Below are 44771 nucleotides of genomic sequence, written 5' to 3'. Positions count from 1 at the left end.
CGTTCCTCCATGACACATGTCCTTCTCCACGGCATCAACACCTCCGGCAAAAACCAAAAGTGTTACCCATGTCTCCGGTACAAAACGTCACCCATGTCTCAGGTCGCTCATATTGAATATATTGAATTAATAGGCCCGCCATTTTGGCGGGCCTAATATTTTTGAGCTGTTTGTCGCCCCTTGCCGCTACTGCAAAACCAATATTCAGCTAAACCTATCCACAGCAAGCAGTTGTCGCCTTACTGAAATTGGGCGCTCATTTGTTCGGTGATCTGAGTTCGGGCCTGATGGCCTGTGTCGAGGCTGAATATGAAGATTTTTAAGTGGCATTGGTATGGCCCCTACAGCGGTCATAGCTCCAGCTGTAAGGCTGCCAATCAATCCAAACAGGATTAATTGTGAGCTTTCCAAAGTTGAATACTCCGTTTCCGATCGATTGGTCACCCACCAATGATCATGGGGCAACACGAAATCAGCCTCTTGGAATTCCTATGCAATGCTTTCCGGAGATATTTCATTGTTTCGTTATCTGGCATTTTCGAAACCTTTCACCTATCGACTTGCAATTATGATGATGGATACCAAGGCCCAAAATACATCAAATAGATGTGTATCAATGCAGTCTAACTGCAAATTGTCGCTTGGCGGTAGAACCAGAAACAAACGTGACACTGGTGTTTGGGGACCTGCTTTCACCGGGGAAAAACACCATGCGCCGGCCAATCATGCATCAGAAAATATCGGAATAATCGGTGAGTAGGCTCGCAAGGTGTACTGGGTTAATGTTGTTCGTCTCCGGGCAGTTGATCAGTGCAGCACAACTCTGAGAATCCGAGGCCCGGGATTGCATATTTCAAGATAGAACCGGACGTTGTCTCGTTGCTGTATTATTCCAAGGGCTTCGGTCACACCAAAACGCGCAAGGTGGAGGTGTAGATGGCTGCCATTTAGCTACTCGCCCAACTTGCCTGGCTGCCGGTATTCACCCGCGCTCGAATCCCTGGGTGGCCAAAGCAATGACTGTATGGTGTAGACCAGAATGGCCATGCCGATCGCGCCGACCAGAGCAATGGCGAAAAGAGCCAGCAGATCGATGGGACCGCCGATATCGCCAAATCCGGAATCGGTCATCATTTGTACAAATACGATAGCAAGCACAGCGCCGACTGGCATAGACAACTGGGCAAGCAGAAACTTTCGCCAGCTCACCGCCCGGTCTCGGATCAGCACATAGAGGTAAGCCAGGGTCACGATGGCGGCTATCGACACCATTGTCAAAAAAAGGCCTCGCCCGAACACTTCCTCAAGCACGGCGATGATGGTCGTAAAGCTCAGCTCCTTCATTCTTCAGCCTTCCTATGCTCGCCCGCGCAGCATCGCATTGTAGGTCGCCTTGAGGGCAATTTCCTTCATCAGCCAGCTGATCCAAAGTTCCTCCAGCGGCGCTATTATGCCCGGGAAGGACGGCACCAGATTGTTGTCGTAGTCGAACTCGATCAGCATCGCCCGGCCGACCCGGGTGATGAGCGGACAGGATGTGTAACCGTTGTATGTCTCGGTGCCCTCGCGCCCCTGAAGCGCGGCGACCAGGTGATCCTCGACCACGGGCACCTGCCATTTCACGCTGGCAGCGGTTTTTCCCTTGGGCACGCCTGCAACGTCGCCGAGCGCGAAGATCTCTGGAAATCGCCTGTGGCGCATGGTTGCATTGTCGGTTTCGACCCAGCCCTGGTCGGTCCACTTGTCCGCCCAGCTCAATCCGGACTGGCGTATGACGTCGGGCGCACGCTGCGGCGGGATCACGTGAATATAGTCGTAGTCGAGTTCACGCTCACCATCCGGGGTCGTAAAAACGGCACGCTTTTTACCCGCATCGATCGCCTTCAGGACATGCGAATACTCGGCGGCAATTCCCCTGTTCTGAAACAGCATCCGGATTTTCTCAGACACGATTGGAACACCGAACAGGCTGTCGTTGTTTGACATGTAGCGGATGTCGGTCTTGCCGGCATTGCCCGACCGGCGCGCGATATCGTCAATCAGAAAGGTATGCTTCAGCGGCGCGCCGGCACATTTCATTTCGGTTGACGGCCGCGTGAAGAGACCGACGCCGCCTGTTTCGCTGTATTGTCGCGCTGCCTGCCAGGTCTTTTGTGCATATTCTGAACCTGCATAGAGTGCGCCGATGCCTTGCGTTCCCACCAGATCAAGCGAAAATCCCTCGATCGCGTCGTGGTCCAGCACCAAACCGGTGGCAATGACGAGATAGTCGTATTCAAGCCTGGTCCCGCCATCAGTCGTGACGGTTCTGGCCTCCGGATCGATTTCGGTTGCCGATTCCTCGATCCAGTTTGCCGTTGCAGGCAGCCATTGCCGGGTTGACGAGACGACATATGCGGCGGGTTTCAGTCCCGCGGCAACCAACGAAAGTCCGGGTTGATAAAGATGTTGCCGTCTTGCATCAACGAGCGTGATGCGGGCGCCTTCGAGCCGCTCCGACAACCGGTTGGCCAACGCTGTTCCCGCAGCCCCCGCTCCGAGGATCACGATATTGGCCGAAGTCCTGACAGGTTGTGCCTGCACGGGTCGGCCGGCCGATTGCGCGGCTGCCAATCCGGCGCCAGCGATTGCCATGAAGTGCCTGCGGTTAAAAATCATCGGCTTCCTCCCATGCTATGATATGAAAGTGCCTGAGCCGGAATGACTGGTGCTTTCGTGATTAAATATCTTTGGCTGCGCCAGCATCCTGCTGTCTCCAATATATGTTTTTGTCGATCGATTGGATTGATGCGCGTCAATTGTGCAACGAATTGGTGTGCAGTCCGGTAGAATGCTTGCGTTTAGCGAAAAAGGCGCCCCAACGCTTTCAATGCATCATCGGCACGGCAACGTCGGTATTGTTGACAACAAATTTGGTCACGCCCCAGAACACCCTTTCGCGTCACAGCGGCAAGGACGTGCATATTCACGGGGTTCCTGATCACGCAGACGAACTGCAGCTGCATTATGAAAAGTCGGCCGGTCCCAATGGCGGTTCCTTTGAAATGATGATTTATCGCGGTGTCGAAATCACCAAGACCCAAGATGGCCATTGCTTTGCAGCCGGCCGCGTCTTCGCAACGGAGGCAGATGCCAAGCGCTATATTGTCGAAATCGAACGCGAAGTCTGACGCTTCGCCAGACCGCGGGGACAGTACGGACCTAAATCATTGTGCGATGCCGATAGGCAGGCTGCAGAACTGTTGACCCAGGATGCTGCGTGACGACCAGCCATTCAAAACAAGACCGGGTTCACTATAGGGGTGGTTTGCAGGTTATTGCCCTTGAACAGCGATACACTCTCCTGTTGCCGCAGAAAGGGTTTTTATGAACCTTGTTATACCCGGCACTTTGGGCAGTCTAGCAACGGGCATGATGACCGCTGTTGGCGCAATTCCTGTTTTGGCAGGCAGGAAGGTGTCACAACGGCTCAACGATGCCCTGTTGGGATTTGCGGCAGGCGTCATGCTGTCAGCATCATTTTAAGTATCGAGGCTTCAACCAGTCTTTATGGTGAAGGTCCCCTACCTGCACTTATCGCCGTTGCGGGGGTGCTCCTAGGGGTCGCCGCGATCTTCCTGCTCGATGAATATATACCCCACGAACACTTCATTTCAGGTCGTGAGGGTCCAATATCCGTTTCTCTCAAAAGGATTTGGTTGTTTGTTATTGCCATCACGATACACAACATTCCCGAGGGCCTGGCAGTTGGAATTGGCTTTGGCGGTGGCGATATCATAGCCGGCACGACACTGGCTGTAGGGATTGGCCTTCAAAATGCGCCGGAGGGCCTTGCAGTAGCCCTTGCACTTCAATCAGAAAGTTATTCGAGATCATACGCCTTTGTTGCAGCGTGTCTGACGGGTCTGGTTGAGCCAGTTGCCGGAATGATTGGAGCGGCTGCCGTTAGACTCTCACAGGTTCTCCCGCCATGGGGACTCACATTCGCCGCAGGCGCGATGATCTATGTGATCAGCCATGAGATTATTCCTGAAACGCACCGGCATGGTCACCAGAAGGCAGCAACTTTCGGTCTGACCATCGGACTGGTGCTCATGATGTTTCTCGACGTTACTTTTGGTTAAAGACAGCATGTTCGAGAAAACAGACTGGTAGCCGAACTACTCAAGTCGAAGTGAAACGAGCCGAAGAAGTCTGTCATCAGGATCCGCCCTCACGGTGAAGCCGAGTTCGTGACACATATCTAGCATTGTTGCATTTTCGCTTAGGACCTGTCCCCACAGTTCATGTATATCTTCAGCTTCGGCAAATTGAATGAGTCTTTGCATCAGCGCCCAGCCGATGCCGCGTCCCTTCATGTCGCTGCGTGTGATGACGGCAAACTCAGCGCGAACATGGTCGGGGTCGCAGGCCAGGCGTGACACACCCAACATTTCGTCCTTTGCTTCATCAATGGCGACGAACGCCATGGCACGGGCATAGTCTATCTGGGTCAAGCGCGCGATGAATTCAGGTGACAAGCTGCGCCGGCTGTTGAAAAGGCGCAGCCGAATATCACTCAACTGCATCTTTTCCATGAACAAGTCATAGTATCTTGCGTCATTTGGCTTGATCGGGCGCATAAGGATACGACCACCATCGCGCATCTCTTCGACTTTTTGCCACTGAGCCGGATAGGGCCGTATGGCAAAACGCGGGTTGTGTGTGCCCGGTTCCACCGCGCATTTCTTGACGGCAATGCGAGCATCCAGAGCGATAACGCCGTTCTCGTCAGCCAGGAGCGGGTTGATGTCAAGTTCCGTGATTTGCGGTAGATCGGCTATCAACTGGGAAACACGCATCAATGTAAGCGCGATCTCATTTAGGTCTGCCGGTGGTCGATCACGATAGCCCTGCAACAGTTTGTAAACTCTTGTTTCATCCATCAGATCATGCGCCAGCTTCAAGTCCAGCGGCGGCAATGCAATGGCCGTGTCTTTGATGACCTCAACGGCCGTACCGCCCGCTCCAAACAATATCACCGGACCAAAGGTCGGATCATCGTTGACGCCGATGATCAATTCATGAGCACCGGGGCGGCGGACCATTGGCTGGACCGTGAATCCCTCAATATGAACTTGCGGCATCGTCTTATGGATACGGCTTTGCATTTCTTCAGCAGCCGCATACGCAGCTTGCGCACTTGGAAGCCCCAAGACAACGCCGCCGACATCTGATTTGTGGGTAATTTGCTTCGACAGGATTTTGATCGCAAGTTCGCTTTGGCCACTGTCAATAAGCCTGCCGGCTTCCGTTTCCACTTCAGTCGGAGTCCTGGCAATGGCAGTCTCAACCGTCACAATGCCATAGGATGCCAAAATGCTCTTTGCTTCCGGTTCGGTAAGCAATTCACGATCTTGTTTCAATACTCGATTGATGATTGCGGCAGCGGAGGTGCGATCAGTCTTGAGTGCTTTAGGCACACTCTCAGGAACCTGCATCAATGCCCGTTGGTCTCTTGCATGACGGGTCAGATAGGTAAATCCCCGTACCGCATCCGCCGGTGTTTCATAAGTCGGAAGCCCGCTTGTCGACAGAAGTGTTCGGGCTTCAGTTGATGCGCTGTCGCCCAGCCAAGCAGCCAAAACGGACTTTGGACGACCCTTGGCCTTTTTGTACTTTGCTATCGCTCCCAGCGTGGCCCTTGCCGCTTCGACGCTGGACGCAAGCGCCGTGGGGCAGTTCATTACCAGAACACCGTCCACACCGGGGTCACTCAGCACAATCTCTGTTGCCGTTTCATAGCGATCTGGACTGGCGTCGCCAATGATGTCAACGGGATTGCCGCCCGACCACGTTGCGGGAAGCACCCGGTTGAGTTTACCAATTGTCTCGTCCGCAAGTGTTGCAAGTGTGCCGCCGAAATCGACAAGGCGGTCAACCGCCAGAACGCCCGCGCCACCACCGTTTGTCACGATGGCCAGGCGGTCTCCTGGGGGAGGTTTCATGCGGCTTAGCGCCTCCGCCGCATCAAACATGTCTTCGAGGTCAACAACCCGAAGGATTCCGGCCCGATGGAAAGCCGCGTTGTAAACGGCATCCGATCCGGCCAGGGCGCCCGTATGCGAGTGTGCGGCTTTGGCCGCTTCTTCATGTCTGCCGGATTTTATGACCACAACCGGCTTGATGCGGGCCGCGGCGCGAGCGGCCGACATGAATTTGCGCGCATCCGTTATCTGCTCGAGATACATCAATACCGCGCGTGTTCCGGTATCGTCGGCCAGGTAGTCCAGCATATCGCCCAAATCGACATCGGCCATATTTCCCATCGAAACCAGGTGAGAGAACCCGATTCCCTGACCGTTGGCCCAATCAAGAACCGCGCTGACGACCGCACCGGACTGTGAGATAAAGGCGAGATCGCCCTTAAGCGGCATCGCGTGGGCGAAGCTGGCGTTCAAGCCGACACCGGGCACCATGATCCCAAAACAGTTTGGGCCGATTACGCGCAGGCAATGGGGCTGCGCGGCGTCGAGCATTTGTTGCGTCAAATCATTCCCGCGCAATCCTGCTGTAATCACAACGACCGCTCTGGTGCCCCGATCTCCCAAATCCGCAACAATGCCTGGCACGAATTTCGGCGGTGTTGCTATCACCGCCAGGTCTGGCGCCTCGGGAAGTTCTCCAGCATCCTTGAAGCACTCGTGTCCGGCGAGTTGTCTGTGACGCGGGTTGACCGGCCAGACAGGCCCCGGGAAAGCACCGTTGATCAAATTATCCGTGATGGTCTTGCCGACGGATCCAATCTTGTCACTGGCTCCAAACACAGCCACGGATTTTGGAGAGAACATCAAGTCGAGATTGCGTACGGTCATGGTAGCTTTGGCTCCTGGTCCAAACCGTTCTCACGCCTTAATTGCAGCCCTGCTGCTTTTTGTCTGGTTGCTGCGGTTGATGAAGCAGGCGTGCACGGCTAACGCTGGTTTCAATAAAACTTCGACGCCCGGGTTGGCATTGCCATGTCGGCGTTGCGCCATGTTTGACTAGCCATTGCGATTGCCGCTTTGTTTACGTATCGCCGCATGCGGAACACCGTGTTGTTTCGATGGCCCGGTACAATCAAGGTTGAGCGGACCGGCCAATTCGCCGAGCGCAATCAGAATGCGCCTTAACAGGCCGGTTTCCTCACCGGGCATGCCTTCCTCAAGAGCAACCGCATCCTCAGACGCCTGATACTCCCAGCGGCGCAGCACCTCGATTTTCTGATCGACTGTGAGTTTTGTCGAATGAACCAATTCTTCCGGCGTCGAAAACACTCTCTCGGGCGCTGCCAGAGCGCGGTCATACAGTTTTTTCATGTCAGCGTTTGATCCTATCCTTGACTTGCAAATGTAAGACACACCGAGACGAAGAATGCGACTGGTATCACCTGAAGACTGCCGCAGCCAAGAATGGCACCAAACTATAGAAGCCGGGCGTAAGGCGATTTATCTTATGACCAACCTGAGCCGTTTTGTTGTGTTTTCAAAATTCCCTTGGTTCTTCCAGACCTGCGCTTTTCCTATCAAATATTTTCGTTGAATGATTTGATTGTCGTCAATGTAATACGTTTTAGTGTCCACTTGAGACAGTCCCCACAGCGCGGTTAGCGCAATCAGGCTAAATCGCCTGTGTTCCTTTTCTGCGAAGGGCAACGGATGTGTTGCGCCCACATAGATCAGTGCGCCGGCCGAAAGTGCTAGCACGGCAGCCAACGAATTCGCATCAATCCGATTGACAACCGGATAGGAAGCCAGTGTCCCCAGCGGCGGCGTTATCGCAGCTGCCGCCAGGGAAAGAATCCATGCATTTCTTTTTGAAAATCCGCCACGTATCAGCAGCATAAATGTGACGATGCCTTCGGGGAATTCGTGCAGGACCATGCCGATCGCTGCCTATATTCCGGTAACAACACTCACCTAGAAGGTTACGGAGTAAATCACGCCATCGATAAATGAATGAAACCCAATGCCAAGAAGAGGCACAAGACCGATTGCGTAACCGGCTGTCTCCGGTTTGTCACAAACGCATGCGGACAGGAAACGGTTGATCAGATGCATCAGCAGATATCCGATCAACAAATAGACGGGGGCGTTGGGTTTTCTGCAAATGCTGTCGGAGCAATATGCAAAAAGACACCGAAAAAAGGATACCGGCGGCAAAGCTAGCGAAGTAGGCGGTGCGATTTTGGCCCCACTGCTGGAACCTGCTGATGACGGCAATACCGGTTGTGGTTACAGATGCAGCCACAAGAGCTGCAAAGAGGGGCATCCAGAACTGATTATCCATGCAATCCTCCTGCAGCCGATATCTTCAGGCAGAACGCATCGCAAAAACCGCTGAGTGGGAAATGCAAACAAACAACAGGGAAGAGGTCGCAGGTTCATTTGAATGGCAAAGCGGACATCCCACTAGGCGATGCGAATTTGATCAACAACCTGCCGGACACCTGGAGCAGCCCATGCTGCTTTTTCAGCAAGCTCCCGCTCGTAGTGGGCTTTGACCTCACCTTCCAGCGTGACGCAATCACCCACGACGGTGACCTGAATATTCTTGGTTTCCAGATCCGCACTGCGGCGAAACGCGTCTTCGATTTCCTTTTTCACATTGTGGAGTATGGCCACCGTCTTAAGCTTGATGTGATTGGACATGCTCCTGACTGCACGGATGTTGCGGATGTGCTCCTCGATCTGATCGCGTTCATATTGCCAATCAACCTCGCCGGATAGCGTCACATGTCCACTGCTCACCGAGGCTTTAACGTCTTTGCCGGCTACGGGCAAATTCCATCTCAGAACGTGAGCGATATGTTCAGCAATGTCGCTGTCATCATGTCGCCTCTCTGTTGGCAGGTTGACTTCAATTTCGTCACCGACAGCCTTTACGCCTTTCACTCGTTTTGCTGCATCAGTGGCAGCCCATTTGGACGCATAGCTCTGGACATGTCCGGACAGCGTAATCGATCCATCGTAGGCAGTGACTCCGATATGGGCATGGTCCACCTTGGGATCCCATTGCAGTTCCTCGATTACAATCTTCTTTAATTGTGCATCGCTGAGCATCTGTCGTTCCTTTTGAACAAAACTTGCAGAAGCGCATACATATCTGATGTTTGCGTGAGCAAATTGAGTGGGATCAAAAATGACAAGTCAAAATCTCACGCACAAACCTGAAACCGTCAGACCTCAAGTGATTGACGCAGATCAAACAGTGGCCGCTTTTGATTGTTAGTGTTCACACCGGCCAAATAGGCCCGACTTATGCAAACAGACAGGGCGAATAAGATCATGGTGCAACAAACACAGTCCACGAACTTTTTTGGTTCAAACCTCGACGGGATCATGAAAGCGAACGCGCATAATGTGGAGGACCTTGCGCAGTCCTACAGCGCATTCCTCCAAAAACTTGGAAAGCTGAATGCCGAAACGATGAGCTTTTGTGCTGAACGATGGAAGGAGGAAATGGAAGTGCCCGCGAAGATCGCGCAATCCAAGGCACCCGAGGATTTGGCCGAGGTTTATTCTGGTTTCTTCCTCAAGATGTTCAACGACTACAGCGAGCAGGCCAAGCGCGTTATCGACACAATGGGCGAAATAGGCCTGGAGCAAGGCGTTTTGACACATGAGGAGGAAGCGGATTCTGCTCCCAAGGGATCCTCCAAGAAGTCGAATTAGCGCGATCACAATGACGATGGGACCGATCTGCTGCCGACCGGCGGTCCGGATGGACCAAACGCTCTGACGGCAGCGAGCAATCCTGCAGGCATGAGGCTAGTGTTGCAACTCCGATAATATTGCGGCGCAAAACCCTCGCATCACTGTTTGCAGGAATACTGAGGTCGTGGTTTTGCAGCAGTTATTCGTTCCGAATGTGGCCCAATGCGAAACCACCCCGCACCCAACAGGATCGAACGGGAACAGAATTGATGGCCTCTACCCACCCAGCGCCTTCCGGCAGCAAGCGAAAGCCTGCCAAGGGCGTCACTGGCGCTGGGGAAGCGCTTTTGGCTGGAAATGTTCAATGCGCGCAGCGCATACAAGATCAGACAAGTGGCTTTCCACCGCAATCCCATCAACTGGCAATCACACCGCATGTATTAGAGCGCGACTCGTTTGCGTCGACTGCCCTGCAGGAGGTGCTTGACCGGTCGTTGCGTGCAACGACAGCCCGGTTTACTGGGTCGGTTTCGCCGGCGGCGCTCGCCGGCGCGTTTCTTGACTGGTCTGTGCATCTTTCAACGCTGCCGGGAAAGCAGATGCGGCTTGGCGAAAAAGCTTTCCGCAAATGGCTGAGACTTGCCGGCTATGCTGGCCGGTGCATGTTTCGTCCAGACGATGTTGAACCATGCATAGAGCCGCTGTCCGAGGATCGTCGTTTTCGCCATCCGGCCTGGCAGAAATGGCCCTTTAACCTTATGCACCAATCCTTTCTGCTTAATCAGCAATGGTGGCACAACGCAACGACCAGCGTGCGCGGTGTCACGCAACAGCACGAAAATGTCGTCTCCTTCACAATGCGACAGATACTCGACATATATTCGCCTTCCAACTTCATCATGACCAACCCGGAGGTCTTGCGCCGAACATGGGAGGAAGGCGGCATGAACCTCATGCGTGGCTGGCAGTATTTTGCTGACGATTGGGAGCGCGCCGCAAGTGGCAAGAAGCCCGCGGGTGTCGACGCGTTTGAACTGGGCAAAGACCTCGCCGCCACGCCGGGCAAGGTCGTCTACCGCAATCGGCTGATTGAACTCATCCAATACGAACCGACAACCGACGAGGTCCGTCCGGAACCCATACTGATCGTGCCAGCATGGATCATGAAATACTACATTCTTGATCTGTCGCCCGAAAACTCGCTTGTTCGCTATCTGACCGCGCAGGGTTTTACCGTCTTTATCATTTCGTGGAAGAATCCAGAACCGGACGACCGTGATCTCGGAATGGATGATTACCGCACGCTCGGCGTGATGGACGCCATTGACGTCGTGTGCAAGGTGACTGAATGCCAGAAAGTCCACGCGCTCGGTTATTGCCTCGGTGGAACGCTTTTGTCGATCGCTGCGGCGGCTATGGCGCGTGACGGTGACGAGCGGCTTGCAACACTGTCACTGTTTGCCGCTCAAACCGATTTCACCGAGGCCGGAGAACTCATGCTGTTCGTCAATGAAAGCCAGGTCAGTTTTCTGGAGGATTTGATGTGGGAGCAAGGCTTCCTTGACACCAGCCAGATGGCCGGTGCCTTCCAGCTCCTGCGTTCCAATGACCTCATATGGTCGCGCGGCGTGCGCAACTATCTCATGGGAGAACGCCGCGAGATGAGCGATCTTATGGCTTGGAACGCTGACACCACACGCATGCCTTACCGGATGCACTCTGAATACCTGCGTCAGCTTTTTCTCGACAACGATCTCGCCGAAGGGCGTTACCAGGTTGGCGGAAAACCCGTGACGATCTCCGACATAAGAGCGCCGATATTAGCGGTTGGCACGGAAAAAGACCATGTCGCGCCCTGGCGCTCGGTCTACAAGCTTCACCTGCTGACCGATACGCAGGTCACATTCGTGCTGACCACCGGAGGTCACAATGCCGGCATCGTTTCGGAACCTGGCCATCCGCACCGCCGCTACCGTATCTCCAGCAAAGATCATGACGCATATTATGTCGATCCGGAGACATGGCTCGATTGCACTGAAACGAAGCAGGGCTCCTGGTGGCCTGAACTTGCAAACTGGTTGAAGGGCCGTTCAAGCGCTCCCATTTCCCCGCCGCCGATGGGCGCGCCGCAAGAAGGGCTTTCAGATGCGCCGGGTAGTTATGTTTTTATGCGTTGAAGGCAGTACACTTTCACACTGCCTCCATGATCGCTGCTGTTCTTCATCTTACAAGGATGCAGAAATCGTGAGCGTGCTAAATGTGCCGGGAAGAAGCATTACGCCAAACGGCAGTCGTCCGTTCTGTGAACCTTGTTGAAACGAGTCCTATAAATTGTGCAATTGTCGAAACGAAAACTGGCGTTCCTCTGTCTGGTAACGCCGTTTATCCTCAACGATTTGCTGTTCATTGCCGTTAGCGAGACATACGCTGTTTACCTGATTGATTACCTGGTCCGCGTGCTGGTCCTTGTTGTCTGTTTCACCTAGCCAGTCAGTCGAAAAATAGCCTTGGAAGCACCGGAAACGTCACTTCATTTTGGATGGCTGATTCCTGCGACGGTCCTGCTGGCTGTGCTCGGAGCAACGATCAATGATCTTGTAGAAGCACTGATTTCCGGATTCACTCATCTTGGAAAATTATACGCATTTAGTCACATTGATAATGACAAGCTCTACTTGCTGGATTTAACCGCAGGACCTTTTATGGTTGCATTCAGTGAGGAACTTGTTTTCAGAAAAATGGCATCGAGCTGGTTACGAGAAGCTGGTTATTCCACCCTGCAAATCGTGTTGATTTCTGCTTGGTTCTTTTCAATTGCGCATTGGGGAAGAGGTTTCGGGACTATGCTGTCCGCATTACTGATGGGATGCCTCTTTATGGTGGTATACCTAAAGATTGGTCGATTGTGGCCACCTGTTGCGGCGCATTGGATAATCGATTTCCAGGCATTTGGCCCTGGATATTGATTCCCTGCTGTAGGTTACCGTTTACAGAACAAAATAGTGCCCGGTGTATGGAGTGCACTTGGATGATTGCGCATAGACGGGTTTGGTTGCACTTGCGGCCGCATTGTTGCGCATGGAAGCCGCGGTGGATGCGACGGTTATCATGCGGCGCCACTGCCGCCGCCGTACCAGGAAAGCACGGCCGGTTTCGCAGCGCAGATCATCCGGTTTTATTTGTTAATTGAATACGCGTTTCACACGCTTGCCTATGCGAATCATTCGCTGCAACAATAAACTACCGTGTTGAAATGCGAACCTGGAGTATGAACAATACCTATTGTGACAATCTGATATGGATCACTTCCAACTATGAGAGAAAATGCTTTTCTGCCGATTGTATCGCGGGTTGACGTCCATGAGGATGTTGAATGATTGCACAACAAACATCTGGTTATTTCAGCCGGTCTATTCCCGGTTAGAAACGTCACGGTGAAGCAATGCCGGAATTGAATCCTGCCACATCGCTGAAAATCGATACGTCTGTCATACCGAAAAAGGATCAGTTCGCTTTTTGCCGGGACGGCCTGTTTGACCTGACCGGCATCGTCATGGAACGCGCCGGACCATCCGATGCACCGTTCCACCTGAAGATATCACATCACCAATCATCCGGAATCATGTTGAACAAATATGAGTTCGAGATGCCCTTCATCCTGAAACGCACGTACCAAAGTATGGCCCGCGTAGATCAGGAGTTCATCTGCATTCATTATCGCATAAAGGGTCGTGACACAGGCTGCTTTTTCCAGGGAGGTGAATGCCCCACCCGCCCCGGGAACATTCGTTATCATGATTTAACGCGGCAATATGTCGTCGATAGTCGGGGTCTTACCGGATTTACCCTATATATAGACAGGGCGCTCCTATTGGATCATATGCCGTCAATCGATCATCTGCACGGCGATCTTATGGCCGACAGCCCCGTGACCAGGGTCTTCAAAACCACTTTGCGCAGCGCCTTCGAGCAGTTCAAACATGCCAATGCGAGTGAAGCGGCCAGTCTGTCCGGTATCCTAACGGCCATTGCAATCGATGCAATAAAGCTGCAACGGATCAAGGATCTGGAAAGCAGCGAGATCGGACAAATGTCCGTTCTTCAGGCTGTCGTCAATCACATCAAGCAGAACTGTCACAAGCGTGATTGCACGCCGGAATCTATCGCAAAGGCGATCGGTGTGTCCCGCACTAAACTCTATCGGGTCAGCCAACCATTCGACACACCCATGGAGCTAGTGCGGCAGATCCGTTTAAGAAAGGCCGCTGAAGTGTTGAGAAAAGCGGCGGATACCAATATCGCCAACCTGGCCGACAGTGTCGGGTTTTCCGGGCGTCAGGCCTTCACAAGAGCATTTACGGCAGAATACGAGGTGTCACCGAAGGATTACCGTAAAGCCATGCGTTCGGCGGCTACTGCTACCCCGGTCAGGGACGGGCCTGTCGACATCATCTGGAAGAAGCTGGAGGAGTCTTTCAAGAACGCTCAGATTGCGTGAGCGCCGGATGCTTGCGTTTTACGGGTTCTCCACGGCTGAAGTCCCTATTTATCAGCAATCTGAATAAAATTCATATTCGCTGATTGGGCCACAAAAAGAGACGCAATGAGACAAAATTGGTACGAACGGCGACGCATCGGCCTCGCGGGGTGAAGGCCGAATAGGCTAAATTCGCCCGACGCAGACTTGGAAATTTTTGAGACTATTTTGAGGATTAACCCTGTTCCGCCGGAAATACACTCATGCATCAAACATTCAGAGGCATAACAGTTGTAACAGGACACGACTTCCGGGATGGCCTCGTTGATGCCAAAGGTTTTCAATCCCGCGGCGATCAGGCAGGGGTAACATCGAGTTTCAGATCGTTTGAATTACGTTTGCTCGGGGGGCAAAGAACATCAATGGAGAAGGGAGAGCGCTAACAGGCTCCCTTCTCCCTGCAGGGGGAAACGCGGCTGGCAAACCACAACGTTCGCCCAGGATTGTTGGTTGAGGCGCGTATCGACAATTTACTGCGTTGCTGGTGAACCGGATTTCCTCCTGCATCGACTTGTATAGCAATATTATCTTCCCGGCGGGGCGGGACGGACCACAGCCTGTCTCGAAATGTCCGTTTCCCTGGCCGCCCGAAGCCGCGTAGATACCCAATTAATCGCTCGGGGCAGCCTGATCCTCCCAGTCGAGCGAACCAATGGCAATATCGCCCACAGCCCAGCAGATATTTGCTAGGCCGAATGCAAGACCCTGCGGCGTGCCTGCGGCAAATGCCAGCGCGCCGGCTGCAAATCGCCACGGAAGCCGGGCCCACATGCTGGTTGCGAAGGGTTTGCTTTGCTTGACGGTCGATGGAATCCAGAACAGTGCCGGTGTGATAACCCTGACGCAAGCCAAGCTTACGACGGGATCGAGCCAGGCGGAAAAGGCCCTTGCAAGGACGCCGGTGGCAGGGTCGATGAAAACGTCCAGCCAGCTTTTCGGTCCGGTTCCCTGCGGGCTGCGCTGCAGATAGGCCGCGGTTTCGAAAATACCGCCCTGCCAGGTCAACAGGCCGGCGGCGGCAACGCAGGCACCGGTGCCAAGGCCGATACCGCTGTAAAGCAGCCCGGCCGCATCCCCAAGGGCGACATCCTGCGCCAGCTCGATTGCTCCGAATGCGCCGAGCGCCATGCCGCCCCAGGTGAGGGCAAGCCCGCCCGGTTTCATCAAAAACGGGTTGTTGCGGCTGATGCGCAACAGGGAGGAGCCGACGACAAAAGCGGCCGCAGCGTCGGTCAGCCAGCTTGTGTCGGCTGACAGCGTAAAAGCCAGGATCGCGAATGACAGGGCGATGGCACAGATATCGATGACGTTCAGGATAAAAGGACTGTTTCGGCGCTGCGCAATTGCCCTGATCACGGGAACGACGATGACGACGAGGCCAAGTGCGATTGTTATAAAGGCGTCGGGGTGCAGATCCGACAGCTCCAATACTTTGCCGATCGTGCCCAGGTCACGATTGGCCAGAACCGCATTGCTTTCCCCGACAAAACCGGCGAAGCCGCCCGAACCGGCTATCGCCGCAACGATATTGCCGATCTCGTAGCCCCAGAATTGCAGCTCGAGGCTATTGGATTTGACAAAGCGGCGCATGGATCCGCTCCATCATGCGGCGGTTTCATCGCCGGTCTTTTCTGAAGATGCGCCTCTGCGTCGTTCCCTCAGCCGCTGGATGGCGACGTAGAGAACCGGGATCATCAAGAGTCCGATGGTGCTGTCGATGATCATTCCGGCAAAAACGGGCAGACCGATTGATACCCGGCTGGACGATCCCGCCCCACTGGCGAAGACCAGCGGCAGAACGCCGATGATGAAGCACAGACCGGTCATGGTGACGGGCCTGAACCGTGTGTGCGCGGCGCTTATCGCGGCATCGACGATGCTGTCGCCCGCGTCTCGCCTGTTCCTGGAAAACTCGACCAGCATGATGGCCTTTTTGGCGGCAAGGCCGATGAGCAGCACGATGCCGATCTGCGCATAGATGTTGTTGTCCAAAAGACCGATGAAATAAAGCGGCAGCAAAGCACCGAAGACCGCGAATACGGTTGAGCACATGACTGAGATCGGCAGCGACCAGCTTTCATACTGGGCAACGAGGCACAGATAGGCAAAAGCGAAGGCGAGAAGAAAGATGTAAATGACAAACGAGCCGGCCTCGATTTCCTGCTGGGACATGCCTGTCCATTCTATACTGTAGCCCTTCGGCAGGGTTTTCGCGGCAATGTCCTCAAAAGCCTGGATACCCTGGCCGGTGCTGTAGCCGGTATTGGTCAGTCCCTGCACAGCGGCTGATCTGACAAGATTGTAGCGCGTGACGGCCTCGGGCCCGACGACCGGATCCGTATCGACCAGCGTACTGAGGGGTATCATGTCACCGGATGAGCCCCGCACATAGATATTGCCTATATCGTCCAGTGATTGGCGATAAGAGGCCTCGGCTGCCAGGATCACCCAGTAAATCTTGCCCTCGAGAAGGAAATTGTTGACGAACATGGAGCCGAGATTGGCCTGCAGGGCTGTGAAGATGTCGCTGACATTTACGCCCAGCGCCTCCGCTTTGTCTCGGTCGAGCGTAACCATATATTGCGGCGTTCCAGTCGAGAGCGCGCTGAAGACCCGGAGAAAGGTCGGATCCGCAGTTGCGGCGGAAAGTACGGCATTGGTAACCGAGCCGAGTTCTTCGACGGGGGCATTCAGATTGTCCTGAATCTGAGCTGAGATCCCGCCGGAGATCCCCAAGCCGTCAATCGGCGGCAAAGGAAAGACGAACGCCGTTGCATCCTGGACGGTCGCCAGCTTTTTGCCGAGCGCTCCAAGGATATTATACCACTGCGTCTGGCTGGTTTCGCGTTCGTCCCATGGGGCAAGGATGGCGATCAGCGTGACGTAGTTGGAGGCCTGGCCCGAGATGAGGCTAAAGCCCGCGACCGAGATCACGTCGGATACACCGTCGACTTCGTGCATCAGGCTCGTCATGGTTTTTGCGACCTCACCCGATCTTTGCAGCGACGCACCGTCGGGCAGTTGCGCGTTCACGAACAGCACGCCCTTGTCTTCAAGCGGGATGAAGCCCGTTGGCGTTTCGCGCAACAGGAATACCGTTCCGGCCAGTGCCGCAGCAAAAATGAGCAGGGAAATCGCCACATGGCGCACCATGATGCGCACCAGCCACACATAGCCGTCGCGTATCTTGTCCACCGCGAGGGGGATGAAGTGCAGGATGCCTGAGGACCTTCCGGTTTTCGGACGCAGCATGGTGGCACAGAGCACCGGCGCGAGGGTCAGGGCGTTGACAGCCGACAGGCTGAAGGCAAGGGTGATAGTCAGGGCGAATTGCAGATAGATGCGGCCGGTGATTCCGGGGAAAAAACAGACCGGCACGAACACTGCGAGCAACACGAAGGTCGTGGCGATGATCGGGCTGGTGACCTGATCCATCGCCTTAAGAGTTGCCTCACGCGGCGGAAGGCCTTCTTCCTCCATGATCCGTTCGGTGTTCTCGATGATGACGATCGAATCGTCCACCACAAGCGTAATAGCCAGAATGATACCGAAAAGAGTGATCAGGTTGGCGCTGAAGCCGATCAGAAAGAGGATTGCCATCGTGCCTAGAAGCGAAACCGGAATGGCGATGGCGGGAATGAGCACAGCCCGCCAGCTCAAAAGAAACAGAAAGACCACGGCAACAACGAGCGACGCCGTTATCGCCAGAGTGACAATGATCTCCTCGATGGCGGCCCGTACAGCCTTGGTGACATCATACAGCAGCTGATATTCGACGCCTTCAGGAAAATCCGCTTTCATCTGTTCCAGTCGGGCGTAGACGCTGGTGGCGACTTCCAATGCGTTTGCGCCGGGCGACTGATAGATGGCGATAGCAGTTGAGGGCTTGTTGTTGAGGGCTGCGTAAGCCGAATAGGACCGTGAACCCAGTTCAACCCGCGCGACATCGCTCAAGCGCACGAGCTGGCCTGCCGAATCGCCGGAAACGATGATGTTGCCGAATTCCTTCACAGTGCTGAGGAGGCCCTCGGCCTTGAGCGAGAACTGAAAATTGGTCTCGCCGGCAAAGGGCGGTCCGCCGACTTGGCCTGCCGTGGCCTGGACGTTCTGCGCCTGGATGGCATTTGAAATATCGGAGGCAGTGAGGCCAAGCGCCGTCATCTGGTCGGGGCGCATCCAGACGCGCATACTGTAGTCGAGCGGTCCGAATTGAGAAACACTGCCGACGCCGGGCAGTCGTGAAAGCGCGTCCTGCATATGGATGGATGCGTAGTTGCTCAGATAGATGGCGTCCCGGGATTCATCCGGCGAAACCAGATTGACGACCAGCAGCATGTTTGCGGATTGCTTCTTGGTGGAGACACCCTGCTTGGTGACCGCGCTCGGTAGCTGTGGCTGGGCGAGCGACACCCGGTTTTGCACGTTGACTGCGGCAATATCGGGATCGGTTCCTATCTCGAACGTGATCGTCAGTTGGTAGTTGCCGCTGTTGGAACTCGTCGAAGACATGTAAAGCATGTTGTCGACGCCGTTGACCTGATCCTCGATCGGTATGGCGACGGTCTTTTCTATCAGCCCTGCATCGGCGCCCGGATAGTTGGCGGTCACGACGATCTGCGGCGGCGTGACGTCCGGATATTCGGCAATCGGGATGAGGTAAATCGCAATGACGCCAACGAGGGATGTGATCAGCGAGATGACCAGTGCGAATTTCGGCCGGTCGATAAAGAACTTGGATAACATGACTGATGAGCCCGCCTATCCCTTGGTTTCGACCGGATTGACGACAACGCCGGGGTGAATTTTCTGAAGCCCCTGAACGACGACCTTTTCACCCTCTTCAAGCCCAGAGGAGACCTCCCAGACAGTACCCGCCTGCTTGCCGAGCTTGACGTCGCGGCGCTCGATCTTGTCGGCTGAATCGACCAGATAGACAAAATGGCCCTTGCTATCGAGCTGGACTGCCGACTGCGGCACGACGAGTGTCGACTTCGGTTGCGCGTCCTCTACGAACACGTTGACGAACTGTCCGGGGATGAGGATGTTTTTCGGATTGTCGAAAGTGGCGCGCACTTCGATCGTATCGCTGGCCTGCTCGACGGTCGTTCCCACGTAGCTGATCGATCCGGTTGAGGTATAAGGACTGCCGTCGGCCATTGTCAGCTTGATGTTCAGAGCGGCGCTGTCGTTGCCGATCAACCCTTTTTCCCGGTCCTCGATGAGGTCCTTTTCACCCATGTAGAAGCTGACATAGATCGGATCGACACTGGTTATGGTGGCCAGCGTTCCGGTGTTGGTGTTCACCAGATTGCCGACATCGACGCTGGTTTTGCTGATCCTGCCGTCAATCGGCGCGTAGATGTCGGTGTAGCCGAGATTGATATTTGCCGTATCGAGGCTAGCCTGGGCTTCGCCGACGCTTGCCTCGTTCGAGCCGACCGTGGCCTCGGCGCTGTCATAGTCCGATTGCGCGACGTCCCCCTTTTCAAGGAGGATTTTCTGTCTTCCGAGTTCGACCTTGGAGTTCTTCAAGGTCGCCTGAGCGCCCTCGAGCTGCGCCTTGGAACTGGCGACACTGGCTTGGTACAGGCCTTTTTCGATCACGAAGAGCAGATCGCCTTTCTTGACGAGGCCGCCTTCCTGAAAATTACGTTTTTCAAGGACGCCCTCAACGCGGGCTTCAAGGTTGACGGTGCTGACCGCCTGTATCCGGCCGACATAGCGGCCCCGGTTTCCGGTTTCCTGGCTCTTTACCGTTGCCACCGTCACATTCGGCTTGCTGGCCTGCGTTTCTTGCGCAGCCGCCGCACCAGCCATCAACGTTACTGTAAACACAACGCATAGACTTGCAATTAACCTCATTTGACCCACCCGATTGAATCCTCTCGAACAATCTGGCCCATAAGGTGCCAAAAGGGAAGTGAGTTGCTGTCTCTATCCTTCTTTCGAGCCAAGGTTTTACTGGGTTATATTCTAGATACCCAGCCGGTCTGCAAGTGAATGCCAGCGTAAAACAACAGGTATGAACCAAGGCGTTCCCGTGTAAAGCGGGTGCGATCTGAAATCCAGTCCGTCCAGTGCAGTCTTACCGTCCTTTGATCCGAGCATTTTCAATGCGACCTTGTTGCCGAAATAGTTGGCGCGGCCAACGCCCGAGCCGCAATATCCCATGGCGTAGTGGATGCCATCGTGCTCGCCGACATGGGGCGCGTGATCGAATGTGTAGGCCACTGTTCCGGACCAGGCATGGGTGATGTTTACGCCCGAAAGCTGCGGGAATATCCGCGTCATCAGGCGTGTCAGATCCGCGACATAATTGTCGGGCCTGTCCGCGAGATCAAAGGCGCGACCGCCGAAGATCAGGCGCTTTCCATCGGGCGAGGGGCGGTAGTAAATCACCAGCCGGGATGAATCACCAAAGCCGCGCCCCCTTGGTGACAGGTCCGTGATTACATCGGGGTCAAGCTCGTTCGTTGCGATGATAGCGGAGCGAAGAGGCACCAACCGCCGGCGGAAAAACCCGAGTTCCGGTCCGGTGTAACCGTTTGTTGCGATCAGCACCTGTCTTGCGCGTAGCTGCCGGTCGCCGATGCGGGCTGCAAATCCGTCGCCGTCCCGTTGAAGACCGGTCAGGCGCGCGGGAGCGAAGACCCCGGCGCCGGCTTCCCGTGCCCGGTTGCACAGGCCAATGGCAAGTTTGGCCGGTTGCAGATGCCCGTCATCTGGGAAAACAACGCCGCCATGATAGTAATCGCTGCCGATTTCCCGATGCTGTTCGGATTTCGGCACCGGCGTGAACCGCAATCCGACGGATTTATGCAGGCTTTCCGCTTCACGCAGCAGGGCATCATAGGCCTTGGGCCGCATGGCGCCGCGAAACCGGCCCTCGGGCCTGAGACCGCAGTCGATGCCTTCCCTTTCGATGAGGTCCTTGAGGAAAACCAAACTGTCCATGGATTCGCGAAGGATCGCGTTGGCCTTTTGCTCGCCATAGGCTGCCGTCAATCCGGCAAGGCCGAGTTTGTGAAACGAAGGGCCGATCAGGCCTCCGTTTCTTGCCGAGCAACCGTAACCCGGCATTTCCGCATCGATGACCACGACCTGCCGGCCGCCACGCGCAAGCGTCATGGCGGCTGACAGGCCGCTGTACCCGGCTCCGACGACCAGAACTTCGGTTTTTTCCGGCAGGCCGTCCGGGTTTTGCGCAAGCCGCTGCTCTTCAAGGTCTGCATCATCCCACCAGAAAGGCCGGTGTTTGAATTTTCCCATGAAGCCACATCCAGTTTCCGGCCCTGCCAAAAGCGCGGCCGCTCATTTAAATTGGTATAATCGGTTTTTGTTTCTTGCAACCGCACGCAACGCCGCAGATTATCTGGTTCGTCGGTCAACGGCGGCTCAATTCTCCCGCCCTATGCGTAATTTTGGCGACTTTTCCGGAAAGAGGCCGGAGCGGAAGCGTTGCAACACGAATTGCAGCAAAAGGCCGATCAAAAGCATGCGGATATAGGAGGAGCGCGTCGCCCAGTCCGGAGGCAGCTGCTGCGTGACGACCTCGGTCAGCGACCAGATCGCCCAGATCGCGAGCGCGCCGGCGATGGCGCCGATATTGTTGCCGGAGCCGCCGGCAATCAGCATCACCCAGGCAAGAAACGTGATCAGCAGCGGCTCGGTGGCGTCGGGGCTGAAGAACTTGAAGTAGTGCGCGCTGAGTGCGCCGGCGACACCCATGAAGATGGAGCCGACGACAAAGGTTTCGGTGCGGAAGCGCTGGACATCCTTGCCGATGGATGCGGCCGCTTCCTCATTGTCGCGGATTGCCCGCATGACGCGCCCCCAAGGGCTCTGCTGGAGACGGCGCGCCACAAGAAAGGTCACCAGGACGACAAGCCAGACGAAGACGACAAAGACAACCTCGGCGGCACGACCCGAATAAAAGGCTTCCAGCGGGCGGGGAATTCTTGAGATGCCGAGACTGCCGTTTGTCAGCCATTCCTCGTTGATGATGGCGAGACGAATGATCTCGGCAATGCCGATGGAGGCCATTGCCAGATAATCCGCCTTCAGCCGCACGCAGATGCGGGCGATCGCCCATCCAACGATGCCGGACGCAAGCCCCGCGCAGATGAGGCCAACGACAATCGGCAGGTCGAAGCCGCCGAGATGAGCAGTGGATCGCGCCGATGTCAAAATGGCTCCGGTATAGGCGCCGACGGCGTAGAAGCCTGCAATGCCGGCGTTGAAAAGGCCGCCGAAACCCCATTGCATGTTGAGCGCCAGGCACAGGATTGCATAGATCCCGCCCATTGTGAGGAAGGCGACGAGATAAAAGGCGATGCCGGGAAGCTCCATTACATCAGCCTCCCTCTGAAAAGGCCCTGTGGCCGGAAAATCAGGATCAGGACCATAATCACGAAGGCGACCGCGCTCTTGTAACTCGGGGCAATCAGGCTGTCGCCGAAGAAGGGATAGGTGCAGGCTTCTTCGGCAATGCCGATGATCAGCCCGCCGACGATGGCGCCAAGCGGCTTGCCGATCCCGCCGAGAAGCGCTGCCGCGAACATAGGCAAAAGCAGGTTCCAGCCGAGATTGGTATGAACGTCCGTGTCGAGGCCGACGAATACGCCGGCAATGGCGGCCAGTGCCGCCCCGATGATCCAGGTCCAGCGGATTACCCGTTCAGTATCGAGACCGGCAACGGCGGCTAGATCAGGATCATCCGCCACCGCCCGCATGGATTTGCCGAGCCGGGTGTGATTGAGGAAATAATGCAGCGCCACGGTCAGGACGGCGGTAGCGACGATGATCTGGATATGGCGTGTTGCCACCCGAAACGTATCGAGGAAAATCATCGGCTTCTGAAAACCGGTCATGTAAACCTGGCTGTCGGTTCCCCAGACGGTTTGAACGATGGAGCGCAGGATCAGCGCGACGCCGAAGGAGGCAATCACTGTGTAGATCGTCGGCAGGTCGCGCAGCGGTTTGTAAAACAGCTTGTCGGCCACAAGCGCCACAAGGCAGGTCACAACAATGGCGACGGGAATGGCAGCAAGGGCAGGAATACCGAGCACCCAGACAGCGGTCAGTGCGGCGTAGGCGCCGACCGTCATCAGATCGCCGTGGGCGAAATGCGCAAACCGCAGAATCCCGAAGATCATCGAAACGCCGACCGCGCCGAGCGCATAGATGCTGCCGAGGGTTATGCCGGGAATGAGGTAGAAATTGATGAAATCGATCACGGCGCCATGCCTCCGCCAAGGAAGGACCGCCTGACCTCGTCATCGGCGAGAAGTTCCGCGCCGGTCCCCTCATAGGCATTTTCGCCGTTGACGAGGACATAGGCATAATCGGCGATGCGAAGCGCCTGTTTGGCGTTCTGCTCGACCATCAGGATCGACACGCCGCTGTCGCGCACCTGCTGGAGGAGGTCGAAGATCACTTCGAGATAGGCCGGGGAAAGACCGGCGGTGGGCTCGTCCAGAAGGATGAGTTTCGGATCGCTCATCAGCGCGCGTCCGACGGCAACCATCTGGCGCTGGCCGCCGGAAAGCTGGCCTGCCTGCTGCCGCAGTTTGTCTTTCAGGTCGGGAAAGAGGTCGAGGATCTTTGCCTTTGTGGCTGCGGCGTCCGGAGGTGGAGCTGCGAAGGTGCCGACGTCGAGATTTTCGTCGACGCTGAGCGAGGGAAACACATTGTGGGTCTGAGGCACCGCCGAGATGCCGAGTGGTACAAGGTCGGCTGTCCTGGCGTTGAAGATCGATGTGCCGTCGAAGGCGATTTCGCCCGAGAAGTGCTGGTTGAGCCCGAAAACCGCCTTCAGCAGCGTCGACTTGCCGGCGCCGTTCGGGCCGATGATCGTAACAATCCGCTGGCGGATGACGTGCATGTTGATGTCTTTGATGATCGGCATCTTCCCATAGCCGGCACTGACATCGCGCACATCGAGAACCCGGTCCGTCATGATGCGTCCTGATATCTGCCGCCGCCGAAATAGGCTTCGATCACGCGTTCGTCCCGGCGCACCTCGTCAACTGTTCCGGTCATCAGCAACTCGCCCTGCGCCATGACGATCACGCCGTCGCAAAGGCGGGAGACAAAATCGAGATCGTGCTCAATCAGGCAGAACGTGTAGCCGGACTGTTCGTTGAGTTGCTTGATCTTGTCGGCAATCTTGCCGAGGAGGGTCCGGTTAACGCCGGCGCCGATCTCGTCGAGCAGGATGATCTTGGGTTCCTGCATCAGGGCGCGGCCGAGTTCCAGAAGCTTCTTCTGCCCGCCGGAAAGGTTGCCTGCGAGTTCGCCCGCGAGCTGCGCGATTTCCAGAAATTCCAGAGTGCCGATCGCCTTGTCATAGGCTTCGCGCTCTTGGCCAAGGCAGCGCGACGGGCGGAAGACCGCGTTGAATATGCCTTCGCCGACATCGTTGTTTGCCGCAACCATGAGGTTCTCGATGACGGTCATGCGGCCAAATTCATGGGCAAGCTGAAAGGTGCGGCTCAGACCTTTGGCCTGGCGCCTGTAGGCCGGCAAAGCGGTCACGTCCTCGCCGTCAAGAAAGACGCGGCCGAGGGTCGGGGTGAGCAGGCCGGCGATGACATTGAACGCCGTCGTCTTGCCGGCGCCATTGGGACCGATCAGGCCGGTGATGCGGCCCGCCGGAAGGTCGAAACTGCATGCGCGAACAGCATCCAGTCCGCCAAAGCGCATGGTAATGTCGTCAAACTGAATGCGGGGAACCTGTGTCATGGAAAAAACCAGCCGCCCCGGAGCAACTGTCCGGGGCGGCTGTATTTTCGATTATTCAAAGACGGCGATTTGCTTGTAGCTGTCGCCATCGACAACAAACTTGCCGATGAAGCCGGCGACGTCGCCATTGCCGTCGAATTCATGGCTGCCGGCTGCGCCTTCGTAGTTAATGTCCTTGCCTTCGCCGATCAGCTTGACAGCCTTGGCCCACTCGCCGGGACCAACCACCTCGCCCGGAGCGTTTGCCACTTCGCGCAGCGCCGCCTTGACGGCTTCGCGGTCGGTGGAGCCGGCCTTTTCGATGGCCAGCGCGATCAGCATGGTGGCATCGTAGGTCTGGTCGACAAACGGTTTGTCGGAGCCTTCGCCATAGGTCTCGTCGAAACGCTTGTGCAGGGCGTCCGCCACAGCATTTTCGGCCGGCGACGTTGGAGACGAGAAGAAGGACGTGGAGAGCGCCTCGGGGCCGACTTGCTCGATCAGCAGATCGTCACGCAGGCCGTCCGTGCCGATGAAGCGGTCGAAGAACCCGTTTTCAAGCGATTGCTTGACGATCTTTGCGCCGCTGCCGCCGGCATAGGCGATCACCACAAGCGCATCCGCGCCGCTCGAGGCTAGCGTTGCGAGTTCGCCGCGATAGGAGTTCTTCTTGTCCTCGTGTTTTTCGAAAGCGGTGACGGTCCCGCCCTTGTCTTCAAATGCTTTTTTGAATGTGTTGGCGATGCCAACGCCGTAATCGTTGTTCACATAGGCAACGGCAACCTTATTGATGCCCTCGTCCAGCACGATATTGGCAAGCACCTGACCCTGATAATTGTCGCTTGGCACGATGCGGTAGAGATAATCATTGTCCTCGATATCCGTCACTGCCGGCGATGTGGCGGTGGGGGAAACCTGAAGAACATTGTTGGGAATCGACACGGCGTTGGCCGAAGCGATGGTCGCGCCGGAGGACAATGCACCCATGATGGCGGCGACGTTCTCGAGATTGACCAGTTTTGAAGCAGCGTCCACCGAGGGCTGTGCGGCTGCCTGGCCGTCGGCGACCACAAGCACGAAATTCTGTCCGCCGAGGATGCCGCCACCGGCATTGACATCGGCTTCGGCAAGTTTGGCGGCATTCAGTATCGGCGGTATGAAATTCGCCAACGGGCCGGTTATGCCCATCAGGGCGCCGACCTTGACGTCATCGGCAAGAGCCGCGCCGGTCGGTGCGGCGATCAAGGCCGCAATTGCTGCTGCAAGGACTGATTTCTTCATTTTCTTCTCCCTCTGTTGCCGGTTTCGCGCCGGCTTTTTGGTGGCCTGTTATTGATCTTATTTCCTGTGACGGCTCACCGTTCTAAACCGATACATTCTCGTATTTCGGATCTCTCCAGATTTCGGTTTCCAATATGTCATGCAGCCGCCGCACCGCTTCATGGATGTCCTGGTGGGTCAGCGCCGTCGGGCTGATACCGAAACGGATGGAATCGGGTTTGCGAAACGATGCAACGACCTTCTTGTCGATCAAGGCTTCGACGACACGTCCCGCTCCGGGCGCGCGGAAGCTGACATGGCCTCCGCGCCGGTCATAGTTAGCTGGCGAGGTTACTTCCACGCCAAGTTTTCCACACATCGTCTCAAGTGCCCGCACGAAGAATTCGCTCAAGGATCTGTGGCGTGCCCAGATGTCGCCCGGTTCGTATTTTTCATAGATATCCGCAGCGCAGCGGGCAATTGCGTTGGCGCCCACCATGGGCGTTCCCGATATGAAGCGCTTGATTCCGGTGTGCGGCTCGTAATTGCCGGAAAAAGCGTAGATATCGGCATGGCCCATCCAGCCGCACATGGGCGGCCAGGCCCTTTCTGCCAGATCCGGACGCACATAGATGTAGGCCGGACCGCCAGGACCGGTGCTCAGATATTTGTAGCCGCAGCCGACGATGTAGTCCGCATTGCTGCCACGGGCATCGATCGGCACCGCGCCGGCGGAATGCGAGACATCCCAAAGGACGAGCGCGCCTTTTTCGTGCGCAGCCGCATTGATCTTCTCCATGTCCCAGCGGATGCCGGATTTGTAGCCGACATGGCTGAAGGAGCCCAGGACGACGGTGTCGTCCATCGCTGCGATTGCTTCTTCTTCCGTGTCGACATGACGGATTTCGACAGGCCGGTCGCAGAAGCGCTCAAAGCCCTGCAGCACATGAAGGTCAGTCGGGAAGTTTTCAGCCTGGGTAACGATCGTCGCGCGATCCTTGTTGACGGCAAGGGCATGGCCGGTCGCCTTGTAGAGGTTGACTGTCGTGTTATCGCAAACGACCACTTCGCCCGGGCCGGCGCCGATCATGGGTGCGATCCGGTCGCCCAAAATGGCCGGCATGTCGACCCAGTCGCGTTCCGCCCAGCCCCGCCGCCGCAGATTGACCCAATCGTCCATCAGGTCGCTGGCAGCCTTGCGAGCAGTCTTCGGCGCGGGGCCGACAGAATTGGCGTCAAAGAAAATCCAGCCCTTGGGCTGTTCATAATGGGCGCAGATGGAGGAAATCCGGTCGCCGGCATCGAGCGTGCGTGCTTCCTGCGCCAGATCTGCCTTGTCCAACATCATGCCGGTCTCCATCCCTCGCAGGAAAAGTTTCATATTTGAAATATCCTGTCAACACGCTCGCGCAAGGTTTGGCGGGCAATTGTGTCTTTCTACGCAAGGCGCGTTTGGAAAACTGCTTATTTTCAGGGCATTTTTGAGGAATATTTTCAAATTCGAAACAAGCCATCTCCAGGAAAGCCGGTTTGAGCAGCGTCTCCGCATTGCAAAAATATTTCATATATGCAATATCGATGGTTGGGATACGGAACGAAAATCAACATGGCAAAGCAAAGAATGCAGCCAGGGCATGCGCCAAAATGATTGACGGCAGCAAGGTCCGTCTGGCGGTTGACATCGGTGGAACCTTTACCGATGTCGTGCTTGAAATCGGCGCGGATCGGTACAGCACGAAAATTCTGACTGATGCAGGCAAACCCGAGCAGGGGCTGATGCGCGGCGTCGATGGCCTGCTTACCGAAACCGGTGTGGAGCCGGGTGCGATTGACCTCTTTGTTCACGGTACAACACTTGCCACCAACGCGCTGATCGAACGCAAAGGCGCAAAAACCGCCTTCATCACCACTGCCGGTTTCGAGGACATTCTCGAGCTCGGATATGAAAAGCGCTTCGACCACTACGACCTCATGATCGACATGCCGCCCGCCATCGTGCCTCAGGAATTGCGGTTCGGCGTTAAGGAGCGGCTGGCATCCGACGGTTCCGTGCTGCAGGACCTGGACGAGGCATCGATTGTCGGGATCGCAGACAAGATCAAAACGTTGAACGTCGAGGCCGTCGCCATCGGGTTTCTGCACGGTTATGCCCATTCCGAGCATGAGCGTCGGGTGGCCGACATCCTGCGCGAACATATCGATGAGAAGGTAACGATCTGTCTTTCCCACGAGGTATGCCCGCAGGTGCGTGAATATGAGCGTTTTTCGACGACCTGCGCCAATGCCTGCGTGCGGCCGCTGATCTCAGGGTATCTTACAAGATTGAACGATGCCCTGACCGATCGGGGCATTGACGCGCCGCTTTTTCTGATGATGTCGGGTGGCGGCTTGACGACGCTTGAAAGTGCCGCCCGCTTTCCAATCCGGCTGGTTGAATCCGGACCCGCCGGAGGTGCGATCCTCGCGGGTCACATTGCCCAATCGGGCGGCTATGACGAGGTGGTGTCCTTCGACATGGGTGGCACCACGGCCAAGATTTGTCTGATCGGCGGCGGCGAGCCGGAGCGGGCACGCCGTTTCGAAATCGCCAGGGCCTATCGCGACATCAAGGGCTCCGGCTGGCCGGTGCGAATTCCGGTGATTGAAATGGTGGAGATCGGCGCGGGCGGCGGCTCCATCGCAAGGGTCGATTCCCTGAACCGTATTACCGTCGGCCCGGACAGTTCCGGCTCGGAGCCGGGGCCGGTCTGTTACGGACGGGGCGGCAGGCAGGCAACGGTGACGGATGCGAACCTCGTCATCGGACGGATCGATCCGGCCTATTTTGCCGGCGGCAAGATCGTACTCGACACGCCGGCGGCCGAAACCGCGCTGAACGATCAGATCGGCAAACCGCTCGGACTTGACAGTCACTGGCCTGCGGTGGGCGTCAACGAGATCGTCGAGGAGAATATGGCGAACGCCGCCCGCGTTCACGCCATTGAACGCGGCAAGGACATATCCCGCTGCACCATGATCGCCTTCGGGGGCGGTGCGCCGCTGCATCTTTGCCGTCTGGCAGAAAAGCTCGGCATATCCAAGATGGTCGTGCCGAGCGGTGCGGGTGTGGGCTCGGCCATCGGGTTTTTACGCGCGCCGATCTCCTACGAGGTCACCCGCAGCAGCACCATGGTGCTCGACCGGTTTGAAGCCGAAGAGGCCAATCGGATCATCCGGCAGATGGAAGAGGAGGCGATGGAAATTGTCGAACCCGCATCCATGGGCAGCGCGGTGTCGATCAGACGCATTGTCGATATCCGCTATGCCGGACAGGGGCATGAAATCCAGGTCATGCTGCCCGATGGTGTGCTTGCGGACGACCATGGCCCGCAAATCCACCAAACGTTCGAGGAGCTGTACAAATCCGTCTACGGCCTGACCCTCGAGGATGTTCCTTCCGAAATCGTCACCTGGTCGGTCACCGCCGAATGCAATCTGGACAGCGCCAACAACCCGCCGACCATTCAGATGCCTGAAGGCGATGCAAACCCCAAAGGCACTCGCACCTTGTTTGACGGCCCCACGGGAAAATTGCTCGAAACGCCGGTTTACTGGCGGTTCGATCTTGGCCGGGGGCAGAATATTGCCGGGCCGGCCATTATTGCCGAGCACGAAACTTCGACAATCGTCACATCAACCTTTGGAGCAGCGGTTGGCCCGGATGGCTCGATTGTTCTTGAGCGCAAGGAGGCCGGCACATGAGCAATGCAGCCCTTGAAGGCATCCAGACGCAGGTCATGTGGAACCGGTTGATTGCCGTTGTCGAGGAACAGGCACAATCGCTGCTGCGAACAGCGTTCGGCTCGGTGGCGCGCGAGGCTGGCGACCTCTCCGCCGGGGTCTACGATCTCTCCGGCGCAATGCTGGCGCAGGCTGTGACCGGCACGCCCGGTCACGTAAATACGATGGCCAACGCCGTCGCGCACTTTCTGGAGCGTTTCCCGGTCCAATCCCTTTCGCCTGGCGATGTGCTGATTACAAACGATCCCTGGATGGGCACCGGGCACCTTTTCGATTTTGTCGTTGTTACCCCCGCCTTTTTGGGAGAGCGGCCAGTCGGTCTTTTTGCATCGACCTGCCATGTCATCGACGTCGGGGGGCTCGGCTTTTCCGCCGATGCCAATTCCGTCTTCGAAGAGGGCACGCTGATCCCGCATATGTATTTGCGCAAGGGCGGTGCACTCAACGAGGATCTTCTGTCGATCATTGCCGCCAATACCCGCAATCCGGTGGAGGTGCGCGGCGATCTCATGTCACTGGTGAGTGCCAACGACACCGGCGTCAACCGGCTCATCGACATGATGACAGAGTTCGGCCTGCAATCGCTTCAGCCGCTTGCCGACCACATATTGGAGACGTCCCGAAATGCGACCCGACAGGCGATCCGGGGACTGCCGGATGGCGTGTTTGCATACGACCTGCCGCTTGACGGCTATGAAGCGCCAATCATCATCAGGACCCGGCTGGTGATCGAGGGCGATAACATCACAATCGATTTTTCCGGCAGTTCACCTGCCTCCAATTACGGCATCAATTCGCCGCGCACCTACAGCCAGGCCTATGTTGTGTTCGGGTTAAAGGCGGTGGTGGCGCCGCATGTGCCGAACAATGCCGGATCACTTGACTGTTTCGGCCTCGTCAGCGAACCGGGAACCTGTGTCGATCCGCTGCCTCCGAGCCCTGTGACCGCACGGCACGTCATCGGGCAAATGCTGCCCGATGCCGTATTCGGCTGTCTGGCGCAGGCGTTGCCGGACCGTGTCCAGGCAGAAAGCGCCGGCAGTATCTGGGTGCTGGCGATGGCTTCGGCCCACGGACGGGCGCCGCATGAGCACGTCGGCGACACGACACGCTTCAATGTCATGAACGTCGCCATTGGTGGTATCGGAGCGCGACCCGGCAAGGACGGCCTGTCGGCAATGGCCTTCCCGAGCGGCGTTGGCTCGATCCCGGTCGAGATAACCGAAAACCAGTGCCCCTTATGGTTCAAGCGAAAGAAAATACTGCGTGAATCGGGTGGGCGCGGAAAGTGGCGCGGCGGGCATGGGCAGGTGATCGAGATCGCCAATCGCGAGCCGGCACCCTTTACCGTATCGGGCGCGACCTTCGACCGTATGAACCATCCCGCGCGGGGGCGTGCGGGCGGCGAAGCCGGAGATCCGGGCCGCGCCATGCTCGGTTCGGGCGGCAATTTGGAAGGCAAAGGCGTGCATCTTATTCCCGAAGGCGACAGTCTGGTCGTAGAGTTGCCCGGCGGCGGCGGATTTGGTTCAACCGACGCAGATGATCAGGCAAGGAGAGTTGTTGATGACTAAACGGCAGGAAAAGAGGCCGGTCTTTCAGGATCTGCATATCGGATCCAAGCTCAAGGCTTTCCGGCGTGCCAAGTCGCTGTCCCTCAGTGAACTGGCCAAGCTCACCAATATTTCCGAAGCGACGCTGTCGAGGGTGGAAAATGAGCAGACCCCGGTGAGTGCGCATAATCTCTATATCCTCAGCCAGGTGCTTGGCGTCGACATCACCGCCTTTTTGGGGGAATCGGCGAACCCTATCCGCAACGGCGTACGCTCGATCAGCCGCAAATCAGATCAGTCGCCGGTCGAGACCGCCCGTTATCTGACCGATGTCCTGTGCACGGATCTTGCAAACAAGAAGATGCACCCGGCGGTTAATACCGTCGAAAAAAGATCCGTGGCAGAGGTCGGCGGTTTGGCCAGCCACCCTGGCGAGGAGTTCCTCTACGTCGTTTCCGGCAAGCTGGTTCTGCACACGGATTTTTATGCGCCGCTTCTTTTGGAAGAGGGCGACAGCATCTACTTCGACGGCACCATGGCGCATGCCTATATCAGCGGCAGTGACGAGCCGGCGCGGATCCTTGTGATCACAACGGTCGATTCGGCCGCTTCGAAGGACGTGCGATGAGTTTTGCGCCGAGCCATGTCGTTTCCGTTGAGATCGAGCGTCCCGCTTCCGACGTGTTTGCATTCGTGTCGACACCGCAGAACCTCGATCAATGGACGTTCGGAACCTGGCAGATCGAGATAGACGAGGACGGGCTTGTACATGGGACGAGCCTTTTTGACGCAAGTTCGGTCTATGTGCGGGTCGATCCCGATCCGGACCGCCTGATCGTCGACTACCACATTGCAAACGCGAAAGACGGTCCGCTTATCCCGCGCATCATGGCGCGCGTAACACCGGGCGAATTTCTGGACAGACCCACCAATCGCAGTGTCCTGTCACTGCTCACCTGGCGCATGGCCGGTTCAGACGATTTTTCCTGGTACAAACTGACCACCATTCACGAAACGGAAATCCTGCTCGTGAAATCGATCATCGAACAGCAAGGAAGTGGGGGAGCGAAATGAGCGCAGATCTTAGCACCCGGCCTGAAACTATCAGCGCGGCGGAAATCAGACTGCCGACCGGCAATTTCGGCAAGGATCTGCCGTTCTTTCTCAAGTCGCTTGGCTTTCGGCTGGACAAGATCTTTCCCGCGGACGATCCCGCTGTTGCTGTAATTTCCGGCCACGGTCTGTGCATCCGGCTGGAACGCGACGCCGAAGCGCCGGCCGGAAACCTTCGGCTTTTATGCGAGGAACCGGGGCAGTTCGCCGGCGGTGAAACCGAAATCATCAGCCCCGGCGGCACGAAGATTGAAATCGTCGATGCCAATCCGCCGCTGGTGCAGCCTGAAACCCAGCACTCTTTTCTGGTGCGGCGGCTCAAGGACAGCGACAGCTGGATCATCGGCCGCGCGGGCATGCGCTACCGTGACCTTATTCCTGATCGACTTGGCGGCTCCATTATCGCCTCGCATATCCGCATTCCCGATGGCGGTCCGGTGCCGGATATGGTGCATTATCACACGGTCGGATTTCAGCTCATCTTCTGCTACCGCGGATGGGTCGAAGTGGTCTATGAGGATCAGGGACCGCCGATCCGCCTGACGGCAGGCGACTGCGTCATCCAACCGCCGGAAATCCGGCATCGGGTGCTGGTTGCTTCCGACAATGTCGAGGTCATCGAGATCGGCGTGCCGGCCGAGCATGTGACGACCATCGACCACAACATGGAACTGCCGAACGGCAGTGTCGATCCGGACCGAGAATTCCAGGGCACCCGTTTCGTTTTCGACAAGGTGGCCGAAGCGGTGTGGAAACCCTGGCGCATCCCAGGCTTCGAGGCGCGCGACACCGGTATCGGCGAAGCGACGCGGGGCATTGCCGGCGTGCAGGTCGCCCGACCGGTCAAGGGCGAAACAGCGCCGCGCACCAGCCACGATACAGATATATTGTTCACCTTCGTCAAGGAGGGTTCGCTGACGCTCAATGTCGATGGCGAAGAGCCTTACGATATCGTCGCCGGTGACGCCTTTGTGCTGCCGCCGTACCTGAAGGCGGCATATCGCAATTGTTCGGACGACTGCGAATTGCTGGAAATCACCCTGCCGTCGAATTTCGAAACGGAGATTGCTCCCGACTAGGCGTCAGCTTTTGTTGATAAATCGAACTGCCGGCCAACCCAGTCCGTGAATGCGCGCACGGCTGGAGTCTCCTCGTGGCTCGGCGATGACAGCAGGAAATAGGCTTCCGGCATCTCGATACGGTGGTCATAGGGTGTCACCAGCGCGCCTGAAGACAACAGACCAGTTGCCAGCGTATCGTGCGACATGGCAAGGCCTGCGCCGTGCTGCACTGCCGTCATTGCCACGACATAGGTCGATGCGAGATTGACCTGCCGGTCCTTCTGCAATGCGTGGCCCTGGCTTGCCAGCCAGGTCTCCCAATTGGTCAGCACGCCGGCACAGTCAAAAAGCCGGGCGGTCTGCCAGTCCGCCATTTCGGCGGACAATGCCGGCGCGCACACCGGATAGGCCGTTTCCCGTGAAAGACGCCGTGCCGTTTTAGGCATGGTCGCGGGACGGCCGAAGCGTATCTCCACCTCTGCGGTGCCTTCGGTTGCCTCCGGATCCCATATCGGCGTCGTGATGTTCAGGGTGAGCCAGGGATGGGCGTCCATCAGGCCGCTGAGCCGAGGTGCCAGCCAGAAAATTGAAAAGGCAAGATTGCATTTGACCATCAGGCGCTGCCCACGGTTGCCGCCGGTAAAGGTGCGTGTGCCGACGGCAAGTACGTCGAAGGCTTCCTGAACGATTGGAAGATAGTTCGATCCCGCCTCGGTGAGGTGAAGGGCACGGGTGCGGCGAATAAACAGCTCCCGGCCGAGAAAGCCCTCCAGGCTGCGCACGTGCTGTGACACGGCCGACTGGGTCAGGTTCAATTCGGCGGCAGCCTGCGTGAACGACAGATGTCTGGCCGCGGTTTCAAACGCGCGGAGCCAGGTAAGAGGCGGCAGACCTGCTCCGGCCATGAAATCCCCATGCGAAATTGATGCATTAGTTTTTCTAATACCATAGCCGTGAATCTATCGTTGGTAAAGCCAAGCCAACTCAGGCACAAATTTGAACGGGATACTTTATGGGAGGCCGAAATGGCAGCGCAGCCGGAATTAATCGGACGCTCGAACATTGGGCATTGGGAGGAGCGGGTGGACATGGCCGCTGCATTCCGATGGACCGCACGGCTCAATATGCACGAGGCCGTCGCCAATCATTTTTCACTTGCCGTCAATGAGGATGGCACCAGGTTCCTGATGAACCCCAACCAGATGCATTTTTCACGCATCCGGGCCTCCGACCTCCTCGAGCTCGATGCCAATGATCCCGATACATTGTCACGCCCCGGCGCGCCGGATCCGACAGCCTGGGGACTGCATGGCTCGGTGCATAGGCGGTGCCCGCACGCGCGATGCGTCATGCATGTGCATTCAATTTTCGCAACGGTTCTTGCCTGCCTTGCCGACAGTACGCTGCCGCCGATCGATCAGAATACGGCGACATTCTACAAGCGCATGGTTGTCGACGAACAGTTCGGCGGGCTGGCCTTCGAGGAAGAGGGCGAGCGCTGCGCGACGCTTCTTGCCGATCCTAAGGTCAAGGTCATGGTTATGGGCAATCACGGCGTCATGGTGATCGGAGACACCGTCGCCGACACGTTCAACCGGCTTTACTATTTCGAGCGTGCTGCCGAAACCTATATTCGCGCACTGCAGACCGGCAGGCCGCTTCGGGTTCTGTCCGACGAGATCGCGTCGAAAACGGCGGATGAACTAGAGAATTATCCCGATCAGGCTGACAGCCATTTCAACGAGCTGAAAGCCATCCTCGACGACGAAAACGACCGCTACGCGAGCTGATCATGCCCGACTACGTTCCGACCAATGCTGCGTCGAGCGGTGTCAAGCTCGACAAGAAGACCCTGAAGGCCATTGCACGCCGCTCCGACCGGCCCGGGCTCATCTATCTGGCGCAATGGGTCTTGGGACTGATCTTGACCGGCGCGCTGGTGTGGGCGGCGCTGGGCACGCTCTGGATCTGGCCGGCGATGTTCGTTCACGGGGTCCTTTTGACGGTGCCCGCCTATTCCTTCAGCCACGAGACTGCCCATGGCACCGCGTTCAAGGCCCGATGGCTGAACGAGGCGGTGCTGTGGATCACCTCGCTCATCTATATCGAAGAGCCGCTGCACCGGCGCTACACGCACACCAATCATCACACGTTTACCTGGCATGTCGGCAAGGACAGCCAGATGCCGTTCGATACGCCCATGGCCCTTGGCGGCTGGCTGGCAGAGATCACCGGATTTGCTTTGTTGCGCTTCCACACAACCGCTTTGCTGCAGCTTGCGCTTGGTCGTTACACCGACACGATCAAAATGGTAACGCCGGACGGGGAATATTCAAAAATGACCCGCAACGCCCGCATATTCCTTGTGATCTATGCCGCAATTGCCGGGCTTGTCATCGCCGGGTTCAGCTGGCCGCTCTGGTTCCTGGTTCTGCCACGCCTGCTCGGCGCCCCGGTCATGCTGCTCTTTACCCTGATCCAGCATGTGGAGCTGCAGGAAAATTCGCCTTCGATCCTTGAAAGCACGCGTTCGTTCAAAACGAGCTGGCTCGGGCGGTTTCTTTATATGAACATGAACAATCATGTGGAGCACCACCTTTACCCGCAGGTGCCGTTCTATGCGCTGCCAGCTCTGCAAAGGGCTGTCGCAGAACAGGTGCCGGAACCTGATCCGGGTTTCTTCCGGACCAATTGGGAAGTGCTGACTGTTGCTGCCCGCCGCTCGCTCGGCCTATCGACCAGGGCACCCACGATCCGTCAGGCCCCGCATATGATCTCGGACGGCGGTTCGTTCGAACGGGTTGCGCGTAGGACCATGTGATGAGCCTGAAAAACATCTACACCTATGGCGGCCGTCCGGCGCAACGCAACCTGACCGTCGCATGTCTGCAGGCCAACAAAGCGGCGGGCATCAAGATGACGCAGGTTTCAGCGCAAACGCGCGAAGAGGCGGAGGCCTGCGAGAGGCTGGGCATCGATCTGATCACCATCGCCGATTGCGATATTGATGAAATTCGAGCGGGCGCACCCAACACCTTCGTCACCGGTTCGCAGACCATGGTGCAATATGTCAGCGAAGACGAAGCCCTGGCCGCCGCCATCGCCTGCGCCGAAAAAGGTGCCGACGCGATCTACACGCCGCGCGGCCTGAAGACAGTCGAACGTCTTTCTCATGAAGGGTTGTGCGTTCAGGGACATCTGGGTCTCGTGCCGCGGCTTTCGACCCGGGTTGGCGGTTTGCGCATTATCGGCAAGACCGCTGATGAGGCCCTTCGGCTATGGGAGGATTTCCGCCGGCTTGAAGACGCGGGTGCCGTCGCGGTGGAGGTCGAGTGCGTTGCCGCCGAAGCGCTCACCGAGATCGGCAAGCGCACATCCATCGTTACGCATTCGATTGGCGCAGGCAGCGGCGGTGACATCATCTTCAGCTTCATGGAGGACATATGCGGCGATGTCGAAAATCCGCCCCGTCACGCCAAAGCTTGGGCCGACATGTTGAGCATCCGCAAAACGCTGGCGGCTGAGCGGGAAAAGGGCCTTGCCGGGTTTCGCGACGAGGTAAAAGCCGGAACGTTCCCGCATGAGCCTCACCAGGTGCCGATGGCTCCGGGTGAACACGAGAAATTCCAGGAAGCCCTGGATAAATGGCAGCCGGTGCACCGATGAACGACGCAACCGATTATTCCAGATCTTTTGCCGCCAAGCCGCAACCGCTGACGCTCGAGCAGGCGGCCTATATCACACCACCGATGCAGGCGGTTGATACCGAAAGCATGATCGACGTGCCCCGCATGCGCGCCTACCGCCAGAACCGGCTTCGCCAGCAAATCAAGAAGCACGGGCTGGACGCAATCATTCTCGCCGAGCCGCTTTCGATCCGCTATGCAACGGGCGTGCGCAATTGCACGCTGTTCCAGATGCACATACAGGCCGGTTACCTGTTCATGCCGGCTGAAGGTCCGGTGGTCTATTTCGACAGCGAACCGGGACGCGAAACCGGCAGCCAGCTGGAAACGATCGATGAGATTCGCGACGATCTCCTGCCGCTCTCCCACATGTTCGCCGGTTACCGGCAGGAGGAATGGGCACAAAACTGGGCTCGCCAGATGGCTGAACTCATCCGCCAGCATTGCGGCGGCGGAACCAGGATCGGTGTCGAGCGTACCGGGTTCCATGCCGAGCAGGCGCTGATCGAAGAGGGGTTTTCCGTCGTTGACGTCGCTCCGGTTCTCGCCCAGGCCCGCAAGATAAAAAGCCCGGAAGAAATCCTCGCCATGAATCTCACCATTGCGGTGGCCGAAGACGGCATGACACGCATGCGCGATCACTTGCGCAACGGTGTGATGGAGCAGGAATTGTGGGCACATATGTGGACGGCGCTGATCGAAGGCGGCGGCGAGTGGCTGGACTATCGCCTCATGGCGTCCGGCGAGCGCACCAATCCCTGGCAGCAGGAAGCGTCGAGCCGGATGATCCGTGCTGGTGATATGGTGGTGTTTGATTGCGGCATGGTCGGCCCGTTCAGCTACGGCGCCGATATCAGCCGGGCCTTTCGCTGCGGTCCGGGGCAGCCGAGCGACTATCAAAAGAAGCTCTATACGCTTGCCTGGAACGAGGTGATGCACAATACACAGCTTATGCAGCCAGGAGCAGGTTTTCGCGACATTATCGCATCGCGTTACATCCAGGAGCCCGGCTTCGGGGATCAGCTCTATCCGTGCATGGCGCATGGTCTCGGCATGGCGGACGAATGGCCGGTGATTCTTCATAGCACAGAAGACCGGTTTCACTACGACGGCGAGCTTGAGGCCGGAATGGTGATCTGCGTTGAAAGCTATGTCGGCGAAATCGGTGGTATCGAGGGCGTCAAGCTCGAGGACCAGTGCCTGATTACCGAAAACGGACCCATCACCCTATCGCGTTATCCGTTTGAGGAAGAGCTCCTCTCACGCGAATTCTGATTGAAGCGAGGCTTGCCATGAGCAACTGGATTCACGTCTGTGCCACGGACGAGATCGACGAGGAAGATCTTATCCGCTGGGATCATGAGGGCAGAACATTTGCGATCTACAACACCGATGACGGCTTTTTCGCCACCGACGGCTATTGCACCCACGAGCAGCAGCATCTGGAGGAGGGGCTGGTGATCGGCAAGGTAATCGAGTGCCCTTTGCACCAGGGCCGTTTCGAGATCGCCACCGGCAGGGCGCTCAATCCACCGGCCTGTATCGACCTCAAGACCTTTCCGGTCAAGGTTGAGGCGGGCGATATCTATATCGCGCTTTGACAGATGAGCGGCCTTGTCATCATCGGCGCAGGTCAGGCCGGCGGGCGAGCCGCGCTCAGTCTGCGCAAATTCGGTTTCACCGGTTCGGTAACACTGATCGGTTCGGAGCCGCATCCGCCCTACGAACGGCCACCCCTGTCGAAATCCGTGCTCACCGCCGGCGCCAATCCCAGCGGTGCGGTTCTGGCGACACGCGAGGCGTTTTTCGAGTCCAGCATTGATCTGCGTACGAAGGTCGAAGCGACATCCATCGACCGGGCAAGGCGTTCGGTGATCCTTTCGAGTGGCGGGCGGATTGCCTACGAAACCCTTATTCTGGCCACCGGCGCGCGCCCACGCGATGCTCAGCTGCCCGGCGCAAACCATCGGGGTGTGGTCACGCTTCGCAGCGCCGCAGATGCGCTTGCTCTGCGCAGGCGCCTTTTGCCCGGTTGCCGCCTGGTGGTTGTCGGCGGCGGCTTCATAGGCCTGGAGGTCGCCGCCAGCGTCAGGGCACTCGGATGCTCCGTCACGGTTGTGGAGGCGGCTGAAAGGCTGCTGCAACGCTCGGTGCCGACGATTGTTGCCGAAGCGGTCCGCGCCAGACACCGGGCCGAGGGGGTTGAGATACTGACCGGCGTTTCCACTCATGCGATCGAGACGACCGCGACTGCCCTTTCGGTGCGCCTCGACAATGGCGAAACCCTGCCCGCCGACACGGTGTTGATTGCAGCGGGTGCTGTGCCTGAAACGCGTCTTGCGAAGGCGGCCGGCCTTGACGTCGACGATGGTATTCTGGCCGACGGCGCGTTCCGGACCTCGGATCCGAATATCAGGGCGATCGGTGATTGCGCGCGGGCAATTGTTCCGCGCTATGGGGCCGCTCTTCGGTTCGAATCCTATCAGAACGCCGATCAGCAGGCGGAAGCCTGCGCCCGGGTGCTCACAGGAGCGGAGGTGGCCCATGATCCGGTCCCCTGGCTCTGGTCGGATCAGTATGACTGGACATTGCATACCACCGGCCTCTTTGGTGTCGAAGACGTGCTTGTCGAACGACCGGTGGATGAAGCGGGCGCAATTCTCATCCTTGGTCTGCGCAACGGCCGGCTGACCGCTGCAGCGGGTTTCGGTCCCCTGGCAAAGATCTCTCAGCCGGTGCGCCTTATCCAGATGATGATCGAACAGGACAAGGTGGCGGACCGAGAGCAGCTTGCTGATCCTGCAATACCGTTGAAGCGGTTGTTGAAAGCAGCCTGAAGCGCCGGTTTGGTTCGCCTGCCAGCCGATCTGAGGATAGCCCAATGGGGTGGTTTTTCTCAGTGGTGCTGCGCGATGACCGCTGTTAGGTTGCCGATGGTTTTGATACGGAAGAAACACCACAAGTTTTGATCAAGTACAGGAGCCGGATGGTTATGAATGGTGTGGCGCGAGGTTTTGAGGCGGACGAATTTCAACAACGCCTGTCACGCGCGCAGCATTTGATGGCTGGCGCCGATCTTGATGCGCTGCTTTTGACGACGGAGCCTGAAGTTCGCTATTTCACCGGCTTTCTGACCCGCTTTTGGGAAAGTCCGACCCGGCCGTGGTTCCTGCTGGTGCCGGCAAGTGGCAAGCCCGTTGCTGTAATTCCGACGGTGGGTGCGGAGCTGATGGGCAAAACCTGGATCGAAGACATTCGGACTTGGCGTTCGCCCGACCTTGCCGATGACGGCGTTGCGCTTCTTGCCGATGCGATCCGAAATCTTGTCGGTTCGCAGGGACGCATCGGGTTGCCGACCGGACATGAGACACTGCTGCGCATGCCGCTCAAGGATTTCCAGGCACTTTCAAACAAGCTCGCGCCGCTGGAACTTGTCGGTGACGACGACATCCTGCGCAAACTTCGCATGGTCAAATCGCCCGCGGAGATCGACAAAATTGAGATGGCCTGCGCGATCGGCGGCCGTGCCTTTGAAAGGGTTGCCGAGTTTGCCAATGAAGGCGTGGGTCTCGACGAAGTGTTTCGCCGTTTCCAGATGGTCTGTCTGGAGGAAGGCGCCGACTGGGTACCCTATCTGGCAGCCGGCGCCGGGCAAAACGGCTATTCCGACGTCATTTCTCCCGCGACGGCCGCGCCGCTGCAGGCGGGCGACGTGCTGATGCTCGATACCGGTCTGGTCTGGGACGGTTATTTCTGTGATTTCGACCGCAATTTTGCAATCGGTAAAGCAGACAGCATCGCGGGCGAGGCTCATGAAAAGCTTGTTGAAGCAACACAGGCCGGTTTCGAGGCCGCCAGACCCGGGGCAAGTGCGGCTGACCTGTTCCATGCGATGGACCGGATCGTGACCGGTGGCAAGGGAACGTCTGACGTTGGCCGGCTTGGCCATGGTCTCGGCATGCAGCTGACGGAGTGGCCGTCGCTGATACCGGATGACCACACCGTTTTGGAACTGGGCATGGTGCTGACGCTGGAACCAAGCATTGAGACAGGACGCGGCCGGATGATGGTGCATGAGGAAAATATCGCCATAACCCGGGATGGTGCACGGTGGCTGACAGCCAATTCACCGTCAGCGCTGCCCGTGATCGGATAATTTCATGACAGATTTTGAATATGAAACCAGCGGACCCATCGGCAGCAGGGCGACCTTCGGGCTCATCGTCCTGCAGACGGATGAGACGATCGAGCACGACTTCCGCCGGATGCTGCCGGTCGACAATGTGGCACTTTATGTAAGCCGCGTTCCGAGCGGCCTGGATGTCTCGCGCGAAAGCCTCAGCACGATGGAAAAGACCATCCCGGATGCGGTGCGGCTCTTTCCGCCATGGCTGGAATTCAACAGCGTTGGATATGGCTGCACGTCAGGCACCTCTGTGGTCGGCCCGGACAGGGTTGCGGAGCTTGTGCACGGCGAAGCCCGCACGCGGGCCGTGAGCGAACCTTTATCCGCGCTGGTGGCGGCCTGCCGCTATCTCGGCGTGTCGCGACTTGCATTCCTGTCTCCTTACGTCGAAGAGGTTTCGGGGACGCTGCGCGGGGTGTTGCGCGAACGCGGCATAGGGACGCCGGTGTTCGGATCCTTCAATGAGGCTGTTGAGGAAAAGGTCGCGCGTCTTGCCGGGCAATCCATTATCGACGCGGCAATGCAAATCGGCACGTCGGACGAGGTGGACGCGGTCTTTCTGTCCTGCACAAACCTGCGCACGCTCGATGTCGTCGCGCCGCTCGAGGCCAAATTGAACAAGCCCGTTCTGTCCAGCAACCTGGTGCTGGCATGGCATATGATGCGCATGGCCGGTGAATTGCCGCCGGCAAATCCGGTCGGCAGGCTGATGCAACGCTAACGCAAAGCCGGATGGGTCAGACCAGATTGCGCACGACCGTGTCGTCATAGGTGCGTTCGAAGATCAGCTTATCGTTTTCCCAGGCGCGTAGTGTGGCCTTAGAATAGAAATGCTGCGGGTCACTGTGCATCGTGGCCGTTACATGTGTCCGCCAGGTCTCGCCTTCGCGCCCGCCCCTTTTTTCCCATTCGATTTCCGCTTGTGCGGAACCGGGATCATCGGGCTGCACCGACCAGCACTCTCGTGTCCAACTGTTGGAAATCAGGCCGTGTTCCCTGTCTTCATATTCGCCGAAATCGCAATCGATGATGACTGAAGTCTCACCGGTTTCGCTGTTCGTGCGCACGGAGCGCAAGTAGGCCGGCGCCCTGAGTTCATTCGCCTTCCAGGGTTCGGCGCCGACAGGCGGTTCGAATTGCCATTCGTCGCCGGTGGCCGGCGGCCGGACCGGCAATTCAAGACTGCCACCTTTCAGCGTCAGTGTTGTTTTTTGCGGGGACGGCCAGATCAGCGGCCAATAGGCCGTTGAAACGGCGACACGCAGGCGGTGACCCGCCGGGATCCGGTAGGCAATCTGATCGAGTGTCACGCGGGCGGTGAAGATCTCTCCCGGGACCAACGGTTCAGGTGTTTCGTGCGAGCTGCGATGGGTGAGGTTCAGAACGCCATAGGTGATCAGTGCCGATGTTCCATCCGGTCTCAAATCGCACAGTCGCACGGCAATCAGGCCATTCTGCGCATCCGCGCTGGCAGTCAGATCGACAACAGGCGCCCCGACAATATCGAAGGCCTCAGTCAGGACAGAGCCGTCAAAACAGGCTGAGTCCAGATCATCGGAGGATTGTTCGTCCGGCAACTCGTCGGCAAAGGCGAACGGAAAATATTCACCGGACTGGGCGCCGCAATCCTGCGGCGAGCATATCTGTGTATCAATGTCGTCAGGGGCCGGTTCGAGCATGCCGTCGCCGAGATACAGGCGTGTGATATCGACGTTTTGTGACGGCCAGCTGTCTTCAGCGATCCAGCGGCCCGGCCGCTCATCGACCCAGCGCTTCGGTGGGATCGAATCCATCAGCCAGGCGCGATAGGCCGGATCGGATTCGACGCCGGTTTCCTCACCCTTCAGCCAGCGGTCCCACCAGCGCTTTGCCTCCTGCAGGAAGCCGATGGCAGGTTTCGGGCCGGCATAGTGCGGATATTTATGGATCCATGGGCCGACAATGCCCTTTACCGGCGCTGATATGTTTTCAACGAGATGGGCAACGGTGTTGCGGTAGCCGTCATGCCAGCCGCCTATTGAAAGCACTGCCGCTTCGATTGCCGGATAGTCTTCGCAGACTGAGCCGTGTTTCCAGTAATCGTCGCGATGCTGGTGGCGCATCCATGTGGACCAGTGATAGGGCTGGTGCTCCAGCCGGTTGAGCCACATGTCCCGCCACTTGTCGCCAACCAGCGCCCTGTCCGGCGGGCGCGATGAATAGGACAGCATATTGGCGGCCCAGCCGAAGTTTTCGTTGAGCAGGCAGCCGCCCTTGTAATGAATGTCGTCGGCGAAGCGGTCGACGGTCGAGCAGATGGTGATGATGGCCTTGAGTGCGGGCGGACGGAGCGCGGCAACCTGCAATGCATTAAAGCCGCCCCAGGATATGCCCATCATGCCGATATTGCCGCTGCACCAGGGTTGTTCGGCCGCCCAGGTGATCACGTCGCAGGCGTCCTGCAGTTCCTGGGGCGTGTATTCATCGTCCATCAGTCCCTCGGAATCACCGTTGCCGCGCATGTCGACGCGGATGCAGGCATAGCCGTGGCCGGCGAACCATGGGTGGGTGTACTGATCGCGCACGATGGTTCCGTCGCGCTTGCGGTAGGGCAGGTGTTCGATAATGGCGGGAACGGGGCTGTCGACCGCGTCCTCCGGCATCCAGACGCGGGCTGAAAGACGGCATCCGTCGGGCATGACAATGCCCATATCGGCATATTCAATGATTTTTCTGGGAAACTCAGTTTCGATCTTCATGAAAGATTGCCTCGCACCGCACGCATGTCAGAACCGCGATGATGCACCAGCATCGACCGGCAAGTCGACTGGAAATTGCGTGTGGTCAGCAGTCTTTGCCGGCGGATATGCGTACTTGAGAGGGCGTTGTGAACCTCGCGAATGCACCGGATAGATCTTGCGTCGCCAATCCGCGGGTGAGCGATCCGCAGTTGCTGTCCAAAAATTAATAAATGTGATTTTGAAATTGCGACGGATCGCGCCTATATTAGTAAGGCACTGTCAAGATATGTGTGGCTCTTTCAACCGGAAAACGCCGGTTTTTTTTGGGCGGAAATTTAGCTCAAAAAAATTGGATTTTTTGCGAAATAGCTGTTGACTTATTTTGTTTGAGTTGCGTATAACCCGCTCACCAACGAGGGCGGTTCGCCGCTGGCGGCGGGATCGTTTGCTCTTGTTGTTTCTCAATTGGGCCGCTGATT

Annotated in this window: 39 protein-coding genes; 19 read left to right on the top strand and 20 right to left on the bottom strand. The window is 57.3% G+C overall.

Going from position 1 to position 44771, the window contains the following annotated elements; translation table 11 throughout:
* Positions 1-951: 951 nt before the first annotated feature.
* Together ABVT35_RS26685 and ABVT35_RS26680 are read right to left on the bottom strand one after the other, a co-directional pair.
* Positions 952-1344, bottom strand: a complete 393-nt coding sequence (locus tag ABVT35_RS26685) for a DUF5368 domain-containing protein (RefSeq protein WP_368470674.1) — start codon at positions 1342-1344, stop codon at positions 952-954.
* Between the two features lie 12 nt (positions 1345-1356).
* Positions 1357-2658, bottom strand: a complete 1302-nt coding sequence (locus tag ABVT35_RS26680) for an NAD(P)/FAD-dependent oxidoreductase (protein ID WP_368470673.1) — start codon at positions 2656-2658, stop codon at positions 1357-1359.
* 104 nt (positions 2659-2762) lie between these two features.
* On the opposite strand from ABVT35_RS26680, the gene ABVT35_RS26675 reads away from it, so the two are divergent.
* Positions 2763-3170, top strand: a complete 408-nt coding sequence (locus tag ABVT35_RS26675) for a hypothetical protein (RefSeq protein ID WP_368470672.1) — start codon at positions 2763-2765, stop codon at positions 3168-3170.
* 153 nt (positions 3171-3323) lie between these two features.
* Positions 3324-4124 carry a ZIP family metal transporter gene (locus ABVT35_RS26670; protein WP_368470671.1) on the top strand — a complete coding sequence of 267 codons (801 nt, stop codon included), beginning with the start codon at positions 3324-3326 and terminating at the stop codon, positions 4122-4124.
* Positions 4125-4160: 36 nt separating this feature from the next.
* Here ABVT35_RS26670 and ABVT35_RS26665 read toward each other — a convergent pair whose 3' ends face one another.
* The 5 genes from ABVT35_RS26665 to ABVT35_RS26645 all read right to left on the bottom strand — a co-directional run bounded on the left by ABVT35_RS26665 (position 4161) and on the right by ABVT35_RS26645 (position 9080).
* The gene (locus tag ABVT35_RS26665) at positions 4161-6830 is read right to left on the bottom strand and encodes a GNAT family N-acetyltransferase (RefSeq protein ID WP_368470675.1); all 2670 of its coding nucleotides are present in this window, start codon (positions 6828-6830) and stop codon (positions 4161-4163) included.
* 192 nt (positions 6831-7022) lie between these two features.
* Positions 7023-7337: a hypothetical protein gene (locus ABVT35_RS26660; RefSeq protein WP_368470670.1), complete on the bottom strand. Its 315-nt coding sequence runs from the start codon at positions 7335-7337 to the stop codon at positions 7023-7025.
* Positions 7338-7466: 129 nt separating this feature from the next.
* The gene (locus ABVT35_RS26655) at positions 7467-7901 is read right to left on the bottom strand and encodes a ZIP family metal transporter (RefSeq protein ID WP_368470669.1); all 435 of its coding nucleotides are present in this window, start codon (positions 7899-7901) and stop codon (positions 7467-7469) included.
* Positions 7902-8037: 136 nt separating this feature from the next.
* On the bottom strand, positions 8038-8307 hold the full coding sequence (locus tag ABVT35_RS26650) for a hypothetical protein (protein ID WP_368470668.1): 270 nt from the start codon (positions 8305-8307) through the stop codon (positions 8038-8040).
* Between the two features lie 122 nt (positions 8308-8429).
* On the bottom strand, positions 8430-9080 hold the full coding sequence (locus ABVT35_RS26645) for a BON domain-containing protein (RefSeq protein WP_368470667.1): 651 nt from the start codon (positions 9078-9080) through the stop codon (positions 8430-8432).
* Positions 9081-9305: 225 nt separating this feature from the next.
* On the opposite strand from ABVT35_RS26645, the gene ABVT35_RS26640 reads away from it, so the two are divergent.
* The 4 genes from ABVT35_RS26640 (at position 9306) to ABVT35_RS26625 (ending at position 14172) form a co-directional block, all read left to right on the top strand.
* Complete coding sequence (locus ABVT35_RS26640) at positions 9306-9692, top strand: phasin family protein (protein WP_368470666.1); 387 nt, start codon at positions 9306-9308, stop codon at positions 9690-9692.
* 251 nt (positions 9693-9943) lie between these two features.
* Entirely contained in the window at positions 9944-11851 is a 1908-nt protein-coding gene (locus ABVT35_RS26635) for a PHA/PHB synthase family protein (protein WP_368470665.1), read from the top strand.
* A gap of 330 nt (positions 11852-12181) precedes the next feature.
* On the top strand, positions 12182-12640 hold the full coding sequence (locus ABVT35_RS26630) for a CPBP family intramembrane glutamic endopeptidase (RefSeq protein WP_368470664.1): 459 nt from the start codon (positions 12182-12184) through the stop codon (positions 12638-12640).
* Positions 12641-13227: 587 nt separating this feature from the next.
* Positions 13228-14172, top strand: a complete 945-nt coding sequence (locus ABVT35_RS26625) for a helix-turn-helix transcriptional regulator (protein WP_368470663.1) — start codon at positions 13228-13230, stop codon at positions 14170-14172.
* A gap of 648 nt (positions 14173-14820) precedes the next feature.
* Here ABVT35_RS26625 and ABVT35_RS26620 read toward each other — a convergent pair.
* The 10 genes from ABVT35_RS26620 to ABVT35_RS26575 form a co-directional block, all read right to left on the bottom strand.
* Entirely contained in the window at positions 14821-15801 is a 981-nt protein-coding gene (locus ABVT35_RS26620) for a hypothetical protein (protein WP_368470662.1), read from the bottom strand.
* 12 nt (positions 15802-15813) lie between these two features.
* Complete coding sequence (locus ABVT35_RS26615; RefSeq protein ID WP_368470661.1) at positions 15814-18954, bottom strand: efflux RND transporter permease subunit; 3141 nt, start codon at positions 18952-18954, stop codon at positions 15814-15816.
* 15 nt (positions 18955-18969) lie between these two features.
* Positions 18970-20028 (bottom strand): efflux RND transporter periplasmic adaptor subunit, encoded by a 1059-nt coding sequence (locus tag ABVT35_RS26610; protein WP_368470660.1) that lies wholly within the window; start codon positions 20026-20028, stop codon positions 18970-18972.
* A gap of 156 nt (positions 20029-20184) precedes the next feature.
* Positions 20185-21480 carry an NAD(P)/FAD-dependent oxidoreductase gene (locus tag ABVT35_RS26605; protein WP_368470659.1) on the bottom strand — a complete coding sequence of 432 codons (1296 nt, stop codon included), beginning with the start codon at positions 21478-21480 and terminating at the stop codon, positions 20185-20187.
* Positions 21481-21606: 126 nt separating this feature from the next.
* Positions 21607-22560, bottom strand: a complete 954-nt coding sequence (locus tag ABVT35_RS26600) for a branched-chain amino acid ABC transporter permease (RefSeq protein WP_368470658.1) — start codon at positions 22558-22560, stop codon at positions 21607-21609.
* Positions 22560-23447 (bottom strand): branched-chain amino acid ABC transporter permease, encoded by an 888-nt coding sequence (locus ABVT35_RS26595; RefSeq protein ID WP_368470657.1) that lies wholly within the window; start codon positions 23445-23447, stop codon positions 22560-22562. Before ABVT35_RS26595 ends, ABVT35_RS26600 begins: the two co-directional genes overlap by 1 nt.
* Positions 23444-24169 carry an ABC transporter ATP-binding protein gene (locus tag ABVT35_RS26590; RefSeq protein WP_368470656.1) on the bottom strand — a complete coding sequence of 242 codons (726 nt, stop codon included), beginning with the start codon at positions 24167-24169 and terminating at the stop codon, positions 23444-23446. Before ABVT35_RS26590 ends, ABVT35_RS26595 begins: the two co-directional genes overlap by 4 nt.
* The gene (locus ABVT35_RS26585; protein WP_368470655.1) at positions 24166-24954 is read right to left on the bottom strand and encodes an ABC transporter ATP-binding protein; all 789 of its coding nucleotides are present in this window, start codon (positions 24952-24954) and stop codon (positions 24166-24168) included. The genes ABVT35_RS26590 and ABVT35_RS26585 overlap by 4 nt, the downstream gene beginning before the upstream one ends.
* A gap of 51 nt (positions 24955-25005) precedes the next feature.
* Entirely contained in the window at positions 25006-26214 is a 1209-nt protein-coding gene (locus tag ABVT35_RS26580; RefSeq protein WP_368470654.1) for an ABC transporter substrate-binding protein, read from the bottom strand.
* A gap of 82 nt (positions 26215-26296) precedes the next feature.
* Positions 26297-27541: an aminotransferase class V-fold PLP-dependent enzyme gene (locus tag ABVT35_RS26575; protein WP_368470653.1), complete on the bottom strand. Its 1245-nt coding sequence runs from the start codon at positions 27539-27541 to the stop codon at positions 26297-26299.
* A gap of 296 nt (positions 27542-27837) precedes the next feature.
* Here ABVT35_RS26575 and ABVT35_RS26570 point away from each other — a divergent pair, with 296 nt between their 5' ends.
* From ABVT35_RS26570 to ABVT35_RS26550, 5 genes are read left to right on the top strand one after another with little or no spacing between them, the layout of a single operon-like run.
* On the top strand, positions 27838-29934 hold the full coding sequence (locus tag ABVT35_RS26570) for a hydantoinase/oxoprolinase family protein (protein WP_368470652.1): 2097 nt from the start codon (positions 27838-27840) through the stop codon (positions 29932-29934).
* The gene (locus ABVT35_RS26565) at positions 29931-31547 is read left to right on the top strand and encodes a hydantoinase B/oxoprolinase family protein (RefSeq protein ID WP_368470651.1); all 1617 of its coding nucleotides are present in this window, start codon (positions 29931-29933) and stop codon (positions 31545-31547) included. The genes ABVT35_RS26570 and ABVT35_RS26565 overlap by 4 nt, the downstream gene beginning before the upstream one ends.
* Entirely contained in the window at positions 31540-32154 is a 615-nt protein-coding gene (locus tag ABVT35_RS26560) for a helix-turn-helix domain-containing protein (protein ID WP_368470650.1), read from the top strand. Before ABVT35_RS26565 ends, ABVT35_RS26560 begins: the two co-directional genes overlap by 8 nt.
* Positions 32151-32600 carry a hypothetical protein gene (locus ABVT35_RS26555; RefSeq protein WP_368470649.1) on the top strand — a complete coding sequence of 150 codons (450 nt, stop codon included), beginning with the start codon at positions 32151-32153 and terminating at the stop codon, positions 32598-32600. The genes ABVT35_RS26560 and ABVT35_RS26555 overlap by 4 nt, the downstream gene beginning before the upstream one ends.
* Positions 32597-33718: a cupin domain-containing protein gene (locus tag ABVT35_RS26550; protein WP_368470648.1), complete on the top strand. Its 1122-nt coding sequence runs from the start codon at positions 32597-32599 to the stop codon at positions 33716-33718. Before ABVT35_RS26555 ends, ABVT35_RS26550 begins: the two co-directional genes overlap by 4 nt.
* Here ABVT35_RS26550 and ABVT35_RS26545 read toward each other — a convergent pair.
* Entirely contained in the window at positions 33715-34605 is an 891-nt protein-coding gene (locus tag ABVT35_RS26545) for a LysR family transcriptional regulator (protein ID WP_368470647.1), read from the bottom strand. The two genes, ABVT35_RS26550 and ABVT35_RS26545, sit on opposite strands and share 4 nt — an antisense overlap.
* Before the next feature lie 120 nt (positions 34606-34725).
* Between ABVT35_RS26545 and ABVT35_RS26540 the strand changes: the two genes are divergently transcribed.
* The 8 genes from ABVT35_RS26540 to ABVT35_RS26505 all read left to right on the top strand — a co-directional run bounded on the left by ABVT35_RS26540 (position 34726) and on the right by ABVT35_RS26505 (position 42293).
* Complete coding sequence (locus ABVT35_RS26540; protein WP_368470646.1) at positions 34726-35490, top strand: class II aldolase and adducin N-terminal domain-containing protein; 765 nt, start codon at positions 34726-34728, stop codon at positions 35488-35490.
* A gap of 2 nt (positions 35491-35492) precedes the next feature.
* Positions 35493-36521 carry a fatty acid desaturase gene (locus tag ABVT35_RS26535; protein WP_368470645.1) on the top strand — a complete coding sequence of 343 codons (1029 nt, stop codon included), beginning with the start codon at positions 35493-35495 and terminating at the stop codon, positions 36519-36521.
* The gene (locus ABVT35_RS26530) at positions 36521-37366 is read left to right on the top strand and encodes a 3-methyl-2-oxobutanoate hydroxymethyltransferase (protein ID WP_368470644.1); all 846 of its coding nucleotides are present in this window, start codon (positions 36521-36523) and stop codon (positions 37364-37366) included. Before ABVT35_RS26535 ends, ABVT35_RS26530 begins: the two co-directional genes overlap by 1 nt.
* Positions 37345-38661 (top strand): M24 family metallopeptidase, encoded by a 1317-nt coding sequence (locus tag ABVT35_RS26525; protein WP_368470643.1) that lies wholly within the window; start codon positions 37345-37347, stop codon positions 38659-38661. The genes ABVT35_RS26530 and ABVT35_RS26525 overlap by 22 nt, the downstream gene beginning before the upstream one ends.
* A gap of 17 nt (positions 38662-38678) precedes the next feature.
* A complete protein-coding gene (locus ABVT35_RS26520; protein ID WP_368470642.1) occupies positions 38679-38987 on the top strand; it encodes a MocE family 2Fe-2S type ferredoxin in 309 nt (102 codons plus the stop codon).
* Positions 38988-38990: 3 nt separating this feature from the next.
* Positions 38991-40223, top strand: a complete 1233-nt coding sequence (locus ABVT35_RS26515) for an NAD(P)/FAD-dependent oxidoreductase (RefSeq protein ID WP_368470641.1) — start codon at positions 38991-38993, stop codon at positions 40221-40223.
* A 149-nt stretch (positions 40224-40372) separates the two neighbouring features.
* Positions 40373-41542, top strand: a complete 1170-nt coding sequence (locus ABVT35_RS26510; RefSeq protein ID WP_368470640.1) for a M24 family metallopeptidase — start codon at positions 40373-40375, stop codon at positions 41540-41542.
* Between the two features lie 4 nt (positions 41543-41546).
* Positions 41547-42293, top strand: a complete 747-nt coding sequence (locus ABVT35_RS26505; RefSeq protein ID WP_368470639.1) for an Asp/Glu racemase — start codon at positions 41547-41549, stop codon at positions 42291-42293.
* Between the two features lie 16 nt (positions 42294-42309).
* Here ABVT35_RS26505 and ABVT35_RS26500 read toward each other — a convergent pair whose 3' ends face one another.
* Entirely contained in the window at positions 42310-44310 is a 2001-nt protein-coding gene (locus tag ABVT35_RS26500) for a CocE/NonD family hydrolase (RefSeq protein ID WP_368470638.1), read from the bottom strand.
* Positions 44311-44571: 261 nt separating this feature from the next.
* Positions 44572-44771, bottom strand: a 200-nt coding sequence (locus tag ABVT35_RS26495; RefSeq protein WP_368470637.1) for a hypothetical protein, incomplete at its 5' end; no start/stop codon positions are given.

The organism is Hoeflea sp. TYP-13 (genome assembly GCF_040932035.1).
GTDB lineage: Bacteria > Pseudomonadota > Alphaproteobacteria > Rhizobiales > Rhizobiaceae > Hoeflea_A.
This window is presented reverse-complemented; position numbering and strand designations above follow the sequence as displayed.

Excerpts from the sequence above, each read along its gene's own strand:
- ABVT35_RS26685 (WP_368470674.1), bottom strand. The coding sequence starts at position 1,344 with ATGAAGGAGCTGAGCTTTACGACCATCATCGCCGTGCTTGAGGAAGTG.
- ABVT35_RS26680 (WP_368470673.1), bottom strand. The coding sequence starts at position 2,658 with ATGATTTTTAACCGCAGGCACTTCATGGCAATCGCTGGCGCCGGATTG.
- ABVT35_RS26675 (WP_368470672.1), top strand. The coding sequence starts at position 2,763 with ATGTTTTTGTCGATCGATTGGATTGATGCGCGTCAATTGTGCAACGAA.
- ABVT35_RS26665 (WP_368470675.1), bottom strand. The coding sequence starts at position 6,830 with ATGTTCTCTCCAAAATCCGTGGCTGTGTTTGGAGCCAGTGACAAGATT.
- ABVT35_RS26660 (WP_368470670.1), bottom strand. The coding sequence starts at position 7,337 with ATGAAAAAACTGTATGACCGCGCTCTGGCAGCGCCCGAGAGAGTGTTT.
- ABVT35_RS26655 (WP_368470669.1), bottom strand. The coding sequence starts at position 7,901 with ATGGTCCTGCACGAATTCCCCGAAGGCATCGTCACATTTATGCTGCTG.
- ABVT35_RS26650 (WP_368470668.1), bottom strand. The coding sequence starts at position 8,307 with ATGGATAATCAGTTCTGGATGCCCCTCTTTGCAGCTCTTGTGGCTGCA.
- ABVT35_RS26645 (WP_368470667.1), bottom strand. The coding sequence starts at position 9,080 with ATGCTCAGCGATGCACAATTAAAGAAGATTGTAATCGAGGAACTGCAA.
- ABVT35_RS26640 (WP_368470666.1), top strand. The coding sequence starts at position 9,306 with ATGGTGCAACAAACACAGTCCACGAACTTTTTTGGTTCAAACCTCGAC.
- ABVT35_RS26635 (WP_368470665.1), top strand. The coding sequence starts at position 9,944 with ATGGCCTCTACCCACCCAGCGCCTTCCGGCAGCAAGCGAAAGCCTGCC.
- ABVT35_RS26625 (WP_368470663.1), top strand. The coding sequence starts at position 13,228 with ATGGAACGCGCCGGACCATCCGATGCACCGTTCCACCTGAAGATATCA.
- ABVT35_RS26620 (WP_368470662.1), bottom strand. The coding sequence starts at position 15,801 with ATGCGCCGCTTTGTCAAATCCAATAGCCTCGAGCTGCAATTCTGGGGC.
- ABVT35_RS26615 (WP_368470661.1), bottom strand. The coding sequence starts at position 18,954 with ATGTTATCCAAGTTCTTTATCGACCGGCCGAAATTCGCACTGGTCATC.
- ABVT35_RS26610 (WP_368470660.1), bottom strand. The coding sequence starts at position 20,028 with ATGGCTGGTGCGGCGGCTGCGCAAGAAACGCAGGCCAGCAAGCCGAAT.
- ABVT35_RS26605 (WP_368470659.1), bottom strand. The coding sequence starts at position 21,480 with ATGGGAAAATTCAAACACCGGCCTTTCTGGTGGGATGATGCAGACCTT.
- ABVT35_RS26600 (WP_368470658.1), bottom strand. The coding sequence starts at position 22,560 with ATGGAGCTTCCCGGCATCGCCTTTTATCTCGTCGCCTTCCTCACAATG.
- ABVT35_RS26590 (WP_368470656.1), bottom strand. The coding sequence starts at position 24,169 with ATGACGGACCGGGTTCTCGATGTGCGCGATGTCAGTGCCGGCTATGGG.
- ABVT35_RS26585 (WP_368470655.1), bottom strand. The coding sequence starts at position 24,954 with ATGACACAGGTTCCCCGCATTCAGTTTGACGACATTACCATGCGCTTT.
- ABVT35_RS26580 (WP_368470654.1), bottom strand. The coding sequence starts at position 26,214 with ATGAAGAAATCAGTCCTTGCAGCAGCAATTGCGGCCTTGATCGCCGCA.
- ABVT35_RS26575 (WP_368470653.1), bottom strand. The coding sequence starts at position 27,541 with ATGATGTTGGACAAGGCAGATCTGGCGCAGGAAGCACGCACGCTCGAT.
- ABVT35_RS26570 (WP_368470652.1), top strand. The coding sequence starts at position 27,838 with ATGATTGACGGCAGCAAGGTCCGTCTGGCGGTTGACATCGGTGGAACC.
- ABVT35_RS26565 (WP_368470651.1), top strand. The coding sequence starts at position 29,931 with ATGAGCAATGCAGCCCTTGAAGGCATCCAGACGCAGGTCATGTGGAAC.
- ABVT35_RS26560 (WP_368470650.1), top strand. The coding sequence starts at position 31,540 with ATGACTAAACGGCAGGAAAAGAGGCCGGTCTTTCAGGATCTGCATATC.
- ABVT35_RS26555 (WP_368470649.1), top strand. The coding sequence starts at position 32,151 with ATGAGTTTTGCGCCGAGCCATGTCGTTTCCGTTGAGATCGAGCGTCCC.
- ABVT35_RS26550 (WP_368470648.1), top strand. The coding sequence starts at position 32,597 with ATGAGCGCAGATCTTAGCACCCGGCCTGAAACTATCAGCGCGGCGGAA.
- ABVT35_RS26545 (WP_368470647.1), bottom strand. The coding sequence starts at position 34,605 with ATGGCCGGAGCAGGTCTGCCGCCTCTTACCTGGCTCCGCGCGTTTGAA.
- ABVT35_RS26540 (WP_368470646.1), top strand. The coding sequence starts at position 34,726 with ATGGCAGCGCAGCCGGAATTAATCGGACGCTCGAACATTGGGCATTGG.
- ABVT35_RS26535 (WP_368470645.1), top strand. The coding sequence starts at position 35,493 with ATGCCCGACTACGTTCCGACCAATGCTGCGTCGAGCGGTGTCAAGCTC.
- ABVT35_RS26530 (WP_368470644.1), top strand. The coding sequence starts at position 36,521 with ATGAGCCTGAAAAACATCTACACCTATGGCGGCCGTCCGGCGCAACGC.
- ABVT35_RS26525 (WP_368470643.1), top strand. The coding sequence starts at position 37,345 with ATGGCAGCCGGTGCACCGATGAACGACGCAACCGATTATTCCAGATCT.
- ABVT35_RS26520 (WP_368470642.1), top strand. The coding sequence starts at position 38,679 with ATGAGCAACTGGATTCACGTCTGTGCCACGGACGAGATCGACGAGGAA.
- ABVT35_RS26515 (WP_368470641.1), top strand. The coding sequence starts at position 38,991 with ATGAGCGGCCTTGTCATCATCGGCGCAGGTCAGGCCGGCGGGCGAGCC.
- ABVT35_RS26510 (WP_368470640.1), top strand. The coding sequence starts at position 40,373 with ATGGTTATGAATGGTGTGGCGCGAGGTTTTGAGGCGGACGAATTTCAA.
- ABVT35_RS26505 (WP_368470639.1), top strand. The coding sequence starts at position 41,547 with ATGACAGATTTTGAATATGAAACCAGCGGACCCATCGGCAGCAGGGCG.
- ABVT35_RS26500 (WP_368470638.1), bottom strand. The coding sequence starts at position 44,310 with ATGAAGATCGAAACTGAGTTTCCCAGAAAAATCATTGAATATGCCGAT.